Raw genomic sequence first — 55673 nt, 5'->3', positions numbered from 1 at the left:
GCCGAGCACGAACACACAGACCGGAAACAGCGCCGGCGCCAGCAATTGCGGATCGTGGCGGCCGCGCAGCGCCAGAACCCACAATACCGCGTTCAGCGCTGCGATCACCAGCAGGTGAAAGCCGTAGATTACCGCGACCACGCTATCGAGCCGATAGACGCCATAGAGGCCGTTGGTCACCGGCAGGATGATGATCGACAGCAGAAAAAACAGATTGAGGAACACCACGCCGCGTCCGGCTTCCGGGGCTACCGCCAGCCGCCGGTGATGGCTGAACCAGAACAGGCCGGCGACCACAAAACTGATCGTCAGCGCAATGACGGGCTGCGCATAGACGCGAAGCACGTCGTGCCAGTCGGGCGCTTGCGTGAAACTAGAGGCCTTCGGCAGGTCATAGGCAAGCAGGGTCATGGCAACGCCGAATATGGTGTTGCTCAGCATCTCCAGCCGGCGCATTTCGAACAGATGGATTTGCGGCAATGTGATCCCCCCAGTCTCCCCTGATCGGTCTACGCTTTCGCTTCGCTCGCCAGGGGCCCGACCAGTCCGTCTTCGCTTTCGCTTCGCTCAAGCTACGCCGGACACGCTTCGGCCTGGCGGCCTTCGCGTGGCTGCGCCACGCGTAGCCCGTCAGGGCGAAGCGTGGTGCGGGCGGCCGGACTCGAACCGGCACAGAGGTCACCCTCCGAGGGATTTTCTTACCAGCTACGGCTTTCGCCGCCTCGCCAGACATCCGCGCTGGCTCGTTTGTGGTCTGGACTATACCTTCACCATTGGCGCGTTCGTGCCTTTAGGTGCTGCCCGTCTAGTCTCTACACCTTCGCACTAACCGTTAGGTTCGGGCGCTTGGCTCGGGATTGCCATATGAAAGGTTTCCCCGAATTTGAGCAGTTCTACAGCTTGGGTTTCCCCAAGAGCACTCAAGCGTTTAAGTCCCTTGCGTCTACCATTTCGCCACGCCCGCTTTCGCCAGAAGATCAGATACTTAGCGCGTTTTCCGGAGAAGTGGAATTGGGATGATCTCCGGCCCCAACTCTCCCCACTTTTAAGTGAGCGTGGCGCAGAAGCAAAGCCTCAATGCGGACACTTGGGGTGTTTACCTGCGGCGAGCTTTAGGCAATCTCAAGGTAATCCACGTAACGAAGGTCCGATGCCCAACTCGCTGTCCCATCGCCGGTTATTCTCGCGCTGCCTTGCCGCTCTGGCGCTGGTTGCGCTCTGCGCCGGCGTGTCCGGCTGCGCCGGCATGAGCGACACCATTTCGCCGGCCTTTGCCGATCCTGCCAAATACGATCTCTACGATTGCAAGCAGCTCGACACCGAGCGCAAGAGCCTCGCGACGCGCACCGCCGAGTTGCAGGGGCTGATGACCAAGGCCGAAACTGGCGTCGCCGGTCCCGTGGTGGCGGAGCTCGCCTACCGCAACGACTACATCGCATTGCGCGGACAGTCGAAGCTGGCCGATGAAGCCTGGCAGAAGAACAGGTGCCAGGAACCGAAACCGGAAGCCAGGCCGGCGCCGGTCCCGCCATCGATCGCGCCGGCTCCCGTTGCCAAGGGTCGTACGAAGGCAAGCCGAGCGGCAAATTAGAACGTTGTCGGGTGCGGCCTCGAACTTCGCTCTACACCCGCCAGTCGTAAATCCAGTCCTGCCTCGCCAGCATGCGCTCCGGGCCCATGGCCTTGATCGCGAGGTCGCGCGCCAGCGCCAGCGGTCCGGTGAGATGATAGATGCGTCCCTGTTGTCGGGCCGCACGCTGCACCAGCAGCACGCGGCCGCGCCGCTGCCGGCCATAGCGCTTCAGTGCCGCCGGGATGCCCGCGATAGGATCGCCCGGATTTTCGCTCACGCATTTGGCGAGCACGGCGGCGTCCTCGATCGCCATTCCCGCGCCTTGCGCGGCAAACGGCAGCATCGCGTGCGCGGCGTCGCCGAGCAGCGCGATCGCGCCATCGGTCCATTCGCCGATATCGGGCAGCGTGAACAGCGCCCAGCGCCGCCACTCGTCGACGGCCCCGATCAGCATCCGCGCGGTCGCGGGCCAGCGCTGCGAGGCGAACGCGTTCTTCAGTTCGTTGGCATCGCCCGGTGCGCTCCAGCCCGGCCGGTTCCAGGTTCCCGGCACGATAGCGACCACGTTGATCTGCCGCGCGGCCGAGATCGGGTAGGCGACCAGATGCGCATCCGGCCCCATCCAGAGCTGCACGCGGGCAGCGGTATATTCGCGCGGCAGCGTGGTCGCATCAAGGGTTCCGCGCCAGGCGATCAGGCCGGAAAATTGCGGTTGCGCCTCCGGGAACAAATGGTTCCGCACCGCGGACCAGATGCCATCGGCACCGACCAGCGCCGCCGCCAACTCCTGTTGGCGTGCATTGCCGCGGCGTTGCACCACGGTCAGCCCCTTGGCGTGCGAGGTCACGTCTTCGAACTGGCAACCAAGCCTCAGGTCGATGTCCGGATGGTCGTTGACCGCGGCCTGCAGGGCGCCTTGCAGGTCGGCGCGGTGCATCACCCAATAAGGCGCGCCGGCGCGAAGGCCGGCGGCCTCGCCGAGCGGCAGGCGGGCGATCTCACCGCCCGCACGCGCGCTCACGATACTAATGGCCTCAGGTGTCACGGCACGTGGCGCAAGGCGCGGCCGCAGGCCAAGGTCGACCAGGATCCGGCTGGCGTTGGGCGAAAGCTGCAGGCCGGCGCCGGCTTCCTCCAGCCGTTCGGCCTTTTCCAGGATGATGACGCGAAAGCCCTTGGCTGCGAGCGAAAGCGCTGCCGTCAGTCCCCCGATCCCGGCACCAGCAACGATGATGGTGCGCGCGGCGACCACCGAAAGGTCAGGCGACCTTGTCCCTCAGGACGCATTCGGGCGGGCGGGCTTCGCCTGCGGCGAGGTCGGGGGCAAAGCGGTACAGCGTCGAGCAATAGGGGCAGATGATCTCGTTGTCGTTGCCAAGGTCGAGAAACACGTGGGGATGATCGAACGGCGGCTTGGCGCCCACGCACATGAATTCCTGCGAGCCGATCTCGATTACCGCGACTCCGGCGTCGTTATGGAAATGCGGGACGACATGGTCGGACATCAGCTTCACCTTGGATTTCAACGATGAGCGCACGCAATCAACGCGACGCGGCAGCTTCGAAATGCCGCGCACCATAGTGGGGGGTGCCGATGATTCCTAGAGCCGATTCGGGATGTCCCCGCCGCACATTTTGCTCATGCAAATTCGACACAATTCTGTCGTCGGAGAAAAGCCCTTCTTTCGTCGGGGCAGTTGTGTCTTAAAAACGGCATACCATCTTGAGAAAGACAAAAACATTGGACTTTTTTGGATGAGGCGATTGCGGTTCGGTTCGGCTCTGGCGGGGGCGCTAGGATGCCTGGCGCTCAGCGCGGCGGTGTGCGCGGCGCTGTGGCCGCATGCCCGCGAGGCCGGCGCCATTCTGGCCGCGCAGGACGATCCCGCGACACTGTCCGACATCCAGATCAACTCCGCGTTGCGGGCCAACCAGGCGCTGGTCGCCAGCCATATCGAGGCAGCGCTCGCGGAGGGCGATTCCGATCTCGCCAACAGCTTCGTCGAACTCGCCCGCGACAAAGGCATTGCCGTCAGCGACGAACTATCGAAGCGCGTCAGCGATGCCGTTACCGACGCAGGTTCGGCGTCGCATCTTGCCAAGCGCTTTGCCACGGGTTTCGTGGTCGGCAATGCCGACGATGTCGCAAGCCTGTCGGGTACGGTTGCCGGCGATCTCTTCGTCTACGGCGATATCAGGGACGTTGTTCGCGAAGGCAAGCACCTCGCGACGGGCGAGGACGTGGACCGGCTGGTGCTGGGCCTTGCGACGGTCGGGCTCGCGGTGACCGCCGCGACCTACGCCTCGGTCGGCGGCGTTGCTCCGCTGCGTGCCGGTCTTTCCATGGTCAAGGGTGCCCGCAAGGTCGGACGTCTCGGCGAGGGGCTGACGCAATGGGCAGGCCGCTCGGCGCGCGAGGTCGTCGATGCGCCGGTCCTGCAGCAGGCGGTCGCGAAGGGTTCGGTGCTGCGACCCGGCCAGACCATCAGTGCAATCAAGGCAGCATTCCGCGCCGAGAAAGCCGGCGCGCTGGTGCGGCTGGCGAAAGACGTCGGACGCGTCGGCGAAAAGGCCGGCACACGTGGCGCGCTCGACGCACTGCGCATCGCGCAAGGGCCGAAGGACATCGCCCGCGCCGCGCGGCTTGCCGAATCCAAGGGCGGGCAGACCCGCGCGATCTTGAAGGTGCTCGGCCGCGGCGCGCTGCTGCTGGCAACCGGCGCTTTCAATCTGACGATGTGGGTGTTCGGTGCACTGTTGGCGCTGTTCGGATTTTTGTCGTCGATCAAGGCGACCACCGAGCGGGCAACCGAAGCGTGGCTTCGCCGCAAGAAAGCGCGGCGCTTGAGAAAGGAGGCGGCGGCGGCATGCTTGCCGGCCGCCCCGGTGCTGGTGGGCGCTGCCGTACACGGCTAGACTTGCAGTCCTTGCAAGGCCCTCCATTTCCGATCCCCCCGAAAAATGGAACTGATGATGCCGAGTTTTCACAACGGCGCTGTCGAAATTGCTTATCTCGACGAAGGCGAGGGCGATCCGATCGTCCTCGTGCATGGCTTTGCCTCCAGCAAGAACGTGAACTGGATTTATCCGACCTGGGTTTCCGATTTGAGGAAAGACGGCCGCCGCGTGATCGCGCTCGACAATCGCGGCCATGGCGATTCCGAAAAGCTGTACGATTCCGCTGCTTACGAAATTGCGATCATGGCAAGCGACGTCATTGCGCTGCTGGATCACCTGGGCATCGAACGCGCCGACATCATGGGATATTCGTTGGGATCGCGAATGACGGCGATCCTGGCGCGCGAGCAGCCGCAGCGGGTGCGCTCGGCGATTCTCGGCGGCATCGGGATCGGACTGATCGAGGGCGGCGGTCCCGGCGAGAACGTGGCCATCGCGCTGGAAGCGCCGTCGCTGGAGGACGTCACCGATCCGGTCGGCCGCACCTTTCGCGCCTTCGCCGATCAGACGCGATCCGACCACCGCGCGCTTGCCGCCTGCCTGCGCGGTTCGCGGCGGCTGATGACATCGGATGAAGCCGCCGAGATCGGCGTGCCGGTTCTGATTGCGGTCGGCACCAGGGATGAAATCGCCGGCTCAGCCGCGGCGCTCGGACGGATCATTCCGGGCGCCGAGGTGCTCAACATTCCGAACCGCGATCACATGCGCGCCGTCGGCGACAAGGTCTACAAGGTCGGTGTCATCGATTTCCTGTCGCGACGGCAATGAGCGGTAGCGCGCGTCTTCACCGGCGAATTGCCTGATGGCCGCGATCAGCACCACCGTGGTCGCAAGCCATGCCAGCCGCGCGCCGTAGCGATCGTGGGGACCGGATATCACAGCGCAGACGAAAGCATTGCCGAGCAGCGCGAATGAGACCGTGCCGGCGAGCAAGGTGAGATCGTCGAACGGTCGGCGCAGCACGCCGCGGCCGAACAGGATCATGGCCAGCAGCATCGACGCCAGCGCAACGGGAATGTGAATCCGGTTGATCGCGGTGAAGTCGAAGTGCCAGCGCTGCTGTTGCGCCGCGCGCATCGGCTTCACCTGTGCGGGAAGAAAGCGCTCAATGATGCCGTAGGTATGGCCGAGCCAGCCGTCGGTGCCTTCGCCGGTCCCGACGTAGACGAGTTGTTGCGCAGTAGCGATAGCCGCCGCCTTGGCTTGCCAGGCCGGATATTCGGCCAGCGAATGCAGCACGATAAAGCTCATCTCGTCGCTCAGTCCCTGAAAGCGGCCAAGCGTGTTGAACATGCTGTTGCCCCACAGAAACTGGTCGGCGGTGGCCGGCAGCTTGTCTCGATAGGGGCAGAGCTTGAAATTCTGCTTCGGGCAATGATCGCGCAAATACTGCGCGACGATGCCATCCTGCAGCATCCGTCCGAAGGCCACGCCATAACCGCCCGGCGTCCACGCCAGCTTCCCGGATAATGCGAAATTGGTCGACAGCAACAGCGCGGCTCCCGCGACGACGGTCAGGCTGCCCTGCGTCAGTCCGGAAACGGAAATCCGCCCGCGCAGAAAGGGACGCGCGATCCAGCCGACGCAGCACAGTCCGAGCAGCACCGCGAGCGTCGCGCTGTGGGTCGCCGCGGCGAAAGCGGTGAGGCCGAACAGCAGGCATTTTTCCGGGATCGAAGTTCGCTCGCCAAGCACGACCAGGATGAACAGCGAAAGCACCGACAACCCGGCGAAAATGTCGGTCAGGAGCGTGCTCGCAAGAAAAGGCAACGAGGTGGTCAGGGCCAGCACGAAGCTCATGGCCAGGAGCCGCAACGGCTCGGAGATACCGAGCACGCGCAGCGTTAACTGCAGGATCCACAGCGTCGCCAGCGCGTTGATCCCGAGGTTGATCCAGAAGCTCGAATCCTCACCGAAGTGAAGATAGAGGCCGAACGTGGTGGAGCGGCTGGGGACCAGGTAGCCCTCATACCAGCGGGCCAGATAGCCGCCGGTGTCCCACTGGAGCAGGGGATAGCCATTCCACAGGGCAGGGGCCAGCAACATCAATGGGATGGCGATGGCGGCGATCCAGGCCGAGCGCGAATTCGCAGCGGTACGCGCCCGCAATATCTGCGTGCTGATGTGGCTTCCCCCCATTTGGGCAGCATCCGCCGAATGGCAGGTCCGCCGAAATTCATCAATAGTCGCAGGCCCGCCGGCTTGATTTCCTGATTTCGCTGACCATCTTGAACTGACCCCCACGGCATTCGGAGGCGGTTTACGCTGGCCTGCGCCTGCCCGGGACAGAAGTCCGCCCGCCGTGCTATAATAGCAACGTAATCAGTGAATTTGCGAGAGCAATCATGGCAGTGCATCAGGTCAATCCGCAAGCGTCGAAGCTCGCCGCACTCGATCCGATCTGGGACCGCATCCGGGGCGAGGCGGAGGATATCGTCCGCCGCGAGCCGGAGCTTGCTGCCTTCCTCTATTCGACCGTGCTGCATCACGAGCGGCTGGAGGAATCGGTGGTGCATCGTCTCGCCGAGCGGCTCGATCATTCGGCGCTATCGGGCGATTTGATCCGGCAGACCTATGACGAGGCGCTGCGTGACGAGCCCGATCTCGGCAATGCGTTCCGCGCCGATCTGGTCGCGGTCTACGACCGCGATCCCGCAACCTCGCGCTTCATTGATCCGTTGCTCTACTTCAAGGGCTTTCACGCGCTGCAGACCCACCGCCTGGCGCATTGGCTCCATCAAAAGGGCCGCAAGGATTTTGCCTATTATCTGCAGAGCCGCTCGTCGGCGGTGTTTCAGACCGATATCAACCCCGCCGCCAAAATCGGCCGCGGCATTTTCCTCGATCACGCGACCGGATTCGTCTGCGGCGAGACCGCAGTGATCGATGACGACGTTTCGATTCTGCATGGTGTCACGCTGGGGGGCACCGGCAAGGAGAACGAGGATCGTCATCCGAAGATCAGGCGCGGCGTGCTGATCGGGGCAGGCGCCAAAATTCTCGGCAATATCGAGATCGGCCATTGCGCGCGCATTGCCGCAGGCTCGGTGGTGGTCAAGCCCGTGCCGCACAATGTCACGGTGGCCGGCGTTCCCGCGAAGATCGTCGGCGAGGCGGGCTGCGCGGAGCCGTCGCGCACCATGGATCAGATGCTCGGCGCGATCGGGCTTTGATTTTCCACACATTCTGCGGCCGATCTTTGTGAAGTTGCGCGCATAGCGTTTTCAAGCGAAGCGTGAAGAAAACGCGTCAAAACAAGGAATAGAGCCTCGGTTCTGATCCAATCAGAACCGAAAAGGCTCTGGCGGTTGGCGCCGTCTCGTCCTAAAACCTCCCCGGAAATTTAAAGAATCCGATTGGAGACCGCCGTGGACGTTCAGGAAGTCAGGAAGCTCGACGCCTATCTCAAGCGCGTATTCGGCAATCCCAAGATCCGCGTTGTGCCGCGGCCGAAAAAGGACGACTCCGCCGAAGTCTATATCGGTGAGGAATTCATCGGCGTGCTGTTCGTCGATGACGAGGACGACGATCGCTCTTTCCAGTTTCAGATGGCGATCCTAGAAGAAGATCTCGCCGACGTCGGCTGAGGCGCCGCAGCGTCGTAGGGTGGGCCAAGCGAAAGCGTGCCCACCGACTCATCTCATGCATTGTGAACTGTTGTGGTGGGCACGGCGCAAAATGCACCTTTGCCCACCCTACAAGGCTACAAGATCCCGGCTAGTCCTTCGGCCCGCGCATTTGCGCCGTCAGGCGGTCCATCGCATTCGCAACGTCGCGCCATTGCGACAGCCAGCTCCGTGGAAAGCGGAACGTCAGGTCGGCGCCGTCGACGCGACGCTCGCTCAGGCACATGCCGGGAGTCAGGCCGTCGCGGGTGCAGCGCGTGTTGAGGCTCGGTGCGCCGGCGGAGAACAGGTCCTCGTTGGCGTAGGGCGAGCCGTCGCGGAAGGCGCGCATCGTCAATCCGTCGTCGATCGGTGTTGCCTTTTGTTCGAGGTAGCGCGGATAGATCGTACGCGCGCGCGTGTCCGGCGGCAGCGCGTCGTGATGGGCCGATATCGACAGGAATATCCGGTCGATCGGCTGCACCTTCTCATCGATCGTATCGGCGCTGACGTGCTTCGGTGCATCCGGCGGCTCAAGCGACGGGAAGACGAAACTGAGATCGACCCGCTCCTGCGGCCCGGAGTGGCGCTGGATCTTGCGGCGGATCGCTGCTGTCGGCACATTGAAGAGCGTGGCGCCGACGCTGACCGGCAACCGGCCCGGAGCGCCGGCGGGCCGCGCCACCCAGGTTGGCCACAGCAAATAAGCGACGAGGGCAATGGCGCCAACGGTGATGGTTACCGCGATCATGATGAGCATCATGTGCGAGCGCGGATCCCTGCGGGTGTCGCGGGCGAGGTGCTGGGCCGTCGAAAGCAGGGTCATGAACGAGGCATCGGTCGGGTCGAAGCTCGGGCACGGTCCCGAGAGCTAAGGCGAATCATCCCGCGAATATGCCATGGGCAGCGTGATTTCCGCATGATTTCGCGGGAGTTCCGGCCCTGCAGCCATGCGCAAACGAGGTCTCGGCGGTTCGTTGTTAACCCTTCCTTAAGGATACTGTGGCGACCACCGGCCAATTTTGCGAAAGCAGGGCACGGTTCGTCGAGTACGGAAGTTGTCATGTCGCCCGATGCGTTGAATTCCCTGTTCTCCCTGTGCATCGGCTTTGCGCTCGCAGGCGCGCTCGCCAGCGGCTATCAGGCAATGGCGGCGCGGCCGGCGGGATTCGGGCTGCTTGGGGAAGGCGTGGCGCCGAAGACATTTGCGGCCGTGCCGTTTCTGGTTTTCGCCGCACCGTTCATCATCATGCGCAACACGCTACGCGGTGCGAAGATCGAGCGCCGCCGCTTCGAATTCGTGATGATGGCGACCGTGCTTTCAGGCTTCTGGAGCATGATGTCCGGCACGTTCTTCCTGATGACGCTGCGAGCCGCGGGCGTGCTGGCCTGAGGCTGGTGGCCTGTTCGCTTGATCCGTTGCCTGGGGCTGTGCCAAGGTCTCCGCCAACGGAGATCTTTTGTTATGGCGATCTACGAACTCGACGGACAGGGGCCTGAACTCCCCGCAAGTGGAAACTATTTCATCGCAGACACTGCCGTCGTGATCGGCAAGGTGCGGCTTTTAAATTCGGCCAGCGTGTGGTTCGGCGCGGTGCTGCGCGGCGACAATGAGTGGATCGAGATCGGCGAGGGCTCCAACGTGCAGGACAATTCCACCTGCCATACCGACCGCGGCTTTCCGCTCACGATCGGCAAGAACTGCACCGTCGGTCACAATGTCATCCTGCATGGCTGCACGCTCGAAGACGACGCGCTGGTGGGCATGGGCTCGATCGTCATGAACGGCGCGAAGATACGCCGCGGCAGCATCGTCGGTGCTGGGTCGGTCATCACCGAAGGCAAGGAATATCCCGAATATTCCCTGATCATCGGCTCGCCCGCGCGCGTGGTCCGCACCTTGTCGCCCGAGCAGGTGACGGCGATGGGAAGTGCTGCGAAATTCTACGCGCTCAACGGGCCGCGTTTCAAAAACGGACTGAAGAAGATCGGCTGAAGGCGGCAAGCTTTTCTTCCGGTTCCATATGCTTCCCTGGCGGGGAGCATTCACGTTCGCATCTCGCTAGCAGTCAGTCCGGGGAACACGGGTTCCACGGCGGCATCCCGTATTACTACCGGTTGCAACCTTAAGCCTATGATAGTGCTGGCGGCTTAGACTCTGTCGGTCTGGAGCGATGGCCAACGGATGCACCAATCCTGAAGCCCGACCACGCAACTGCCGGAGGCCGGATCGATGAAAAGAATGCTGGCTGGGCTCGTCGGCTGGACGAGCGATCTCAGCGTTGTCCAGAAAATCTACGGCATCGCTGCCGGCTTGATAGTCGTCACCATCGTGCTGATGGTGATGTCGATCCAGTCGGTATGGCTGCAAACCGGATATCGGCACCTCCAGGCATCGTCAGCCCAGGCCGCTGCCAACGTCAGCCAGGCGAACGGCTTGATCTACGCCATCGTCATGGAATCGCGCGGCATCTATGTGTCCACCGAGCGAACGAAGGTGAAGCGGTATGCCGACGAACTCTTAAAGCGCAACCGCGAACTGGCCGGCGTGATGGAGCGGTGGCAGAGAACGGTCCGCGCTGACGACGTTGAGCAGTTCACCGCCTTCAAGCGACGCATCGACCAGTTCATCGACTTCCGCAAGGAACTCGCACGACGCGCGGTCGACGTCAGTCCGGCGGCAGCTCGCGAATGGGGCGACAACGACGCCAACCGCAGCCTGCGAACCCAGCTTAACAACGATCTCGAGGCGCTGGCGCGGATCTACAATGAACGCACCGTCGAGGCTGCGGAGCTCGGCGACCAGGGCCGCTATGCGGCCTGGTACCTGTTCGCACTCGGACTCGGCACCCTGATATTTGCCGCACTCAACGTACTCGTGATGCGACGCTCTGTCGTCCAGCCGTTGCAGGAAATTACCGAGGCGACCGACAGGATCGCCGCCGGCAACGTCAATAGCTATATTCCGCATTACGCCCGTGCCGACGAGATCGGGCGTCTGGCCTACGCCGTTCAGAATTTTCGTGACGTCGTGAGCCGCAACTTCGAGCTCGAGGAACTCAAAGCCGGTACCGCCAAGCAGCGCGATGCTGCCATGGATGAGCGCGACAAGTTCAACGACAAGTATCAGGCCACCAAATGGCAATTGACTGCGGCCATCAACAGCATGCCGCAGGGCCTGATCATGCTCGACGGCAAGGCGCAGGTCCTGGCGCTGAACGACCAATATCGAAAACTCTACAACCTGCCAGTGAAGATCAAGGCGGGATCGTCGCTGGAGGAAATACTGCAGCATCGGGTCGACAGCGGGCTGTTCGACGGCGACATCAAGCAATACCTCGCTGGGATCATCGATCGCATCGGAAAACGGCAGCCGACCTCTTATGAAATCAGCCTCACAGATGGCCGCGTGATCAAGATCCACGAGCGGCCGATGGACGGCGGTGGCTGGGTGTCGGTGCAGGAAGACGTTACCGCACAAAGAAAAGGTCAAGCCATTCTGGAGCGGACGGAAGAGTTTCTCGCTGCGATCGTCGAAAACATACCCGAGGGGATTCTCGTCAAGGACGCGCGCAATCTGCGGTACCTGTTCGTCAATAAGGCGGCCGAGGAAATGATCGGCATGTCGCGCGCGGAAATCATGGGGAAAACACCCCGCGAGCTGTTTCCGGAGTCGGCTGCCGATTTGATCGAGCGGCGCGATCGGCAGTTGCTGGAGCGCAAGCAGCAGCTCGAAGCGATCGTCGATACCGTCGATAACCCGGTCAAGGGCCGGCGCACCATTGCGGTGCGGCGGCTTCAGATCGGCGGGCCCGAACGCAAGTCCCATTTGTTCGTGAGCATGGTCGAGGACCGGACCGGCCAGACCGATGTTGCGGCCCCGACCGAAGCTGCGGCGTAACGATCAAAGCTTCCGGCGGCTCAGCCGCCTTCATTTTCGTTCGCCTCGCGAGGGGGGCCGGCGACCTTTTCATGGCCGGCGGCCCAGAGCGCATGCTCCTCGCTGCCATCCCGATATGGATTGGCTTCCGCCGGAATGTGCTGGCGCGCGGCGCGCTGGCCTTGCTCGAAAGGATCGGAGTCGGAATTCATGATGCCGCCTTTCGGGTTTTCGATCTGGTTCTTTTCGCCGTCGCTTCGTTGGAAGCGGCTGCGCTTTTCCGCAGCGCGTCCTTGAGGTCGATGGGGATGCCGTGCTTCTTCAAGAGGTCCGCAAAGGCTTCGTCAGCCAGTTCCTGAAAGGTCGCCATCCGGTCACGTGCAAGCTGCTTGAGCTTGTCGAATGTGTCGTCGTCGAAGGCGATCAATTTGCGCAAAGCCTGGCCACTCCGGCCGTCGAGCGGATGTGAATGAATGATCTGGCAGTAGAATCGTTCCGGCAGGAACTATGCCAGGGCGCTGTCGTTGCTTCCAAAAAGGAGATTTCCGATGAAGCTGGCGTCTGCAGCCGCTGCTGTCGCGGCAATCACACTCCTGATATCGCCGGTCACTTCATTTGCACAGGGCGTCGGCGGAACATCACCCGGCAGCCCCGGCACCACAGGCTCTCCGGGCGCAGGCTCGGCCGGTGTGGGTACGTCAGGTGTCACCGGCGTGTCGCCAAGTCCTACAACTCCAAGTCCCACGACTCCGGGTGGGGTGAACAATGCTGGCCAAGGTCCGAGCGGCGCGGCAAATCCGTCCGGACTCGCGCAGCCGCCTCCGCCTGGCACCAATACTGCCGGCACCGCCCAGTCGTCAGGCCGGGGCGTGACGACCGGCTCGGCCAGATCGGGCAGTACGAGCGAAGACGCTGCGATCAACGAAGAAAACAAGACGATCGAACGCAAGATAAAGGGCATTTGCCGCGGCTGCTAAAATCCATGCCCGAGCGACCTCCGGTCGCAGGGCAGCGAGCAAAATAGTACCAGCCAGCGCCGAGAACTCGTTCTAGATTTGACCCGGGATCCGCGAGGATCCGACGCCGAAAGCGTCGAGCACTTCGAAGGGCAAATCGCGGGGGCTATACGCTCGGGCGTTTTCCAGGACCGAAGCCGTATTTTGATCCATCCGCTGGTATGCCGCTGGCATCGTATCAGGGATGTTGAACATGCTCACAGTCCCGACATTGACGTTGTTATTCATTTGTATCGTGGTTGGTTTGGCTGCGGCCTTCATCTGGATGTTCTGGGAAATCGAACAGAGGATGTCCAAGCTGCATCAGATGTCCAAACCGTATCGCAAGAGCGGTCGGGTCGGTTAGCCGACTTCGACAGCCTCGTGCGCAGTCGCGTACTGCGCGCGATTTTTGCTGCCTGCCATCACACCGGCTGCACAGCCGGGGCTTGCAGCCGCGGTCGCTCAAGGGGGCGCAAAAGAACAAGGCCGTCGACGCAGTATACCGTCAACGACCTTGCCAGCCCCGGATATTGAAATCGGCTCACGCCATCCGGTGAACTGCAGGATGCCCGGGATTCACCCGGAGATATGTGATCCAGTTCACAAAAGCGCGGAAAAAAGTTGCGGCGCCGCATGCCGCAACGGTCGAAAATATCCCGTCGCCCGGCCGCATGATGCAATTCCCAATCCGGGATCAGGGATGAACATCGCTGGATTGCCCGAGCGGCGCCGCTGGTTGCAGCCGCGTTGGCCATACGCCCCCCATGCCCGACTTCGTCACCGAGCGCCCAGACCAACTAGCCGCGGCCCTTGGCGCGGCTGCGATTCACGCTCCGGGCCGAGCGGGGCTTTGCCTTGGCTGATCGCTTGCGCGGCGCGGGAGCGGCGGTGGGTTCGGAGGCCTGCGCGCTGGCAAAGGATTGTCGCAAGCCGTCGATTGCTTCCGTCAGCGTTCCGACCTGTTCGGAAAGCTTCCTAGTGTCGGCCTGCTGCGCAGCTAGCAGGCGGCGTACGGTGAGCAGTTGATCCTGCACCACCTGCAACTGGTCGATCGATTCCTGCTGGGTCGCTTCCAAGCCCTTGGCCTTCTCGACCAGTTGCTCGGACGCTTGCGCGGCGCGCGCCTGCAATTGGCGGGTCGCGGCCGCGCGATCGGTCTCGGGGGTGCTGCCCGTATAGGCGCGCCACAGGGCGATAGAGCTTACGCCAAGCACGACAATGACGAGAGCCGCAGCGGCGATCGCAATCGGCTGACCGCCGATACGCGCGACAGGGCTGGCACTCCGGGGGGCGAGTTCGAGCATGCGACTCCAAATCCGGACGTGATTTCAAAGTTCCCATTAGCACAGGCCGGACATCGCTAAAACCCAGGATTTGCCGGTGAGCCTGGGATTGCGGGCAAAACCGCTCTCGACCGAGGGTTTAGGCCGCAGGAATGGCCCCAAAAGGGCGTCCGGGGCTAACGGATATGCGTGCGGATGAACTGGCCGGCGAATGCGAGGGCGCGACGGCCGTCCGTGAGATTCGCATTCCAGACCGGCCATGCATGGATCATGTGCGGCCAGATTTGCAGCGTCACATCGACATCGGCCACCCCAGCCGCCAAAGCGAGCTGGGTCGCGTCTGCGAGCAACGTTTCGGCCGAGCCGACCTGAATCAGGGCCGGCGGAAAACCCCTGAGATCAGCGAACAGGGGTGAGATTAGCGGATCGCGGCGGTCGATGGATGGCGCCGCATAGGCGTCGGCGAGCTCATCAAGATACGCCTTATGGATCAGCGGATCGACGGCGTCCTTGGTCGCGAGCGTGCTGCCTGACATGGTCAGATCGGTCCACGGCGAGATCAGCCACGCACAGGCGGGCAGCGGCTCTCCTGCCGCGCGCAGCCGGTTGATCAGCCCAAGCGTCAGGTTACCGCCGGCGCTGTCGCCGCCGACCGCGATGCTCATTGCCGGAATGCCTTGCTTGCGCAGGAAACGCCATACCGTCAGCGCGTCTTCATGGGCGGCGGGGTAGGGATGTTCAGGGGAAAGCCGGTAGTCGATCGCCAGCGTCCGCATGCCCGTGGCGCGCCCGGCTTCCGTCACCAGTCGGCGGTGACTGGCAATCGAGCCGGAGCAGTATCCGCCGCCGTGGAAATACAGCAGCACCAGCGACTTCTCGCTGCCGGGCACGATCGACCACTCGCCGGCGACGCCGTTGCAGTCGACGGCCTCGCATTGAACGTCCGTGGCCACCGGCCAGGTCGATCCGACCTCGTCGAGCCGTTGCCGCCGCTCCGACCATCCGACCGGTCGCGGCTTCGAGCCTAGCAATGCGCGGATGGCGTCGATCTCGCTGTGAGCCAAGATGCGTTCTCCCGGGGGGCGCCGGCCATCATCGCACGCCGGTCCGGCACCGCAAAAGGCGATAGCCGAACGTGCCGCGCGTAAAACCCCGAAATGGCGGCGGCATCCCTATTTCATGCATAACACACGCAAGCGCTGTGATACGTTCCAAAACAACCTTCATCCAGCCGTTGTATCTGTATGCGATACCAGATGCACTAGAGGCGAATGACACAGTAGCCAATCCATGTAGCTGGATCGCAAGTCAGGCGAATTCCTTCAGCGCCAATTTGCTTCAATGGGGGCGGGAATGTCGGAGATCCATCTCAAAGTGTTTTCGAATGCCGATGACGTGCACCTTGTCTGGACGCACGCCGATGACATTCCGGGATGCCTGGGATTCGCCATCGAATGCCGGCGGGGCGACGCGGAGCCCAAATATCTGTCGAACCGCGTCGGCTTCGAAGACGACGTCGAAGTCGACGGCGACGGTAATCAGTTTACCTCACGCTCTTCTCAGATCTGGCCGTTTCAGCGCTATGATTGGACCGATCACGCAGCCGATCTGGGCGATGTGATCGCATATCGCGTGGTTGCCAGGGTGGTGGGCGCCGATGGCAAGCTGCATGACGGGCCGTCGAGTGAATGGTCGAGAACGCTGACCCTCAGCGCGGACTGCGGCGACGGCGTGAGCGTGCACTTCAACCGTGGTTACGTGCTGTCGCAATTCATGGCGCGCTACATGAAGCGCAAGGGCATCACCCTTGCGGAGCTGAAAGAGACGGCCGTCATTGTCAGCCAGGAGGTTGACCGCGAAGCCCGAGCCTTCCTTGGCGGAACGCTGCGCGAGACCATGCTGCAGATGATGGCCGAAGTGGCGGATGATGACGGGCTTGAACTCCATGCCGCATTATACGAGCTGAGCGACGAGGAACTGGTGGATGGTCTCGTTGCGATAGGCGAGCGCGCGCATGTCGTGCTGGCCAACGGCAGCGTTGAGGTGGAGGGAGAGGACGAGAATGAAGAGGCGCGAACCCGGCTGACCGACGCTGGCGTCGTGGTTCACGATCGTTTTCTCGCACCGAAAGCCCTCGCGCACAACAAGTTCGTGGTTCTGGGCCGCCGGACAGCGGGCGGGTTCAAGCCGGAAAAGGTCTGGACCGGCAGCACCAATTGGACGCCGACCGGTCTCTGTACTCAGCTCAACAACGGAATCATGCTGATTCACGAAGAGCTGGCGGAGCGATTCGAGGCTCAGTTCCAGCTCCTGGCAGAAGCGGGCGATGTCGTGTCCGACGAACTCCTAGCCTCAAACAACCGGCCGAAACGAGGAATTCCGCTCGGCGACGCCACAGTCGATAGCTGGTTCACCAAATTGAGCGGAGAGATCGATATCGAGGAACTCGTCGATCTCGTGACGAACGCAAAACAAGGTGTGCTCTTCGTGATGTTTCAGCCGGGCAATGAGCCTGTGCGTACCCTGCTTCGGATGCAGGAGGAAAAGGACTTGTACGTGCGTGGCGTGGCGACGCAATTTACCAGCACAGGCGCGGAAGAATTCAAACTCCTGAAACAGAACGCCGAGGATTTCTTTCTCGATTCCGCGCAGGCAACAGGAGTCAGGAAGACGGTTGGAGAATGGGCGGTGGAGGGCACGGCGGCAGAGTTCCGGGCAAATATCGGCCATGCCATTACACATTCAAAGATGATTGTGATCGACCCGTTCGGCGACGATCCCATCGTCGTCACGGGCTCGCACAATTTCTCAAAGTCTGCGAGCGGCAAGAACGATGAGAATTTTCTGGTCATTCGCGGCCATCGCGAGATCGCGATGCACTATACGATCAACGCGATGCAGACCTACAGTCACTATCGCTGGCGGGCCTATCTCGAAGAGGCCGCGAGAGAGCACAGGGACCCGTTTCAATTTCTCTCGCGCAACCCGAATTGGCAACGGCGCCGAAAGACCGGCGAAACCAAACGCATGCTCTCGTTCTGGATGCCGGAGGGCTAGGCCGGTGCAACGGGCGCTGGGCGGGACGGCCCGGCAGCTAGGCCGCCTAAAAAATTTTGTCGGCGGCCTTGAAACCAAATCGCGGTTTTCCAATTTTTTTGCTGCCGCCGATGGGCAGCGGTCCGGGCGCCTTTGGGGTCCGGTCCTGCGACGGGCACCGGTCGTGTCCGGTGCCGCTCGTAACCAACTTGCTCTTTGGAGGATTTGGCTATGCGCACATACGACTTCACACCCCTTTGGCGTTCGACCATTGGCTTCGACCGCCTTTTCGACCTCGTCGAAACCGCGCAACGCGCAGGCGAGGATAATTACCCTCCCTACAATATCGAACGTCTGGGCGAAGATCGCTACCAGATCTCGCTCGCCGTCGCCGGCTTTTCGACCGATGAGATTTCGGTCACCGCCGAGCAGAACACGGTGACGATCGAGGGCCGCAAGGCCGACAAGACCCAACGCGAATATCTCTACCAGGGCATCTCCGCACGTCCGTTCAAGCGCCAGTTCAGCCTTGCCGATCATGTGCAGGTGAAGAGCGCATCGTTTGAGGACGGTTTGCTTCGGATCGAGCTGTTCCGGGAGGTCCCGGAAGCGATGAAGCCACGTCGCATCGCCATCAATGGCGCGGCGCCGAGCAACATCCAGCAGATCGAGGCGAAGGCGGCCTAAGGCCGTCGCGCCCGGCGAAGGGAAAGGCTTCCGCCGAGCATTGCGGGCGCGAAGCGCCTTCTATCTTTAGGGAGGATGAACCGATGATCGATCAGACGGACAATGTCTTTGACCTGAATGCCGTTCTGCATCCGGCGACCGTGTTCGACCATCCGCGCGATGTGGTCGCCGACGCGACACTGTCGCTGAGCGAAAAGCGCGCTATCCTGGCGTCCTGGGCCTCAGATGCGGCGGCCGTGACTTCGAATCCCGCGCTGCGCGAGCTGGCGGGCGCGAGGCGCCTCGTGACCATCGATGAGGTTCTCGAAGCGCTTTCGATGCTCGACCGCAAACCGCCGGGATCGCCAGGCGGCAAGCCGATGCGGCGAAAATCGACCTCGCGCGTAGCGCTAGCGGCGTAGTCGTCAGATCAAAACACGATAACGCGCGGCGGCCCAGGGGCCGTCGCGGTTCATTTGCGCCTCATCGAAATCGCCGTCAGGCCGATTTGCGGTGGACCATCTCCATCAGGGCTCGATCAGCCACAGCCTTCAGGCCGCCGAGAGTGGTATTTCCCTTCCTGGCAGCTTGAATGAGTTTCGTGGCAATCTTTTTTCGGGTTTCGTGGTCGCCGCCGTGCTTCAATCCCCTGCAAGCTTCTTCCAGAACCACATCCAGAGTTGCCGCGGTACGGTCGTCCACATGGATCATCTTGGGCCTCCAGCCGACGAAAAATTGAGGACCAATTTGAGCGACAAGCCGGCGGTCCTGTCTGTCTGCTGGTGAGCATATAGGTGATTTAAATGCTCTCAACTTGCCTAAAGGTCATCCCTTATCGAAATACCACACAGCGCCGCTGCCGCGCTTGAGCCTCGGTTGAAACCAGTCAGCCTGCAGCAAATGCAAACCCTGCATGAGCTGGCGACCCGATCAGCACCGTGTACTTTCCGGACGGGCGAGTGAAAGGCCGCAAAAAAGTTGCGGCCAGGCTTTGGGGGAAGCCTGGCCGCGCGCGAACCGGTCTGGGACGGGGAGGGGTGGGGATGTGACCGGGTCGCGGGTCGGTAAATTCCTTCTCTCGTTATCGATCGCGTGACGAGGCAGTGGCGACCGCCGGGCGGCTGTCACCGAGCGAGACCCAGATGTTCGGGTCGCTCTGTGACTGACGCTTGACGAAGCGGTAGCCGGTCTCGGTCCAGGCCAGGACGTTTTCGTTCTGGTTATCGAGAACGAACTCGCCCTTGTCGGTCTTCACCGTCAGCACTGCGTGGCCTTCGCCCTTCTTGTCGCGCACCACCGTGATCAGCAGCGCCTCGCGCGGCCATCCGGCGTCGATCAACATCTTGCGCTTCAGAAGCACATAGTCCTCGCAGTCACCGTAACCGTCCGTCGGCAACGACCATTTCTCGATCACGCCCCAATGATCCATGTCGGTGATCGGCTTGATGGCCTCGTTGACCCACTTGTTGACCCGCAGCAGATCCCGCCAAGCCGTCTGCGACATCACGATGTCGCGCGGCTGTGAAGCTCCGCCGCGGCACTCGCCCGTGTTTTCGGCGCAGAATTCGACCCAGCCGATCGGCGAACGCGCAGTGTCGCCCAGGCTGGCATAGAGCGCGTCGCCGGCTTTCGCCGAGACGCTCATCGAAGCGTTCATCCCTATCAGGACGGCGATAACCGCCAGTCCCTTCCCCTGTCCCCTGAACAACATAGTGGCCCCTGTTTCTTGTTGGGACCACGTTTCGCACAAAGGATTTGCGCCGCCGCTAAGTCAGGCAAGTACATTTGACGTGAATACTAGTAAAGCTAGCGGCGAATTCGATCTATACTTGAATCGAATTCGAATAAAATTTGAAACAACTGCAATTGATTCAAACTTTACGGATTAACTCCTGTGGCGCTGCAATAGCAGGGGATGCGCCGGCAAAAGCGCTCCGCATTAACCGACCTTGGCGGGTGCCGGACGGTGAAAAGGCGGCATCCGGCAACCCGAATACCGCCTTGGAGGCTGAAAAATCAGGGAATTTTGGCGGCTGGCGCTTTACCGCGCGGTAACCGCGTCTTCGAGCGTCTCGGCGACTTGCTCGTGGATGAACTCGAGCGCAAAGCCTTCTTCGAGGTTTCGTACCACGCGGGACTGCACCTTGCCGAGCATGACCAGCGACTTCAGCGGCGGGCGGTTCTCCGCGGCGATCGCAGCACCCGACAGCGACAGGTCGATGATGCGGCAGGTCATCTTGCTGCCGTCCTCGAGGGTCAGTAGCGCGATCGGGTTGCGCGGCACGATACGGTCGTGGCGGCGGTCTTCGGGCAGATTGAGGATATCGCGGTTGGCGAGCCAGGTGAGCTGGGCGGCGAGCTTGTCGCGCTTGCGCGCGGTGGCGCCGACCGTCATGGCAAAACCATTGTCGATAATACGGGTGATTTTGCCCTCGACGCGGCCGATATGGTCGAGATAGGCGATCACGCGGTCGCCGACATTGCCGATGCCGGGCGCCAGCAGCGCCAGTCCCCCCGGCGACATGTTAATAATCTGGCAAGGAAATTCGCGGCGATCCGGCAGCATGTAGCGGCCGAGCAGGTGAACCTTGACGCGCTGGAAGCGCCGCCGCTCCTCCGCGGACGGCACAGTGGTAGTTTTCTTTTGCGCAAACGACATCTTCGCCACCAGACAGCCGGTCCTTCGGCGTCAGGAAGACCCTAAGGCCGACAGGGTTAACGATGTGTTAGCGCCGGTTACATGAGCGGTAGGCCTTCACGCGGCCTGTGGTCGCGGCGCAACAATCCGGTTGTATCCCCATAACAATACGGGACAGGCAAGCAGGGCCACCGTCGCGAAGTCGAATGCCGCCGCCGCGCTGCCGGTCCATTTGGCGATGGCGCCGGCAACCGCCGGGCCAAGCATCATCGCGGCGTAATAAAAGGTGTAAAAGATGCCCATCCCGATCGCACGCGTCTGGGGCTGCAACACGCGAGCCGGCAGGCTCATGATCGGGCCCGAGGCCAGGGCGCTGATCGAGCCGATCGCAATCACAACCGGAATCACCGGCGCGCTGCGAGGCAGCACCAGCATCAACAACGCGAACAGGGTGCATCCGACGACGAGCACCGATTGCGGCCGCTTGGTCCAATCGGCCAGAAATCCGCCGGCCGTTCCGCTCAGCGCCGCGAGCCACAGCACGATGCTGATTGCCGAGCCCGCCGCCGTGATCGACCAGCCGCGTTCGACCAGAAGCGTGGGGCCGAAACTGAAAATCATCGCGAAGCCGATGTTGAAGAGACCCCAGATAAGACCAGCGATGATCACGGCGAACAAGGTGTTGCGGTCGAGCCGTGAGGCGGCTGAAGGCGCGGCTGCTGAAGTTGACGGCGATCGATAGGCGACAACAAGAAGCAGGATAGCGAGGCCGATCAGCGCGGCAACCGAAAGATAGACCGCGCTGACGCCATAGCCGGTACCGATTGCGGGCAGGGTCAAAAGCGAGATGGCAACGCCGGCCGGCCACGAATTGATGAAGATCGCCATCGCGGTTGCGATTTCCTTGCCGGCGAACCAGTCGGTGACCATTTTCGCCATCAGGACATTGAGCAGGACGCCGCCACCGCCGGCGATCAGCCGTCCTGCAATTTGCCAGCTCCAGGAATCCGAGGCCACCATGGCGAATTGCCCGATCAACATCAGCAACAGTGCGCCTGACACGGTGGCCTTGTCGCCAAGCCTTTTTCCGATCGCGCCGCCTGGTAGCGACAGCGCGACTCCCGGCGTGAAATAGAGGCCGATCAGGAGTCCGATATCGGCAAGGCTGGCATCGAATTTGGTGCCGAGCAGTGGCGCAACTGCAGCGACGCTCTGAAACTGGAACGCCATGGAGAGCCGCACCGTGAACAGAACGGCTAGAATGCCCCAGCGATTGCTCAACGCTCGCTCCTCGACCGGGTAGACCAACACTGCGCCGATACTGGCGCAATGATTGCGGTGTCGCCTATTTCTGTACCAGTTGATTTAGGTCCTGCTTAATCGTGCTCAGCAGCGATTCCAGCCGTTCTTGCCGGAATGCCGGTTGCTCAGGCGCGGCTTCAGCTAGGCCACCGCCAGAAAAATTACGCAGAAAATACCGATCTCAAACATCGCTCACGTCCAATGGGCCAAGTATCGCTGGGAACAGAGATTTTGGTCAAGTCTGCACAAGGCGATTGTTGCGCGCGGTGGCATTAGGGTTACTCTCGCGCTCGGCCGGGCCCGGCCGAAATTGCTAGCGGACGGAGGAAGGGGATGCCCGGAGTGAAGCGAGAGCACGACGGCAACGTCGCCGTGCTGATACTGGACGAGCCCGACACCCTGAACGCAATGACGCCCGCTCTGCTGGGGGACCTTGCGGTTGCCATTGGTGAAGCTAATGCTGATCCGCAGGTGAGGGCGTTGGTGCTGACGGGCGCCGGGCGTGGCTTCTGCTCGGGCCAGAATCTCAAGGCGGCGCAAATCCTGGGCGACGACATCGCGGCCGGCGTGATGAAATATTACTGGCCGGCGTTCAAGGCACTACGCGAATGCCGCGTGCCGGTCGTGGTCGCGGTCAACGGCGTGGCGGCCGGCGGCGGATTCAGCCTTGCGATGGCGGGCGACATGATTGTTGCCGCGCGTTCGGCTCGCTTCATTCAGGTGTTCAGCCGCATCGCGCTGGTCCCCGATCTCGGCTCGACCTGGCTGTTGCCGCGCCTCGTCGGCCGGCAACGCGCGCTCGAATTGATGATGACCAACGAGCCGCTGTCTGCCGACCTGGCAAGGGAATGGGGATTGGTCCGCGAAGTGTTCGACGATGCGGCGCTTCGTGACGGGGCGCTTGAGCTGGCGCGCCGGCTCGCTGATGGCCCGACGCGGGCGCTGGTCGCGACGCGCCGTCTGATCGACGAGAGCGAACACGCCACCTATGCCGACCAGTTCCGCCGCGAGATCGAAACGCAGGCGGAAATTCGCCTGAGTGCGGACGCGGTGGAAGGGCGCAATGCCTTCCTCGAGAAACGTGCGGCGGTGTTTACCGGACGCTGAGGCCGAAACTCAACCGACCTGGCCGACGAACTGCTGCAGTTCCGGGGTTCGCGGGGCGGCGAAGACCTCTTTCGGCGCGCCTTCCTCATGCACCTTGCCGTGGTGCATGAAGACGAGCTTGGTGCCGACGTCGCGGGCGAAGCGCATCTCGTGCGTCACCAGAATGAGCGTCATACCCTCGCGCGCCAATTGCTCGACCACGCGCAGCACCTCGTTGACCAGTTCGGGGTCGAGAGCGGACGTGATCTCATCGCACAGCAACACCTTCGGCCGCATCGCCAGCGATCGCGCGATCGCGACGCGCTGCTGCTGGCCGCCGGAAAGCTCGCTCGGATAGGCGTCCATCTTTTCCGACAGACCCACCTTCGCCAGCACTTCGGCGGCGGTGGCGCGGGCCTCGGCCTTCGATACCTTATTGACGACGGTGGGCGCCAGCATCACGTTCTCGGCGGCCGTCAGGTGCGGAAACAGGTTGAACTGCTGGAACACCATGCCGACATGGCGGCGCAGTTCGCGCAGGTTGGTGTTGGCGCCGGCGACCTCGATGCCATCAGCGACGATGCTGCCGGATTGATAGGTCTCCAGGCCGTTGATGCAGCGGAGCAGGGTGCTCTTGCCGGAGCCGGAGCGGCCGATGATCGCCACCGCGTCGCCCTTGGCGATGTCGAGCGAGACGCCTTTCAGCACCTCATTCGGGCCAAAACTCTTCCTGACGTCACGGATGCTAACGAGCGACATTGAGGCGGCCTTCGATTTTCTTCGCCCACCAGGACAGCGGGAAACACAGACAGAAATAGATCAGCGCGACCAGCGAGTAGACCAGGAACGGGCGGAAGGTCGCGTTGTTGAGCATGGTGCCGGCCTTGGTCAGTTCGACGAAGCCGATGATCGAAGCGAGTGCGGTGCCCTTGATCACCTGGACCGAAAACCCCACCGTCGGCGCCACCGCGATGCGCGAGGCCTGTGGCAGGATGACGTAGCGCATCTGTTCGATGTAGCTGAGGGCGAGGCTGGAGGAGGCCTCCCATTGGCCCTTCGGGATCGCTTCGACGCAGCCGCGCCAGATCTCGGTCAGGAACGCGCTGGTCCAGAACGTCAGCGCCAGCGTCGCGGCCATCCACGGCGAAACCTCGACGCCAAACAGCGCGATGCCGAAGAAGAACAGGAACAACTGCATCAATAGCGGCGTGCCCTGGAAGAACTCGATATAGATCTTGGTGAACCATTCCAGCGGCGCGATCCGCGAGGTGCGCATGAACAGCAGCACCAGTCCGACGATGCCGCCGCAGAAGAAGGCGATCAGCGACAGCACGATGGTCCACTGCGTGGCGATCAAGAGGTTGGAGAGGATGTCCCAGAAGCTGAACTGCAGCATGGTTCACCTCGCCTTGAAGATGACGCGACCGAGCGCCCGCAAGAGCGAACGCGTCAGCATCGCCAGCAGGAGGTAGGCCAGCGCGACCAACAGGTAGACTTCGAAGTTGCGGAAGTTTCGTGAGGCGATGTAGTTCGCGGCATAGGTGAGGTCTTCCGCCGAAATCTGCGACACCACCGCCGAGCCCAGCATCACGATGATGATCTGTGACGACAGCGCCGGATAGATTTTTCGGAACGCCTGATTCAGCACGATGTGGCGCAGCACCTCCCATTTGCTCATCGCAAGGCTCAGGCCGGCCTCGATATGGCCCTTCGGAACCGCCTCGATGCCGGCGCGGATGATCTCGGTCGAGTAGGCGCCGAGATTGATCACCATGGCGAGGAAGGCGGCGGTGGTCTCGCTGAGTTTCAGCCCGAGCGCCGGCAGGCCGAAGAAGATGAAGAACAACTGCACGATGAACGGCGTGTTGCGGATCAATTCGACGTAAACAGCGACGATACGGCCCAGCCAGCCGGGTCCGAAGGTGCGCGCCGCGGCGCCCGCAGTGCCGACCGCGATGCCGACGACCGTCGACACGATCGTCAGCACGATCGTGAAGACCAGCCCATACAGCAGGACGTTCCAGTAGGGCAGCAGTTCGGCGAATTGCAGCTTGTAAGACACTGCGCGCCTCGGCGTTACGTCAGAAGCCGGGCGGTAGCGGTGCTTTCAGCCACTTCTCCGACAGTTTGCCGATCTCGCCAGATGCCTTCGCCTTGGTGATGATCTCGTTGACCTTGGCGAGCAGCGCCGGCTCGTTCTTGTTGAGCCCGACGTAGCAGGGGCTGTCCTTGATCACGAATTTCAAGGTCGGCGCGCGGGCCGGAACCTTCTCGGCGATCGCGGCCGCGACCGTGTTGCCGGTGGCGATCAGGTCGACCTGGCCGGACACGAAGGCCGCGATGGTCGCGTTGTTGTCCTCGAAACGCTTGATGGTCGCATCCGGCGGCGCCGAGGCGGTCAGCGCCTGCTCCTCGATCGCGCCGCGGGTGGCGCCGATGGTCTTGCCCTTGAGATCGGCCGCGCTTGTCACCGTGATCGCCTTGGTGCCGAACACGCCGGAGAAGAACGGTGCATAGGCGATCGAGAAGTCGATGACCTTTTCGCGCTCCTCGTTCTTGCCGAGGCTGGAAATCACCAGATCGGCCTTGTTGGTCTGCAAATAGGGAATGCGGTTGGCGCTGGTCACCGGAATGATTTCGGTCTTCACCCCGAGTTCCTTGCCGATCAGATTGGCCATGTCGATGTCGTAGCCCTGCGGCTTGAGATCGAGCCCGGCGGAGCCGAACGGCGCAAAATCCTGCGGCACGGCGATCTTGATCACCTTGGACTTCATGATCGAATCGAGGGCGTCGGCATGGGCCTGCGTCGCCACCGCGGCAGTGGCAATTGCGGCGGCAAGCACCAATCTCTTGAACAGCATACTTTTGGATCTCCGAGGTTACGGCAAATACGCGCCTCCGAGATTTTCTCTCGGTGCGTCTCATTCAGCGGATGTGGCCCGGCTCCACGTCGTGGTTCGACCCTGCCTGACGCCTCGCATTTAGGCAATGCTTGGCCGTGCTCTTTTTGAAGGCTTTCTCTGGGCCGTTTTTGAGCATGATTACGTGACCATGCGGTGGGCTGCAGCCTTCGACATGCCCGACGGTTCGTGACTACCGCAGGCCCTCATACACCATGAAGCCGCGCGCGATCGCGAGCTTGCGCAAGGCGCGCGGGACGAATTTTTGCGGCCGATGCAGATAGCGCCACGACGTCACCTTGAAATCCCTGATCGTGCCGAGATCGCTTTCGAATGGCGCCAGCAATCCGGTCAGGCTGATCGGCGCATGCGCGCGGTTGTTGAAAGGCAGCAGCAGCAACTCCAGATGCGCCGTTGTACCATCTTGCGAAGTCGCGGTGATGCCGGCAATCGCCGCCAGCATTTCTTCGGCGACGTAGCTGATGATGTCCTCGATTTCGCGGCGGCTGTCCGGAGTGAACAGCGCCGAGAAACTCGTGTCCTTCAGGTCGTGGCCGAGCAGGGCGCAGACCCGCGTTCCGGCGACACGAAACGGATAGCCGGCCTCGTTGTCGTAGGACAGCACGAAGATGTCGCCGAGCAGCTCGCGCACCGCGCCGGGTTCGATCTCGCTACGGTCCGGTGCTCGCGCGTCGCCGCGTTTCGCGTCCCAATAGGCGAAGAACTCGCGGCTCGATGGGTGTTTCATGCTGACCTTTCCCCGGCTTGCCTTGGCGGGACACATCTGTCCCGCTTTTGCGCAACACGCCTTCCCTTGTTCGTTGTGCAGGACAGGCTGTGCAGCGTCCATGCCGGGGACGCGATTCGGCCGCGTGGGGCGCGGCTTTGCGTTGTTAACGTTAAATTAACTATGAGGTTGGCGGTGGCGCCGCGGCGCGCTTAATGTGGAACGCATCAGGCAGCTCCGGCTTATCTGTCCGGCGCGGTTGGTACACAGGTGGCATCAAACAGTTTGGTCATCGCGCGGGGAGGGGGCGGGGATGTGATCCCGGCTCCGGGCGCGAAAAGGCCAGCAAGACAAGGGAGAGCTTTCTCAGAGCTCTCCCTTTTTCTTTTGCAGTCTGCTTTTGCAGTCTCGTGTTCCGGACGCGGCGCAGCGCCTCTTGGCGGTGCGACGCAGAGCCGGGACCCGCCGCAGCAGCCTGGGTCCCGGCTCTGCGTCGCGTCACTGCGTGCCGCGCCGCGTCCGGGACACGGGAATAGCTGCGATTGTGCACTTGCACAGGGCGGGCAAAGCCGCCTATCTGGGCCCATACGACTCGAAGCCGCCAGCTAAGGTCCTGGACCCCTTGGAATCCCAGTCTTACTCATCCCCGGTCGAGCCGCCGGACGCCCCGCACGAGCCGATCTTGACGTTACCGGGCGCGCTCACGGCCTATATCGCATTGATCGCTGCGATTCATTTGCGGGTGCTGCTGCCGGTTGATCTGGAGAACTGGACCATCGACGTCTTCGGCTTCATTCCGAAGCGCTACGACTCTAACTTACTCAACATCACCTTTCCCGGCGGGGAGGGCGCCAAGGTATGGACCTTCGTCACCTATTCGCTGCTGCATGCCAATCTCAGCCATATCGGTTTCAACCTGTTGTGGCTGTTGCCGTTCGGCAGCGCGCTGGCGCGCCGGTTCGGTGCCGTCAGGTTCTTCGTCTTCATGGCGGTGACAGCCGCGGCGGGCGCCATGGCGCATCTCGTCACCCATGAACACACGATCGCGCCAATGATCGGCGCTTCGGCCTCGGTATCCGGCGCCATGGCCGCCGCCATCCGGTTTGCCTTCGTGCGGGGAAGTTTTCTTTCGTTCCACCGGGGCGATGCGGATGCCGCCGCGAAGGTTCCGGCGCTGTCGCTTTCCCGGGCGTTGCGCAACGCGCGCGTGCTCGGATTTCTGGCGGTGTGGTTCGGCGTCAACATCATCTTCGGCCTCGGATCAATCTCGATCGGCGCGGAAGGCGCCAGTGTTGCCTGGCAGGCGCATATCGGCGGATTTCTCGCCGGCCTGATGCTGTTTTCGCTGTTCGATCCGGTACCGCGTGCGACGCCGCATGCCGCGGATGCTTCATCGCCGGACGAATCTGGCCGCGTCTGATCGCCGCTTGCGGCGAGGGGCGATTTCATTCATCATCCGCACTGGTTGTAACGCAAGCCAATGCCGCTGCCATGGATGACAGCCGCGCTTGTAGACCGCGCCTTGAGACGAAACCGGCGCGGAACTGTTGATTGAAGACTCACGAACAAGTCCGGCCCCTTGGGCACGAACGGATTCAGGGAGGCGACAATGACGGTACGTTCAATTCTCGACACCAAGGGCCATCAGATCACGAGCATCGAGCCGGACGCCAAGCTTTCGGCCGCGATCAAGATCCTTGGCGAACGCAAGATCGGCGCCGTGCTGGTGATGAACCAGGGACGCGTGGAGGGGATCCTTTCGGAGCGCGATATTGTCCGTGTGTTGGGCGAGCGCGGCGCCAGGGTGCTCGAGGAGCCGGTCAGCGAGGTCATGACGACCAAGGTCGTGAGTTGCCGACAGTCCGACACCGTCGCAGGGATCATGGAAATGATGACGCTCGGCAAGTTCAGGCATCTGCCCGTTATCGAGGAGGGCAAGGTGGTTGGCCTGATATCGATCGGCGACATCGTCAAGCGCCGTGTCCAGGAATATGAGGCCGAGCAGGAAGCGCTGCGCGACTACATCAAGACGGCGTGAGCTTGTTTTGGTGCGTTTTCTTGGCGTGAACTTCTTGGCGTGAACCGGTGACCCCCCTCGGATCACGTCCGAGGGCATGCTTGGTTTGAGAGCGCTACGCTATTCCTTGTCGGGCTTTTCGAGCGCCTTCTCGGCGTCGATCTGTGGCGGCGCCAGGATATGGATCGCCTCCTGGATCGAGTCGATCGCCCGCTCGGCCGCTTTCGCGCCGTGAGCGATCAGATCGTCAGCGCGATGAAAATCGAACCAGCCGATCTTGCCGACGCGGGGCGAGATCAGGAGGTCCGGCGGATCGCCGGCAAGGCGAGCGCGGGTGATGCGGTCCTGCATGATGTTGAAGGCATCGACCATGACCGACGAGATGCCTGGCCGCCCGCCGCCGCCGAAGAATTCACGCTTCATCGTGCGCTCGGCGGAGAAGAATTTTCCGATGCCGCGTTTGCGCGGCTCGGGTTCGGGCAGCGCTTCCGGCATAACTGTGACCGAGACGCCCGGCGTGGGGCCGTGGGAATAGACCGTTGTGGCGTGCGCGAAGACGTCGCTGGAAAGATTGGCAGCGATCACGATTTCCGCGCCGAGCGCGCGCGCCGCCGACACCGGCACCGGATTGACCAGGGCGCCGTCGACCAGCCAGCGGTCGCCAACCAGGATCGGCGAGAATATTCCCGGCAGCGCGTAAGAGGCGCGCATCGCGTCCACCATGGGGCCATGGGTCAGCCAGATTTCGTGGCCGGTGCGCACTTCGGTAGCGACGGTGGCGAATTTCACCGGCAGATCCTCGATCAGGCTTTGGCCGAGCGCCGCCTCCAGTTGGGCCGCAAGCTTCGCGCCGCCGATCAGGCCCGAACCGTTCAGGCGGATATCGAGATAGGAGAGGACCGTTCGCGGCTGCAGGCTGCGTGCCCATTCTTCCAGCGTGTCGAGATGTCCGGCAGCAAAAGCGCCGCCGACCACGGCACCGATCGACGTTCCCACCACGACGTTGGGCATGATTCCGTGAGCCACCAGCGTCCGGACGATGCCGATATGGGCAAAGCCGCGTGCGGCGCCGCCACCCAGCGCAAGTCCGATCACTGGCCGGCGGATACTGCCGAGCCCTACCTTGTCTTGGGCATCGGCGCTTTTCTGGCCGCGGCCCATCCAGCTATCCAACACGCATGCTCTCCGGCTTCAACGATAACCGCCGCGGCGCCGCCGCGCCAGAATTGTCCATTCCAATCCGGATGCATGGTTTATGCCCGGCGAATGCCGGCCTAGGCAGGGAATGTGACTGGACCACGACCGCTGGATTAACATTGGGTCTCGGTGCGGGTTCCGCCAGCTAGCGCCGCTCGCCAAACTTCGGCCACGAAGGCTTGAATTTGCCGCGTTTTAAGTGAAAAGCATGGCGATGATTTCGGGCGGCAACGGTATCGTAGGATGCGGGCGGGGCAGACGGCCTTTTCCGGCGCTGGCGGTCGCCTTCACGCTGGTTGCTTTGCTTCTTCCAGCCCCGGTCTCGGCCCAGTGGTTCTCGGACCGCCCGCCACCGGTGCCGCCCGCCGTGGTTCCGGACACTCAGACCGGGCCTGCCATGAATCTGGCGCCGCCATCGGGGACGGGGGCGATTCCACCGCTTCCCGCGCCGCTGAACCAGCCGACCATCGTTCAGCCACAAGTCACCGCCGTGCCGCCGGTGGTACCGCCGCCGGGTGCGGCCACTGCAGGTCAGGGGGTGCTATCGCTGACGGCGCGCTACGGCAAGGATCTGCCTGTCATCAACGGCGGACTGGTGTGGCGGGTATTTGCCGACAAGCCCGACGATACCGGCACGTTCAAGCTGATCCGCGAGGAGCGCGGCGCGACCCCGAACATCGTGCTCCCGCCCGGCAATTACGTCGTTCATGTGGCTCTCGGCCTGGTCAGCGCGGTGCGGGCGGTGAGCCTGAAAGCCGAGACGGACCGCGTGGCTTTCGTGCTTCCGGCCGGCGGACTGCGCATCGAAGGCCGCGTCGGCACCAGCAAGATTCCTCCTAACCAGATCTCGTTCGCGATCTACAAGGGCAGCCAATTCGAAGGCTCCGAACGCACCCCGCTGCTTCCGAACGTCGCCGCGGGCGACGTCGCGCTGCTACCGGAGGGTACCTACTACATCATCTCCAACTATGGCGATGCCAATTCGGTGGTGCGTTCCGACATCCGCGTCCAGGCCAGCAAGCTGACGGACGTGACCGTCTCCCACCGCGCGGCGGTGATTACGCTGAAGCTGGTCAGCGACAGGGGCGGCGAGGCGCTCGCCAACACCGCATGGTCGGTGATCACGCCGGGCGGCGACGTCATCAAGGAATCGATCGGCGCGTTTCCGCGTGTGGTGCTGTCCGAAGGCGAGTACCGGGCGATTGCCAAGAACGAAGGCAAGGTGTTCGAGCGCTCCTTCAACGTCGTCAACGGCGTCGACGGCGAGGTCGAGGTCGTGGCGCGCTGACCGTTTGCGCGTTTGACTGTCATAGTCTCTAATGCCGACTAACCATCGCGCAATTTAAAACTGTCATAATCGCCATATCGGCGTACCGCTGCTGCAATTTTTACACGGCCTTAAACCCGGCTGCATTGGATGCCGCGGGATTGAGTGCGCGTAGCAGGGCAGGTCATGGTTGCGGCCAACAAATCGTCGAAAAAAACGTCAGAGAAATTCAACACCGCGATGTTCGCCGACGTCCCGGTCCTGAAGCGCAAATGGCACGCCGCATTGCGTCCGGGCGACAGGCTGCCATGCTATGAAGATGTCATGCTCGGCAGCCTCGGCCGGCTGGCGGATCACATCGTGCTGCTGCGGAGCGACAACGACACGCTCGCTGTCTTGCATACCGGCCGTTACGTCCAGCAATGGCTGGCTGATGCTCGCTGGGACATTTCCTTAAGTGCATTGCCGCCCGATTGCGCGACCGCGCTCGGCGAGGCGGCATCCAACGCGCTGCAGAACGGTCGTCCGTACCTCGCCACGGCGCATTGCGTGCGCGATGGGCTGGTTCGGACCTATGACGTGCTGGCGCTGCCGACGTCGTCACGCTGGGGTACCACTCTGGTCGGCGCCTACGTCAACGAGCGCGACGCGCAAATCAACCTGCTGGACACGATCTTCTCCGCGACCGACGAGGGCGTGCTATCGCTGGCGGCTATTCGCGATGCGGACGGGCAGCCGTCCGATTTCCAGATCGTCCATCTCAATGAGGGCGCCGCGCGGCTGCTGCGGAAGTCGTCGACGGAATTGTTGTGGCGCAGGCTCGGTGCGGGCGGAAACCTGTTATGCGCGCCGGAGGTGACCGAGCGTCTGCGCGGCATCATCGCCAGCGGCAATGGTGGTCAGATCGAAATCAACAGTGAGGACCGCTGCCTGCGACTGGGCGTGACGGCATTCGGCGACATGCTGTCGCTAACGGTTTCCGACGTCACGGCGCTGAAGCGGAGCGAGGTTTCATTCCGCCTGCTGTTCGACAACAATCCGATGCCGATGTGGGTGTTTGATGCCGAAACGACCCAGTTCCTGAACGTCAACGACGCGGCCGTACGGCATTATGGTTATCCCCGCGAAACCTTCCTGCAGATGCAACTTCGTCAAATCTGGCCGGAGGACGAATGGGCAAGCCACAGCCAGGCGCTGCAGCAAGTCGGCGATGTCTACAATTCGAGCCGCGACTGGCGGCATCTCAAGGCCGACGGCAGCGAAATCCATGTGCTGACGTTTGGGCGGCGCGTCGCCTTCGACGGGCGTGACGGCTATCTGGTCGCTGTGGTCGATATCACCGAGCGCCGCGAGGTGGAGGCACGAATTGCCCACATGGCCCATCATGACGGCCTGACCAACCTGCCTAACCGCGACTTCTATCAAGAGCGCCTTTGCCAGGCCCTGGAGCGGGCGTCCGGCAACAAGCGCGTGGCGGTGCTGTGCGTCGATCTCGACCTGTTCAAGAACGTCAACGATTCATTCGGTCATCCGATGGGTGACCGCCTGCTGAAGCAGGTGGCCGAGCGGCTGAAATCCGAAGTGCGTGGCGACAATCTCGCCGCGCGGCTTGGCGGTGACGAATTCGCCATTGTGCTGGTCTCCGAGGTATCGCCGAACGACGTGAGCGATTTCGCCGACCGGCTGATCGGCGTGTTGAGCGCGCGCTATGACCTTGACGGCATCGAGGTGGTTGTCGGCGCCAGCGTCGGCATTGCGCTATCGCCCGGCGATGGCACGAGCTGCGAGGAATTGATACGCAACGCCGACATGGCGCTCTACCGGGCGAAGTCCGATGGCGGCGGCGTCCACCGCTTCTTCGAGCGCGAGATGGACCGGCAGGCGCAGAGGCGCCGCGATATGGAGCGCGACCTACGCCGTGCCTTCGCCAGTGGCGAATTCGAACTGCACTATCAGCCGCTGGTGGATATCTCGGCCAATCGGATCAGCGGGTTCGAATCGCTGTTGCGCTGGCGTCATCCGGGAAAGGGCATGATTTCTCCGGGCGATTTCATTCCGGTCGCCGAGGATATCGGATTGATCGTGGCGCTCGGCGAGTGGGTGCTTCGCGAAGCCTGTTCCGAAGCGGTGAACTGGCCGGAGGACGTCAAGGTCGCCGTCAATCTGTCGCCGGTCCAGTTTCGCAGCCGCAATCTGGTTCAGGCGGTGATTTCGGCGCTGGCGCATTCCGGCCTGTCGCCGCGCCGGCTCGAACTCGAGATCACCGAATCGGTCTTCCTGGCCGAAACCGAAGCCAATCTGGCGATCCTGCATCAGCTCCGCGAGCTCGGCGTCAGCATATCGATGGACGACTTCGGCACCGGCTATTCGAGCCTGAGCTATCTCAGGAGCTTTCCGTTCGACAAGATCAAGATTGACCGCTCGTTCGTGAAGGACCTCGTCGAGCGGACCGACTGTGTTGCGATCGTGCGCGCCATCTCCGGCCTCGGCCGCAGCCTGAACATCACCACGACGGCCGAAGGCGTCGAGACCGTGGACCAGCTCGACTGGCTGCGCGCCGAAGGCTGTAACGAGGTGCAGGGCTTCTTGTTCGGCGCAGCGAAGCCGGCATCCGAACTGAAGGCGTTGCTGTCCGGTTTTAGCGCCCGCGCTTCGAAGGCGGCGTGAGGTGATACCAACTCGTCATGCCCGGGCTTTGACCCGGGCATCCATCTTCTTCGCAAGAATCTTCTCACGAGCGATGGATTGCCGGGTCATCCCCGATCAGGTCGGGGACAGGCGCCCGGCAATGACAAGGGAGTCTTAAAACCGCGTCACGATATCGGACAACGCCGGGCGAGGGCGATCCTCTGCCGGCTTCGACGGCGTGCCGATATGAATGAAGCCGACGAGTTTTTCATCCACCTTCAGCCCGAGCCCGTCGAGCACGTCGCGGTCGAAGGCGAACCAGCCGGTCAGCCAGCAGGCGCCATAACCGAGCGCGGTGGCGGCGGTGACGATGTTCATCGCGCTGGCACCCGCGGACAGTTCCTGCTCCCACGCCGGCACCTTGGGATGCGGCTTTGTAAAGCTAACCACGGCGATCACCAGCGGCGCGTCCATCAGCCGGCGTTTCTCGACCTCGATGTCGGCGGTAGAAGCAGACGGATTCTTCTTCGCGAAGACCTTGGCAATGACGTCTCCGGCCCGCGCGCAGGCGTCGCCCTCGAACACGATGAAGCGCCACGGCGTCAGCTTGCCGTGGTCCGGCACCCGCGCGCCGATGGTCAGGATGGTCTCAAGTTCGCTTGGCGTCGGGCCGGGCCCCCTCATCTCGCGGGGCTTGACCGAGCGGCGGATTTTCAGGAGTTCGATGGCGTCGCGCACAAGGCTCTCTTTCGTAGATCTAGGAATTTCTACCACGCAGATAGGTGAGCGACGAAGCGTATGGAAGCCAATTTAGACCGATTGTGATAGTATGAACCGCACACTCATTGCCTTGAGCCTTCAATCGTGCACAGACCGATCAAATCTGACCGCGAGTATCGCCGAGCCCTCAAAGAGATTGAGGGACTGATTAATGCACGGGCTAATTCACCCGAGGGCAAACAACTCGATGTGTTGGTTGCTCGCGTGGAAGTATGGGAGCGGAAACATGATCCGCTCCACACGTTTTCTTCCTAAGACGCCCGCGCCCGCTTCACGTCCGGCGGTGTCGCTTCCTCGACGAGGGCGGCCAGCGCCTCGGCGGTCGGCATCACCTTCTGTCCGTCGCTGCCGAGCCGGCGGATCGAGACCGAATGGGTCTCGGCTTCCTTCTTGCCGACGACGAGCAGGGCAGGGATTTTCGCCAGCGAGTGCTCGCGGACCTTGTAGTTGATCTTCTCGTTGCGCAAGTCGATCTCGACACGCAGGCCGGCCCGCCGCGCGGCAGCCGCGACCACCTTGGCGTATTCGTCGCCTTCGGAGGTGATGGTCGTCACCACGACCTGGGTCGGCGCCAGCCAGAGCGGGAAATTGCCGGCAAAGTGCTCGATCAGGATGCCGATGAAACGCTCCATCGAGCCGCAGATCGCGCGATGGACCATCACCGGCGCCTTCTTCGAGCCGTCGGCATCGATATAGAACGCGCCGAACCGTTCCGGCAGGTTGAAGTCGACCTGCGTGGTGCCGCATTGCCAGTCGCGGCCGATGGCGTCGCGCAGCACATATTCGAACTTCGGCCCGTAGAACGCGCCTTCGCCGGGGTTGATCGCGGTCTTGATGCGGTTGCTGCCGCTGGCCTGGATTTCCGCCAGCACGGTGGCCATCACGCGCTCGGCATGATCCCACATCTCGTCGGTGCCGACGCGCTTCTCCGGCCGGGTCGAGAGTTTTACGGTGAGCTCGCCGTCGAAGCCGAAATCGGCGTAGGTCGACAGGATCAGCTCGTTGATCTTCAGACACTCGTCAGCAAGTTGCGCCTCAGTACAGAATACGTGTGCGTCGTCTTGTGTAAAACCGCGCACGCGCATCAGGCCGTGCATCGCGCCCGAAGGCTCGTAGCGATGCACCACACCGAACTCGGCGAGACGCAACGGCAGGTCGCGGTAGCTCTTCAGGCCGTGCTTGAAGATCTGCACATGGCCGGGGCAGTTCATCGGCTTCAGCGCAAACCAGCGCTTATCCTCCGCCTCGTCGCCGGCCGATTGCGCCGCAAACATGTTCTCGCGGTACCAGTCCCAATGGCCCGAGGTTTCCCACAGCGCCTTGTCGAGGATCTGCGGCGCGTTGACCTCGTCATAGTCGCCGGTCAACCGGCGGCGCATATAGGCAATCAGCGCCTGGAAGATGGTCCAGCCCTTCGGGTGCCAGAACACCACGCCGGGGCCTTCCTCCTGGAAGTGGAAGAGATCGAGCTCGCGGCCGAGCTTGCGGTGGTCGCGCTTCTCGGCTTCCTCGATCTGCTTGAGGTAGGCGTCGAGCTCTTCCTGCTTGGCGAACGCCGTGCCGTAGATGCGCGTCAGCATCGGGTTGTTGGCGTCGCCGCGCCAATAGGCGCCTGCCACCTTCATCAGCTTGAACGCGTTGCCGATCTTGCCGGTCGAGTTCATGTGCGGCCCGCGGCACAGATCGAACCAGTCGCCCTGGAAATAGATCTTGATCGGCTCGTCGCCGGGAATGGTGTCGACCAGCTCGACCTTGAAGGCCTCGCCTTTGTCGCGGAACACCTGCTTGGTCTTTTCGCGATCCCAGACTTCCTTCGTGAAGGGCTTGTCGCGCGCGATGATCTCGCGCATCCGCTTTTCGATCGCCGCGAAATCTTCCGGCGTGAACGGCTCGTTGCGGAAGAAGTCGTAATAGAAGCCGTTCTCGATCACCGGGCCGATCGTGACCTGCGTGCCCGGCCACAGCGACTGCACCGCTTCGGCCAGCACATGCGCGCAGTCGTGCCGGATCAGTTCGAGCGCGCGCGGGTCTTCACGGCTGATGAGTTCGATCTTCGCATCGCGCGAAATCGGATCGTTGAGATCGGCGAGCACGCCGTCCAGCGCCATCGCGACCGTGCGCTTGGCGAGCGAGGGCGATATGCCCTTGGCGACGTCGAGCCCGGTGATGTCCTTGGCGAAGTCGCGCTTCGCGCCGTCGGGGAAGGTAAGGGTGATTTTTTGCACGGGTTCGGCCGGTTTCAAATTCGCAAGGCCAAATTGGAACCCCGATGCGGGTGCATTGCTGTCAGGCATTGGCATCTCCTAAAGCTCACTCCTGCGAACGAGCGCAGGTAAGCGGGAAAGCAGCGGTATAGCAGGGGATTCGGCCCCTGCAATCGGGCAATTTCGCGAAATAGGCGGTGATGGCAGGGCCGCAGGGCAAACATTTGGCCCCATCGTCCGCGAAAGAATGCTTCTCCGTCACGGCGACGTGCGCAGAGCCGCTCGGCATCAGCGCCGTCAAATCAATGAAACTCATAACAAGCGATGACAAATAATCCGGTATCGCGTCCTTTTCTTGGCAGGGCTCACAGGCTACATGCATCTGCATGAAACATGTGCCCGGGCCCGTCCACGCCGAGCGCCGCTTTGCACCGACTGCGCTGATGCTCGGCAACGTCGTCACCGGCTGCTCGGTGCTGGCCCCGGCGGGCATGCTGGTCGAACTGTCTGCCGGTCTTGACGTCTCGATCCGCACCGCTGGTCTTCTGATCACCTTCGGCGCGATCATGCTGTGCGTCGGTTCGCCGATCACGGCGTGGCTGACTTCCAGGATTGAGCGCCGCACCCTGCTGACGGCCACCCTTGCCGTGCTGGCGCTTACCAACATTGCCTCCGCCTTTGCGCCTGACTATGCGAGCCTGCTCGCCATTCGCCTGGTCATGCTGGCTATCGGCGCGCTCTACACGCCGCAAGCGGCGGGAACGGCGGCACTGATCGTGCCTGAAGCAAGACGCGGCAGTACCATCGCCTATATCTTTCTCGGCTGGTCGCTGGCGGCGGCCGTCGGCCTGCCGGCGATCACCTTCATCGCCAGTCGCTATGGCTGGCAGGCGGTCTATGGCGCCATCGGTGCAATGAGCTGCCTGAGTTTCCTCCTGCTGGCGTGGCGCCTGCCGGGTGGGCTGATAGGCGCGCCGGTCGACCTGAAGACATGGGCGGCGATCGGCCGCAACCGGGTGATCCTGCTGTTGTTGTTGATTACGACCGCGCAGATGTCCGGCCAGTTCGTGGTGTTCACCTATATGGGCCCGTTGCTGGCGCGGCTGACGGGGGCAGGCCCGGACCCAATCGCCATGGTATTCGCCGTCTACGGCGTCTGCGGCGTCATCGGCACTGCGATTGGGACCCGAATCGTCGATTCCTGGGGCGCGTGGAAGACCTCGATGCTGTTCACGTCGATATTGCTGGCAGGCGTGACCGGATGGGCGCTCAGTGCCGGCATCTATTCGCTGATGGCTGTCTCCGTCGCGATCTGGGGTATTGGATTTGCTTCCACCAATTCTATGCAGCAGGTGAGGTTGGTCGGCGCCGCGCCTGCGTTGGCGTCTGCATCGGTGTCGCTCAATACATCCGTGCTCTACGTCGGGCAGGCCATTGGTTCAGCCATCGGCGGTTTTCTGTACGCGCGCGATCTCCTTTTCGCCAATGGCTATGTCGGGGCGGCCTTTGTCGCGTTGGCGTTGGTGACGGTGATCCTGACCATGCCGAAAAAGGGCCAGGGAAGCGCACCGCGCTGATGCTGGCCGAAGACTTTTGACATCCTTACGCGAGTTCCATAGATGTTATGTTATAACATTGCGCTAAGGGCCGTAAGTAATGGAAAAGATTGGCAATTGGTATGAAGTCGGGAGGCGGATCGGACGCCGAATCCGGTTCTTGGCAGTTCTGGCCGCAGCATCCTTTGCCGAGGGCGGTGGACGGCCCGCAATCGCTCAAACCACCCCTCAGGCTGTCCTGCCTGCGATTACCGTAGAAGGACGGCCAGCCACCAAGCAAAAGCAGCGAACGAGCAAGCGCTTGCAGATGCGGGCTGCGTCCGTCGCGCGCCAGGCGCAGACCGGCGCGGATCGAGCGCCGCAAGGCCCAATCGACGGATGGCCAGGTGGCTTGCCGCGCGACCACATCCGTTCGACGACCGATCTCAACGTGCCCAATACGACCGGATCGCGACTGCCGGGCACGGCTCGCGACATCCCCGGCAGCGTGGAGAGCGTCAATCAGGCGACGATGCAGGAGCGAGGCAAGACTAGTTGGGTGGACGCCCTTCAAGGCTTGACCGGCTTTACGTCCGCCGTCCGGCCAGGAGCTGCCGGCGTTGCATCGACGCGGGGGTTCACCGAGAACGGCATCGCAGTGCTCTATGATGGAGTCCGTGTCACCAACACCACGATCAGCACGCGCAACTACGACAGCTTCATTTTCGATAGGGTAGACGTGCTGCGCGGACCGGCGTCGGTCCTTTACGGTGAAGGTGCCATCGGCGGCGCCATCAATCTCGTTCGCAAGCAACCGAGCGGGGTCACCGAGCCGTGGGAAACAATCTCCTCGCTCACTACTCGCGAAGGCGTCCGCCAGGCCGTGGGAAAGGGAGGTCCGCTGGGGAACGGCTTCTCTTATCGACTCGACGGCGTCGTCAACGGATACAACGGCCCGGTCGACGACAACCAGGTCAGATACGGCAATGTCGCAGGCGCCTTGCGCTGGGACGTGACGCCGCAATTGTCATCGACCGTCGATTTTGACTACATGAAATCGAAAATCGAGAACGCGTATTGGGGCACGCCCCTGGTGCGAGGGCAAATCCGTCCCGATCTCCGCGAGGTCAACTACAACAACCTGCCGAACAACAAATACGATGACAGTGTGCTGTGGCTGCGCTGGAATACGACGTATGACACCGAGGAGTTAAAGATCCGCAATCGCTTCTGGTCCTATCAATCCGATCGCGATTGGATCAACACGTACCGCTTTGCCTATATTCCCGCAGGCGGCACCTGCTCTTTCCGCGGGCAGAACCTCCTCAACAACACCGGTACAGACCAAGTCTGCCGGCAAACATGGGAGAATCTCGGCTACGACCATCGCTTTATCGGCGATCGTTTCGACGTGAACTGGAACGGCAGCTTGGGAGCGATGCCGCTGTCGACTGTCATGGGCGTTGAGGTTGCAAGCACGCGATGGGACAGTCCGCGCAACGAGGTGACATCGCTTCAACTCGTCGATCCCTATAATCCGGCACCGACGGACTTCTTCACGCGAGGCACTGCACGGACACAAAACGTGCGCGCGGATCTGACGCAGAAGGCGGTTTTCGGCGAGGCGCGCCTGGAGGTGCTCAAAGGGGTCAAAATTGTTGGCGGGTTTCGGGTCGATCAAATGGAGGTGGACTACAATCGACGGCCGGCGAACCAGCTCTACAGCAAGACGTTCGAACCCAGCACGTATCGCATGGGTGCACTGTGGGACATTCGCGCCGATACGACGCTCTACGCGCAATATGCAACTGCGGTTGAGCCGCGCTTCGCTCTGTTCACATTGGGCGTCACCGATACTCCCTTCAGCCTCACCAATGCGCGCCAGGTGGAGGGCGGTATCAAACACGCCTTCGCGAATGGACGAGGTGAGCTGTTGGCGGCCGTCTATCAGATCGAAAAGACCGATATCCCCTCAACCGATCCTCTGACGGGATTCACGGTTCAGGTGGGCAAGCAGTTATCCAGCGGCTTTGAGATTTCCGGCAGTTATCGCCCGATGGAGACTTTGCGCCTTGAGGCGAACTTTGCCTACGTGAGTGCCCGGTATGACGAATATCGAACCAGTACGACCGCGAACTACACGGGTAATACGCCGCCGAATGTGCCGCAGGTCGTGGCGAACTTTGGTGCCACGTGGCAGCCGTTCACAAACTGGGCGGTCGGCGCGTGGATCAATCACAGGGCCTCCATCAAGGCTGACGATGCCAACGTCGTGACGTTGCCGTCTGCCACCATCGCGGATGTTTTTGCCACCTACCGTTTTGCGCGAAACGCCGACCTGACATTCCGCGTTCGCAATATCACCGACGCGGTCTATTCAGCATGGGCCACGGATGCGAACTACGTCATTCTCGGCGCGCCGCGGACCTTCGAGCTTTCTCTCCGTACGCGGTGGTAGGGATCCTGGAATGCTCGTTCGCAGCAGGCGTCGTCGTGCTCCGCCGGCTGCAACGCGCACGGTTTCCGAGGCCGGCAAAGCGTCCGTGTTCGGACACGGGACACGCGCAATCAAAATGACCATTCGATCCGGGATGATGGCAGGCACGCCGCGATACCGCGCCGAGGCTGTTAGCGATTGGCGTAGGGCGCACCGGCGAGGCGGGTCAAAGCCGGCGTTGCGGCCATTTTGACCAGCACGTCCTTGACCGGATGCTCGGTCCAGGCCTGCGTCACGTAATCGCGATGGGTGACGCCATCAGGCGTCTGCACGAACACGACGCTGCCGGGACGCAGCGGCTCGTCCATGCTCTCGGCGACGGTGATGCCTCGGTCGCGGAGCATCTGCATCAGCTCGAGGTCGTGCCGCTTGGTGTAGCGGGTATACGAAGAGACAAAGAAGCCGGTCCGGTTTTTCTCGATCCATGACGCGAACTTGTCGAGCTCGCCATAGACGGCGTCGAGCAGGAACACACCGCGGACCCGGTTCGGGAGGCCGCCGACTTCGAGACTCCACGCCGTCGGCAGGAAGCCGCCGCTATAACCGACGATCACGATCGGCATGTTGGCGAACGCCTGCGCCGACTTCGGATCGCCGTAGAGGCGGGCGAGGTGGCTTGCTGACTCCTCGATGAAGCGCTTGAAGCCGCCCGGCTGCCAGAACTTGCCGGCCGAGGAGTCGGCGGCGTTGACAGCCATTTGCGGGGCGAGCAGCACGGCGTTGACGCCTGAATCCGAGATTTGCTGCGGCACCAATTGGCGGTCGCGGACGTCGCGTTCCAGCGTCGCGCCGTTGCCGTGGAAGAACACCACGATCACGCCCGGCTTCCTGACATCGAACGTCTCGGGGACATGTACCAGGACGCGGCTGTCGTTGTAGGTCTCGTCCTGCCAATAAACCCGTCCACTAAAGGTCTTGTGGCCCTGGCGGTCACCCTTGGTGATGTTGAGGAAGGGCTCCTCGGAGCGTGGGTTGGTGCCGAAATAGGGGAAGGCTGAGGATTTCATGCTGACGAGCGTGGTCAGCTCTTCGCGCTCGGTGCGGGGCAGGGTCAGCGTCGGCGTCAGTGAGGCGACCCGCACCGGCTCGGTACGTACCGCGTGCGGCTCCGGTGCCGGCGCGAGCGCGGCCTGGTGCTGGATCTGCGGCAGGCTTTCACGGGAGGTCGGGAAACGATCGGCGAATTGCGGATTGGGGAAACGGTCTTCGAAGCCGTCGGCCGAGGCCTGGGACTTGGCTGCCCTAGATTTTGCGCCTTGTGCGTTCGCGGCCAGCGTGCCGGCGTCGGGCGCCTTGCCGCATTGAACGAGCACGAAGGACAGCGGCACGATCAGCGCCGTCAGCGCGAGCCACTGCCATCGACGAGGTAGGGCGCGCTGCGACACGGCCGATACCGCCGAGCGTATGGCGCGATCGATTGTCGGGAAATTCGGATCAGCTCCGACCATCCATCCCAATGCCCCAAGATCCACCGTCAACCGGCGTAAGCTCGCACGCGTTTAGGCGACGTTAAGCGTCCGGAAAAACTCCCCGCATCCGGAAGCCCAAGAAGACCATGCAATCGTGTCGCGATTGTGGGTCCGCCACGATGTCTTCGCAATCCAGTAGTGGCGCGGTGCGCTTGGAGGTATCATGCAACCTATTTTGTGTCTCAGTTTAAACCCTTGTTAACATTGCTTGAATTGAAGCGCGTCAGCCTGCACGATGAGCTCCTGGCTGGGCGCGCTGAAGGTACGATCCGAGATGGCGGCATCAGAAACGGGAAGCCCGGTCTGGCCTGGCTCGCGCTCCGGCAGCGGCTCGACCGTTTCGGTCCTGGTGGCGGTTGCCATCGTGGTTGCCGATATGGTCGGTGTCGGCGTCTTCACCAGCCTCGGCTTTCAGGTCAAGGACATCCCCTCGGGCTTTTCCATCCTGCTGCTGTGGACGGTCGGCGGCATCGTCGCGCTGTGCGGGGTGTTTTCCTACGGCGAGCTCGGCGCGATGTTTCCGCGCTCGAGCGGTGAGTACAATTTCCTCGGCCGGGCCTATCACCCGGCCTTCGGTTTCGTGGCGGGCTGGGTGTCGGCGACGGTCGGCTTTGCAGCGCCAGTGGCGCTCGCCGCCATGGCGTTTGGCGAGTACGGCAAGTCGGTGCTGCCCAACGCGCCGCCGCTGGCACTTGCGATCGGCGTGGTCTGGCTGGTGTCGCTGGTGCAACTCGCCGGCATTAGGCACTCCTCGACCTTTCAACTGGTCGCGACCATCCTGAAGGTGGTGCTCATCATGGCCTTCCTGGTCTGCGGCTTCGCGATCGGCACTGCGCAGCCGGTTTCGTTCGCGCCATCGGCGTCCGACTTCACCCATATCGTCAGCGCACCATTCGCGATCAGCCTTGTGTTCGTGATGTATTCGTTCTCAGGATGGAACGCGGCAACTTACATTATCGGCGAGGTGAGATTGCCGGAGCGCAACGTGCCGCGGGCGATGCTGGTCGGAACACTGATCGTGCTCGTGTTGTATGTCGCGCTCAACGCCGTGTTCCTGCACACCGCGCCGATCGACAAGCTTGCGGGCCAGCTCGATGTCGCCCGCATCTCCGGCAGCTACATCTTCGGCGAACTCGGCGGCCGCATCGTCGGCGCGATGATCTGCTTCGGGCTGATCTCCTCGATCAGCGCGATGATGTGGATCGGGCCGCGCGTCATGATGACGATGGGCGAGGACATTCCGGTGCTGCGGCCGTTCGCCAGCCGCTCGGCCGGCGGTGCGCCGGCCTACGCCATTCTGTTTCAGCTCACGGTCGCGAGCCTGTTGTTGCTTACGCGCAGCTTCGAGGCAGTGCTCGACTTCATCCAGTTCGCGCTACTGTTCTGCTCGTTCTTTACCGTGCTCGGGGTGATCAAGCTGCGCATCACGCAGCCGGACCTGCCGCGGCCCTACCGTGCCTGGGGATACCCGGTAACCCCTGTGGTTTTCCTGCTCGTGACCGGGTTCATGATGTACTACCTTCTGACCGAACGGCCGTTGCAGTCGCTGCTGGGTCTTTTGATCATGTTCTCAGGTCTCTTGATTTACGCCGTCTTCCGCAAGCGGCCAGATCAAGTCGCCGTGGCCGCAGCGGGTCGCGAATGAGCATGCTGCACTACCTGAGAACGGCGACGCTTGCTGCTGTCATGCTGCTGGCGGCCGCGGCTGCCGTCCGTGCCCAATCCGCAACGGTGGACGACACCGCGAAATTTCTCGCAGGCCTGATGCCCTCGGCGGACTCGCCGCTGGCGCCGCTCACCAAAGATCCCGCCTGGCAACGGCACGCCAAATTCTTCGACACCGCGTTCGGCCAACTCGAGCAGCGCCAAATATCGCGGATCCGCGCCTGGGCAGATACCAATCTGGCGGCGCCGAAGCCGACCATGTTCTACATGTTCTCAGGCCCGGATTTTCTCTATGCAAACGCTTTCTATCCCAAAGCCTCGACCTACGTGCTGAGTGCGCTCGAGCCGGTCGGCTCGGTGCCCGATCTGACGCGATTGCCGCGCGGCGGCATCGCGTCCGCGCTCTACAACGTCGAACGTTCGCTCAGTTCAATCCTGAGCTTCAGCTTCTTCATCACCAAGCAGATGAAGACCGATCTGCAGGCGGGCCAGATCAGCGGCACCTTGCCGATCCTCTATGTGTTTCTGGCGCGCTCGGGCATGGCCGTGAAGGACGTCAGTCCGATCTCGCTGGACGACAAGGGCGCGGCGCATTTCGCAGGCGAAAATCCCGGACCGAACGCCGTGCGTGGCGTGCGCATCATCTTCACCGGCAGCGACGGTCAGGAAAAGACCCTGTATTACTTCTCGACCGATCTCTCCAACTCCGGCGTGAAGGCGAGCGGATTCCTGAAATTCTGCGCAACGCTCGCGCCCGGCAACAGCCTGATCAAGAGCGCGTCGTACCTCCCGCATTCCGGCAACTTCACCACGGTGCGCGACTTCCTGCTCAACAACAGCGCCACCATCATCCAGGACGATTCCGGAATTCCGCTCGCTTACTACAGCACGAGGAAATGGCGTTTGTTCCCGTTCGGCCGCTATCTCGGACCGATCGACGAATTCCCGGGACGCTACCAGGCGTCATATGCGGCACTCTTTCAGCGCGCACAGCCTCTCGATTTCGGGATCGGCTATCGCTGGCGCACGCCAGAATCGAATTTGCTGTTGTCGGTAAGATTGCCCGACGATGGGTCGCCCGCCACGGACGCCGTGTCATCCGTCGAGACGCCGCCGCCACCGCCGCGTCCGCGAAGGCCGCGACCGCCGGCGGATATCGGATCTTGGCCAAGGGGCGATGGATTCTTCTTCTGGCGCTAAACTAGAAAGCTGATGCGCGCATCATGGGCCGTTGACGCCGCGCCACCGTCCGTAGCGCCACGGCAGATACCATCGCGCACCGGCGGGCGCCGTAAGCGGCACGTTGTCGATGCCGGACGTGCCCCAGGGATGGCAGCGCAACAGCCGCGCCAACGTCATCCAGCCGCCGCCCCACAAGCCGAAACGTTCGATCGCTTCGTCGCCATACACCGAGCATGTCGGCAGATGCCGGCAGTTGTAGCCGACCAGCAGCGACAGCGAATGCCGATAGATCCATATCAGCGCGCGTCCCGCATTGCGCGGCAGACGACGGGCGATGCTGGCACAATCCGTGCATTGTTTTTGCTGTGATGACGAAGGATCTGCAGATGCCATGCAGCACAATGTACGTAGTCTTACGGGAGTTCCCAAGCAAGGAACTCAATTCCTGCAGATATTTAGCCACACTTAGGAATTATCGCACTGCAATGCAGCGTACCAAGCCAAGGTATTATGGACGACACACGTCAGCACAGTTACCGTTTTCATACGGATCGATGACAGAATCATCTCGCGCTAAAACGGGGCCATCGCCACCAGTCGTAGACGGGGCTGCTTGGGGGAAGGAACCAAATTGAGGTTTGAGACGTCGCTGAAACTTCGCGGCTGGGCCCTTCTCGGTGCCACCGCCTTTTGCCTCGCATTGCCGGGCGCGATCACGATGCTGGGTAATTCGGCGTATGCCGGTGGTACCCTCGAAGAACGCAAACAGCCAATGCATTTCAAGTGGAATGCATGCCAGCCGGATTGCAAGGGCTGGGTCTCGGCCGTCGGCATCGTTACAGCGGATAGCCCGCGGGCGTTCGACGAATTCGCCAAGGGCCGCCAACTCGCCGGCGCGACCATCGTGCTGGATTCCAGCGGCGGCTCGGTCAACGACTCCATCGCGCTTGGCAGGCGGTTCCGCAGCCTCGGCGCGCTGACGACCGTCGGCACCACGGTGCGCACGAAGACTCCGCGTGGCGAACGCGTCAGCGTGGCGCCCGAAGCCTATTGCGAGTCGATGTGTGTATTCCTGCTGCTGTCGGGCAAGACGCGTTACGTGCCGCCCGCCGCACATGTCCGCGTGCACCAGATCTGGATGGGCGACCGCGCCGATGACGCCAAGGGCTCGAGCTACAGCGCGCAGGACCTGATGATCGTGCAACGCGATATCGGTCGCCTCACGAAATATACCTTCGACATGGGTGGCACCGGCGATTTGCTGTCGCTCGCGCTCAGTGTTCCGCCGTGGGAAGATTTGCACCAATTGTCGCGCGATGAATTGCGCCTAAGCAATCTCATCACGACCGAGGTGGTCGCCGATGTGTTCCCGCAGGACAACGCCTCGGTGCCAATGGCCGAGGCCAAGCCTTCCAAGCCGCAGGATCGCTTCGTCAGTTCCGTAATGGAGGGTGACGCGACGCAGCCGGGCAAGTCGACCAAGACTGCCGAAGCCGCGGTTCCGACCGGCGGGTCTGCGGCCGCGCCGGCCCAGCCGGCTCAGCCGCAACAGAATCAGCCGCAACAGAAATAGGCTGCATCCCGACAGACGTTGTCATCATCCGCAAAAGCGGATGATCCGGTACGCCGCGGCGCTTGTGATCAAACGAGAATTCCCGGCGTACTGGATGCCCGCCTTCGCGGGCATGACAGGATTGGGTAGGCGGGGGGCTTCGCTCACGCCTGCGCCGGCTGCTTTGCCTTGGCTTCGATCTGGCCGATGGCGTCGACCACGGCGTCGAAGGTCAGCATGGTCGAGGCGTGGCGGGCCTTGTAGTCGCGGACCGGCTCGAGCAGGGCGATGTCGGCCCATTTGCCCTGCGGGGGACCGCCGTTTTCCTTCAGCATCTTACGCACGGTTTCTCGCAATTCACGTAACTCGCTAGCCGTCGAGCCCACCACATGGCTTGCCATGATCGAGGAAGAGGCCTGTCCGAGCGCGCATGCCTTCACGTCATGGGCGAAGTCGCTGACCACGGGCCCGTCCATCTTAAGGTCGACCTTGACGGTCGAGCCGCACAGCTTGGAGTGGGCGGTGGCGCTGGCGTGGGGGTCGGGAAGGCGACCGAGGCGGGGGATGTTGCCCGCCAATTCAATGATCCGCTTGTTGTAGATGTCGTTCAGCATGAGAATCAGTGTCCCGGGCGACGATCCGAGCGCCCTTGGCGGCTGGGTTTCATCGTCCTATATATGGACAGGAACGGCGGAAAAACAGCCCGGCCGTTTGCCGTAGGCGGACGGACATGGACCAGACATGGAAACCAGTTCGGCCGTCCACGTGTTGTGGATGGGACTCAGGCGCCCGGCGGCAAAACCGCCCCGTCTGCCCGGTGACACTCCGGTCTCTGCAGGCCGGTCGAACGGAGAAGACATGGACGCATTGATCAAATCCCTCCGCCCTGGCAAGCCTTCCGATTTGAAGTCTTCCGATTTGAAGCCTTCCGAAGTGAAATCACCCGACGTGGCCCCGGAAGCCCGCCCCGCCGAACTCGATCCGGCCGAGTTCCTGGCCGCTGCCGTCCGCGCCGACCTGCCGCGCCCGTCGCGCGCCGAGGCCGAACACGCCGTACACACGCTGCTCAGCTATATCGGCGAAAATCCCGATCGCGAGGGTTTGCTGGATACGCCCCGCCGCGTGGTCGAAGCCTTCGACGAGCTCTATCAGGGCTATCATCAGTGCCCGGCCGAGGTGCTGGACCGCACCTTTGGCGAGACTGCCGGCTATGACGACTTTGTCCTGGTCCGCGATATCGAATTCACCTCGCAATGCGAGCATCACATGATGCCGTTCTACGGCAAGGCGCATATCGCCTATACGCCGGTAGAGCGGGTGGTCGGATTGTCGAAGCTGGCGCGGCTCACCGATATCTTCGCCCGCCGCCTGCAGACCCAGGAGCACCTGACGGCCCAGATCGCGGCTGCGATCGACGAGGTGTTGAAACCCCGCGGCGTTGCCGTGCTGATCGAGGCGGAGCATACCTGTATGTCGGTGCGCGGCGTCGCCAAGCATGGCGCGATGACGTTCACCAGCCGCTTCACCGGCATGTTCCGCGACAATCCGGCGGAGCAGCAGCGTTTCCTGTCCTTGGTGCGAGGGCCGAACCGGTAGCCTCGCCGAATTTCTCCGCGAGGCCCTGTCGTGTCCACATCCGTAACGACCAATGAACGCGAAGAGGGGCTGACCTTCCAGCCCAGGTTTGACGCGTCCGGCATCGTGACCTGCGTGGCGACCGATGCCGTGACCGGCGACGTGCTGATGGTCGCGCACATGAACGAGGAAGCGCTGCGCAAGACGATCGCGACAGGCGACGCCTGGTACTTCAGCCGGTCGCGCAATGCGTTGTGGCGAAAAGGTGAGACGTCAGGTCAGACCCAGCGCGTGGTCGAGATGCGCGTTGATTGCGATCAGGATGCCATCTGGATCCGCGTCGAGCAGCAGGGCGCTGCGTGTCACACTGGGCGGCATTCCTGCTTCTACCGCAGGATCGAGGCGGCCGCTGGCGGCACGCGCGTGTCGTTTGTCGATGCCGAGAGGCAATTCGATCCGGCGAAGGTGTATCGCAAGTGACTCTGTCATTCCGGGGCAGCCCGCAGGGCTGAACCCGGAATCTCGAGATTCCGGGTTCGCATCTTCGATGCGCCCCGGAATGACGGTGCGGCCCCTTAACCCCCTCTTAACCATAATTGCGGCAGTCTTGCCCTTGTAATAGGCACTGATTGCCAGTGCCTTGAAAGCCCGCGCGAGGTTTCGCGAGGAGCGGGGCACCACAGATATGGCGGTCGACACATCAAGCGCCACGGCTGCGGCAGGTGTCGATCCCGCGCGCGCGAGGATCGCGGGCTCGATCAAGCAGGCCGCATCGACGACCGGCGCCAGCTTCGAATATCTGCTTGCCACCGCGAAGATGGAATCCAATTTCAACCCGAAGGCCGCCGCAACTACCTCGTCGGCGCGCGGGCTGTTTCAATTCATCGACCAGACCTGGCTCGGCACGGTGAAGGAGGCGGGGGCCCATCTCGGCTACGGCAAGTATGCCGACGCCATCACCAAAAATCCGTCCGGCAGCTATTCGGTCGAGGATCCCGCGGCACGCGCCGCGATCATGCGGCTGCGCGACGATCCCGACGCTGCCTCATCGATGGCGGCGGTGCTGACGCAATCCAACAGTTTCAGGCTGACCGGCAAGATCGGGCGCCGCCCGACCGATGCCGAGCTCTACATGGCGCATTTCATGGGCGTCGGCGGCGCCGGCAAGCTGATCCAGAACGCCGAGGACAATCCGAACGCGTCGGCCGTGCGGATGTTTCCGAACGCTGCGGCGGCCAATCAATCGATCTTCTACGACCGTTCGGGGCAGCCGCGCAGCGTCTCACAGGTCTATTCGGTGCTGAGCACGCGCTATGCGGCGGCCGCCAGTTCGCCGGTGACGCGCACCGCGATGGCGGCGGCCGGCGGCGATCTGCCCCGGCGCGTCACGGTCGCAAGCGCCGCGGCGGCAGCGATGGCGATCGACAACGCCGCCTATCTCTCGAGCTTCCCGGATTCGCGCGCGGTGACGCCGGTGGCGGCAACGGCGCAGACCGCGTCGGCGTCAACGGAGCCGATCTTCCGCTCGCTGTTTCAGGCCGGCGAACGCACGCAGCCGATTTCGCCGGCGGTGCAGGAATTATGGGGCAGCAATTCGTCGTCGGTGTCTGTTGCCTCCGCGAGCACCGTATTGTCGGGACATGCGCCCGAAGTCCGCGCACCTGGAAGACTCGACCTCTTCAGCGACCGCAACGGCACGTTCAGTAGCTGATATTGCAGCGGCATGCTCGACCGCTGACCCTCATGGTGAGGAGGCGCGTTAGCGCCGTCTCGAACCACGCGGCCCCAGCCGGGCCTCCATCCTTCGAGACGCGCGTTCCGCGCTCCTCAGGATGAGGACGACGAAGTAGGCCATCCTCCCACCCTTAACAAAACGTCAATAAAACCAGCCGTTTATGGTGAACCCTTTGTTAAGCGTCATGGTTTATTTTTTCTAATAGTGGCACCGCGTCACGGTGTCGTTTCAGGTTGCGTAGCCAGGACCATGATCGTTCGGCAGTTCATCAGTTGGATTCGTACCGCTCCGGCAGGCGAGCGGGCAGAGGCGACGCGGGCATTGGCGCGGGCCTGGTTGATTTCAGATCTTTCCGAGGACGATCGCATCGCCGCCGAAGGCGCGCTGTTGATGCTGCTCGATGATCCCTCGCCACTGGTGCGCCAGGCGATGTCGGAAGTCTTCGCGCGCAGCTCCGATGCGCCCGCCGCGATCGTGCAGGCGCTCTCGCTCGACCAGCCCTCGATCGCGCTTCCCGTGCTCGAACATTCGCCGCTTCTGATCGACGCCGACCTGGTCGACATCGTCGCCACCGGCAACAGCGACACGCAATGCGCCATCGCCCGCCGCATCAACCTGCCGCCCTCGGTTTCCGCCGCGATTGCCGAAGTAGGTTCAGCCGCCGCGGCGCTCGAACTGATCGAGAATGCCTACGCGGAGCTCGCGCCGTTTTCCTGGGACCGTATCGTCGAACGTCACGGCCATCTCGCTGCGATCAGGGAAGCCATGCTGGTGCTGGAAGGCTTGCCGGCCGCCACCCGCGCGGCGCTGGTCGCGAAACTCTCCGAGACGCTGGCGCAATTCGTCGTCGCGCGGAATTGGCTGAGCGCCGACCGGGCAGGGCGGCTGGCGAGCGAAGCGCGCGAGCGCTCGGCCGTGAACATCGCGGCGCGTTCGCGCGGCGATGACATGCTGGGTCTGGTGCGGCACCTGCGCGCCACCGGGCAACTGACCGCCGGCCTGATCCTGCGCGCGCTATTGTCGGGCAATCTCGAACTGTTCGATGCGGCGCTTGCCGAACTGGCCGACTTGCCGCTGGCCCGCGTCACCGCGCTGCTGCACGACCGCGGCGGCGCCAGCCTGCAGGCGCTCCTGATCCGCGCGGGCCTTCCCGAATCCACGTTCGGAGCATTCCGTATCGCGCTTGAGGTCAGCCGTGAGACCGGCTTTGTCGACACGATCGGCGGCGCCGCGAGACTGCGCCGCCGCATGGTCGAGCGTGTGCTGACCCATTGCGAGACCGACCGCAAGGCCGCCGAGCCGCTCTTGATCCTGCTGCGGCGGTTCGCAACCGAATCCGCGCGCGAGGAAGCCCGCCTGTTCTGCGAGGAGCTGGTCGCCGACGAAGCGTTCGTACCAGCCGTGCGCGATCTCATCGCGGCGTAAATCCAGCTTTGTAGGGTGGGCAAAGCGAAGCGTGCCCACCATTCCAACCGCGCAAAAGATGGTGGGCACGGCGCAAGTGCGCCTTTGCCCACCCTACAATTTCTCGCAATGACTGGCGGCGCTACTCCGCCGGCACGATGCTCGGCGCCAGGATCGCTTCGAGATGTTCGGGGCGGTCGCGGTTGACCTTGAGCAGGAATTCATCCGCGACACCGCGGAGCTGCTTGCTGAGCGCGCTCGCCATCATGGCAGTGTCGAGCTTGGTGCGTTCGCGCACGATCGCCTGAATGGCGTTGATGTGATGGGTGATCAGCTCTGATGGGACCTGATCGAGGTCGGGGGCATGTTCGATGATACGGCACAGGCTTTCGGCGGCGGCGCCGGCGGAAGGGAAGCCGAACGTGGCGGCATCGCCCTTGATGTCATGGGCGGCGCGAAACAGCTCTTCGCGATTGTCGATGGTGAAGCCGTCGCGGAGAATGGCCTCGTGCGCGGCCGAGAGCCGGTCCGCCTCGATCGTCATCCAGTTCTTGAATTCACTGGATAGTCCTGCAAGCGCCTTTTCCGCGCGCCCGACAGGATCATCGAGATCGGATTCGGGAACGCGCAGCAACACCTTGCGCAACGGATTGGGCTGCGTGATCACGTGATGATCGGCAAACGATTTGACCTGTATCGTCCCCGGCTTTTCTTTCGCCATGATGGTCTCTCCAGGCTCGCGCTAAACGTTCGACCGCGCCTTGTCGAGCAGCGACGGCTGCTGCATCACTTCCATCTCGCCACCGACCCGGCGTTCGGGGCCGATATAGGCGTTGTTGGTGTTGCGCCGCCGGTCGGGACCGAAATAGGTCTTGGTCTTGATGAAGGGGCGCGGGTTGGCGACGACGTTAAGGATGCGCTGATAGAGTCCCTTGGCCGAGATCGGCTTGGCCAGGAACTCGGTGACGCCGGCGTCGCGCGCGACCGTGACGCGCCGCTTCTCCGAATGTCCGGTCAGCATGATGATCGGCGCGTAAGGGTTACCCTTCGATTCCGGCTGCCGGATCATCTGCGCCAGTTCGAGACCGTCGAAGATCGGCATCGCCCAGTCGGTGATGACGATGTCGGGTACGTAATGGCTGTACATTTCGAGCGCGGTGGCGCCGTCCTCGGCTTCATAGGCTTCGCGCGCGCCAAACGAATGCAGCAGCGTCCGCAGGATGCGGCGCATATGCGGATTGTCGTCGCAAATCAGAAATCGCAGCTTGTTGAAGTCAATGCGATACATGGTCCGGCCCGGCCCAGCAAAACGGTATACTGGCGTTAACCATATCGCGGCGCCGGTTAAGGAATGGTTGCAAAACCGGCCCCTGAACTCGTCGTCCCTGCGAAAGCAGCCTGTGTTTATGGGGCCTGGCTCAAGGCCGGGACGACAGTGTTAATACCCGAACTGCTCGCGCAGGATGCGTTCCTCGAGACTGTGGCCGGGATCGAACAGCATCCGCATCGAAATCGTCTTGTCGGACAACACCTCGACGCGGCGGACGTCGCGCACGTCGTCATGGTCGGCGGCGGCTGCAACCGGACGCTTCTCACCCTCGAGCACCTCGATCACCACAAAAGCGGAGTTCGGGAGGAGGGCGCCGCGCCAGCGGCGCGGGCGGAACGCGCTGATCGGGGTCAGCGCCAGAAGCGCGGCGTTGATCGGCAAAATCGGTCCCTGCGCCGACAGATTATAGGCAGTGGAGCCGGCCGGCGTCGCCACCAGGATGCCGTCGGCGATCAATTCCGCCATCCGCTCGTGCTCGTCTATCAGGATGCGCAGGTGCGCGGCCTGGTTGGTCTGGCGAAACAGCGCGACTTCGTTGATGGCGTGATGCAGATGCACTACGCCGTGCACGTCGGTTGCGCGCATCAAGAGCGGATTGATCAGGGATTCCCGCGCCGCCGCCAGCCGCGTATGCAAATCGTGCGTGGTGAACTCGTTCATCAGGAAGCCGACGGTGCCGCGATGCATGCCGTAGATCGGCTTGCCCGAGCGCATGTGGGCGTGCAGCGTCTGCAGCATCAATCCGTCGCCGCCGAGCGCCACCACGACGTCGGCGTCGTCGGCGTCATGATTGCCGTAGAGCTTGACGAGCTGCGCCAGCGCGGTCTGCGCCTCAGCGCCTGCGCTCGCGACGAAGGCGATCCGGTCATATCGCTTGGGGGTGGCCATCGGACGACGAACTCATACCTGGCGCCGGATTGCGCCGCGCTCGTCTATACACCCTGGACAGGCTTGTCGAGATGGCCGTCAGGCACTTTCGCGTCGGTAACCTAAACCGGCGGTCATCGGGCCGTCATTTTTCCTGCAACGTCCGGATCGGGTCCCAGTCCTCGCCCGGCGGGTTTTGGGCCAATTCCTGGGCCCGCGCGGCAAACAGCGATGCCGGCCGGTCGATATCGGCCGAACGGCCGAAGCACTCTGCGGCGCGCGCGAACTCGCGGGCCCGCCAGTGCGCCAGCCCGTCGGCGTAGTTGGCGATCACCGTCTGCTGCTGGGGCGCCAGCCCCGCCGATAGCGCCAGCAATTGGTAGATTTTGAGCGCCTGGGTTCGTCCCTTTACCCTGATGGCGTCCAGTTCGCGCCAGACGAAGCCTTGGCCGGCAAGCGCAACCGTCGTCTCGGAAGCGATCACGGTGGTGCCGTAGAATTTGTTGGCGCCCTCCAGCCGCGAGGCCAGGTTCACCGCGTCGCTCATCACAGAATAGTTGAAGCGCCGCCGCGATCCGAAATTGCCGACCAGCGCCTCGCCGGAATTGATGCCGATCCGCTGCGCCAGCTTGCAGTCGCGAAACACGGCGGAGGAGGCGTTGAGTTCCGCCAGTTGCGTGCAGCAGTCCAGCGCAGCGCGCGCTGCGTTCGCGGCATGGTCGGGGTCGTCGGCCGGGGCGCCGAACACGGCCACGATGGAGTCGCCGATATATTTGTCGACATATCCGCCATGGCTCTCGATGACGTCGGTCATCGCCGAAAGATATTCGTTCATTAGCTCCATCAGGCCGTCGGGCGACATCTTTTCCGCGATCAGCGAAAATCCTTCGATGTCGGAGAAGAACACCGTCACGTTGCGGGTTTCGCCGCCGAGCTCCGGCAATTTGCTCGACGACAGCATGCGGTTGATGACGTGCGGGGCAAGATAGAGCGCAAAGCTCTTCTGCAGCAGGCGGCGGTCCTTGTCGGCGATGACGAAGCGGTAGCCAATGGTTGCGGCCAGCGCGGTCAGGCTGGCCAGGAACGGCTCGACGATTGGGAGCGCCAGCGCGTAGTTGAAGGCGACCGTCGCGCCGGCCACGCCGGCTACGATCATGCCCGTCCAGGCAGCGAACGCGACGACGGGCCGGAACAGCCAGGCGGCGGCCGCTGCGAGCGCAGCAATCAGTGCCGCGATAAGCAAGCGGGGAAGCGGCCCAGGTTCGACAACGCCATTGCGCGCGATCAGGTTATTGACCGCGGTGGCATGGATATAGACGCCTGCAATCGTGCTGGTCCTTGATCTCGCGGTGACCGGCATGCTCTCGGCCGTGCAGCGTGGCGAACGTGCCCCTTCGATGCCGGTCGCAAAGCGCTTGGATGTCATTCGCCGATCTTCGATATCGAGAACGGTACCGAAGATCACGACCTTTCCGTCGAACCAGCGCCGGAAATACTCCTTGTCGTTCTTGACAGCACAGGCACGCAGGTCGGCAAACGAGAAGGTGGGGATGTCGTCTGCGCCACCTTCGAAATTCAGCGTCATCGTGTTCGGCACTCGGCCAGGAACCCGGTAGCCGGCGAGCGTCAGCCTGCCGCGCTCGTCGAATTCGGGCGCGGCGCCGAGCGCCCGCGAGGCCAGCTCGACCGCCATGGTAGGCACTTTCGCGCCGTTGATGGTAAAGCTTAGCGGCAGTCGGCGCACAATGTCGTCGCTGTCGGCATGGTCGTTGAGCGGACGGATGTTCTGGCGTACCGCGATGCGTTGTCCTGGCGACGGCAGGATCGGGCGGTCACCCAGAACTTCGCCCAGCACGACCTTGCCTTTGGCGGCCGCCCCGGCCAGCGCACGCAGGAAGTCGCGGTCGAAACCGCGAACTTTTTCGCCCAGCATGCCATCCCCAAGCGGTATCTCGGACTGTTCGAGCGAGTTCGGGATCACCACGTCGAAGCCGGCGACCTTCGCGCCGCCTTCGAGCGTCGCTGAAAGCACGCGGCCGATCTCGCCGGTCCAGGTCAGCATCGGCGCGCCCTTGAACGGGGCGGTGCGCAGGCTCTCCTCGTCCATCGCAACGACG

The 55673-nt window shown here is 62.6% G+C and carries 56 protein-coding genes and 2 pseudogenes (2 of these 58 only partly in view); 27 read left to right on the top strand and 31 right to left on the bottom strand.

Annotation, left to right across the window (positions count from 1 at the left end; all coding sequences use genetic code 11):
* Together YUO_RS41350 and YUO_RS46370 are read right to left on the bottom strand one after the other, a co-directional pair.
* A protein-coding gene (locus tag YUO_RS41350; protein WP_035727238.1) for a TMEM175 family protein crosses the window boundary here: on the bottom strand, positions 1-486 show its 5' portion. The gene continues 102 nt to the left of window position 1, outside the view; 486 of the gene's 588 nt are visible here — the first part of the coding sequence; the start codon lies at positions 484-486; its stop codon lies off the left edge, out of view.
* Between the two features lie 157 nt (positions 487-643).
* Positions 644-737 (bottom strand): annotated as a pseudogene (locus tag YUO_RS46370).
* A 413-nt stretch (positions 738-1150) separates the two neighbouring features.
* Between YUO_RS46370 and YUO_RS0121785 the strand changes: the two are divergent.
* Complete coding sequence (locus YUO_RS0121785; RefSeq protein WP_035727236.1) at positions 1151-1591, top strand: hypothetical protein; 441 nt, start codon at positions 1151-1153, stop codon at positions 1589-1591.
* 31 nt (positions 1592-1622) lie between these two features.
* On the opposite strand, the gene YUO_RS0121780 is transcribed toward YUO_RS0121785, so the two are convergent.
* Entirely contained in the window at positions 1623-2825 is a 1203-nt protein-coding gene (locus YUO_RS0121780; RefSeq protein ID WP_028349173.1) for an FAD-dependent monooxygenase, read from the bottom strand.
* A 7-nt stretch (positions 2826-2832) separates the two neighbouring features.
* Positions 2833-3078, bottom strand: coding sequence for a zinc-finger domain-containing protein (locus YUO_RS0121775; protein ID WP_028349172.1), 246 nt, complete (start codon positions 3076-3078; stop codon positions 2833-2835).
* A 250-nt stretch (positions 3079-3328) separates the two neighbouring features.
* Here YUO_RS0121775 and YUO_RS0121770 point away from each other — a divergent pair, with 250 nt between their 5' ends.
* Both YUO_RS0121770 and YUO_RS44885 read left to right on the top strand, forming a co-directional pair.
* Complete coding sequence (locus tag YUO_RS0121770) at positions 3329-4489, top strand: hypothetical protein (RefSeq protein ID WP_028349171.1); 1161 nt, start codon at positions 3329-3331, stop codon at positions 4487-4489.
* 57 nt (positions 4490-4546) lie between these two features.
* Positions 4547-5299, top strand: coding sequence for an alpha/beta fold hydrolase (locus YUO_RS44885; protein WP_083754666.1), 753 nt, complete (start codon positions 4547-4549; stop codon positions 5297-5299).
* A 15-nt stretch (positions 5300-5314) separates the two neighbouring features.
* Here YUO_RS44885 and YUO_RS41345 read toward each other — a convergent pair.
* Positions 5315-6670: pseudogene (locus tag YUO_RS41345) on the bottom strand (hypothetical protein); the annotation flags it as partial.
* Between the two features lie 206 nt (positions 6671-6876).
* On the opposite strand from YUO_RS41345, the gene cysE reads away from it, so the two are divergent.
* Both cysE and YUO_RS0121745 read left to right on the top strand, forming a co-directional pair.
* Complete coding sequence (cysE, locus tag YUO_RS0121750) at positions 6877-7704, top strand: serine O-acetyltransferase (protein ID WP_028349169.1); 828 nt, start codon at positions 6877-6879, stop codon at positions 7702-7704.
* 195 nt (positions 7705-7899) lie between these two features.
* Positions 7900-8118 carry a DUF3126 family protein gene (locus YUO_RS0121745; protein ID WP_025590201.1) on the top strand — a complete coding sequence of 73 codons (219 nt, stop codon included), beginning with the start codon at positions 7900-7902 and terminating at the stop codon, positions 8116-8118.
* A gap of 130 nt (positions 8119-8248) precedes the next feature.
* On the opposite strand, the gene YUO_RS0121740 is transcribed toward YUO_RS0121745, so the two are convergent.
* Positions 8249-8887, bottom strand: coding sequence for a hypothetical protein (locus YUO_RS0121740; protein ID WP_430649556.1), 639 nt, complete (start codon positions 8885-8887; stop codon positions 8249-8251).
* A gap of 312 nt (positions 8888-9199) precedes the next feature.
* Here YUO_RS0121740 and YUO_RS0121735 point away from each other — a divergent pair, with 312 nt between their 5' ends.
* The 3 genes from YUO_RS0121735 to YUO_RS44315 all read left to right on the top strand — a co-directional run bounded on the left by YUO_RS0121735 (position 9200) and on the right by YUO_RS44315 (position 12037).
* Positions 9200-9529 carry a DUF6949 family protein gene (locus YUO_RS0121735; protein ID WP_028349167.1) on the top strand — a complete coding sequence of 110 codons (330 nt, stop codon included), beginning with the start codon at positions 9200-9202 and terminating at the stop codon, positions 9527-9529.
* A 72-nt stretch (positions 9530-9601) separates the two neighbouring features.
* Positions 9602-10132: a gamma carbonic anhydrase family protein gene (locus tag YUO_RS0121730; RefSeq protein WP_028349166.1), complete on the top strand. Its 531-nt coding sequence runs from the start codon at positions 9602-9604 to the stop codon at positions 10130-10132.
* Between the two features lie 237 nt (positions 10133-10369).
* Positions 10370-12037 carry a PAS-domain containing protein gene (locus YUO_RS44315; protein WP_198028067.1) on the top strand — a complete coding sequence of 556 codons (1668 nt, stop codon included), beginning with the start codon at positions 10370-10372 and terminating at the stop codon, positions 12035-12037.
* A gap of 20 nt (positions 12038-12057) precedes the next feature.
* Here YUO_RS44315 and YUO_RS47230 read toward each other — a convergent pair whose 3' ends face one another.
* The 6 genes from YUO_RS47230 to YUO_RS0121690 form a co-directional block, all read right to left on the bottom strand.
* Positions 12058-12228 (bottom strand): hypothetical protein, encoded by a 171-nt coding sequence (locus YUO_RS47230; RefSeq protein WP_198028066.1) that lies wholly within the window; start codon positions 12226-12228, stop codon positions 12058-12060.
* Positions 12225-12452, bottom strand: a complete 228-nt coding sequence (locus YUO_RS0121715; protein ID WP_028349165.1) for a hypothetical protein — start codon at positions 12450-12452, stop codon at positions 12225-12227. Before YUO_RS0121715 ends, YUO_RS47230 begins: the two co-directional genes overlap by 4 nt.
* Positions 12453-12521: 69 nt before the next feature.
* Positions 12522-12977, bottom strand: coding sequence for a hypothetical protein (locus YUO_RS46365; RefSeq protein ID WP_156908713.1), 456 nt, complete (start codon positions 12975-12977; stop codon positions 12522-12524).
* 88 nt (positions 12978-13065) lie between these two features.
* Complete coding sequence (locus YUO_RS0121705; protein ID WP_028349163.1) at positions 13066-13293, bottom strand: hypothetical protein; 228 nt, start codon at positions 13291-13293, stop codon at positions 13066-13068.
* Between the two features lie 518 nt (positions 13294-13811).
* Complete coding sequence (locus YUO_RS0121695; protein ID WP_028349162.1) at positions 13812-14318, bottom strand: hypothetical protein; 507 nt, start codon at positions 14316-14318, stop codon at positions 13812-13814.
* 155 nt (positions 14319-14473) lie between these two features.
* A complete protein-coding gene (locus YUO_RS0121690; protein ID WP_028349161.1) occupies positions 14474-15361 on the bottom strand; it encodes an alpha/beta hydrolase in 888 nt (295 codons plus the stop codon).
* Between the two features lie 583 nt (positions 15362-15944).
* Here YUO_RS0121690 and YUO_RS41335 point away from each other — a divergent pair.
* The 3 genes from YUO_RS41335 (at position 15945) to YUO_RS0121675 (ending at position 18421) form a co-directional block, all read left to right on the top strand.
* Positions 15945-17354, top strand: coding sequence for a phospholipase D-like domain-containing protein (locus tag YUO_RS41335; protein WP_198028065.1), 1410 nt, complete (start codon positions 15945-15947; stop codon positions 17352-17354).
* Positions 17355-17564: 210 nt separating this feature from the next.
* A complete protein-coding gene (locus YUO_RS0121680) occupies positions 17565-18020 on the top strand; it encodes an Hsp20 family protein (protein ID WP_028349160.1) in 456 nt (151 codons plus the stop codon).
* A gap of 83 nt (positions 18021-18103) precedes the next feature.
* Positions 18104-18421 carry a hypothetical protein gene (locus YUO_RS0121675; protein ID WP_028349159.1) on the top strand — a complete coding sequence of 106 codons (318 nt, stop codon included), beginning with the start codon at positions 18104-18106 and terminating at the stop codon, positions 18419-18421.
* Positions 18422-18497: 76 nt separating this feature from the next.
* Here YUO_RS0121675 and YUO_RS0121670 read toward each other — a convergent pair whose 3' ends face one another.
* Entirely contained in the window at positions 18498-18710 is a 213-nt protein-coding gene (locus YUO_RS0121670) for a hypothetical protein (RefSeq protein WP_051379564.1), read from the bottom strand.
* A gap of 370 nt (positions 18711-19080) precedes the next feature.
* Complete coding sequence (locus YUO_RS0121665; protein WP_430649555.1) at positions 19081-19644, bottom strand: transglutaminase-like cysteine peptidase; 564 nt, start codon at positions 19642-19644, stop codon at positions 19081-19083.
* A 206-nt stretch (positions 19645-19850) separates the two neighbouring features.
* Here YUO_RS0121665 and YUO_RS46360 point away from each other — a divergent pair, with 206 nt between their 5' ends.
* Entirely contained in the window at positions 19851-20054 is a 204-nt protein-coding gene (locus tag YUO_RS46360; RefSeq protein ID WP_156908712.1) for a hypothetical protein, read from the top strand.
* Here the strand turns inward: YUO_RS46360 and YUO_RS0121660 are convergent.
* Both YUO_RS0121660 and YUO_RS0121655 read right to left on the bottom strand, forming a co-directional pair.
* On the bottom strand, positions 20041-20658 hold the full coding sequence (locus tag YUO_RS0121660) for a PilZ domain-containing protein (RefSeq protein ID WP_028349156.1): 618 nt from the start codon (positions 20656-20658) through the stop codon (positions 20041-20043). The two genes, YUO_RS46360 and YUO_RS0121660, sit on opposite strands and share 14 nt — an antisense overlap.
* Positions 20659-20754: 96 nt before the next feature.
* Positions 20755-21918: an MFS transporter gene (locus tag YUO_RS0121655; protein WP_028349155.1), complete on the bottom strand. Its 1164-nt coding sequence runs from the start codon at positions 21916-21918 to the stop codon at positions 20755-20757.
* Positions 21919-22272: 354 nt separating this feature from the next.
* Here YUO_RS0121655 and YUO_RS0121650 point away from each other — a divergent pair, with 354 nt between their 5' ends.
* Positions 22273-23046: an enoyl-CoA hydratase-related protein gene (locus tag YUO_RS0121650; RefSeq protein WP_028349154.1), complete on the top strand. Its 774-nt coding sequence runs from the start codon at positions 22273-22275 to the stop codon at positions 23044-23046.
* Positions 23047-23055: 9 nt separating this feature from the next.
* Here YUO_RS0121650 and YUO_RS0121645 read toward each other — a convergent pair whose 3' ends face one another.
* From YUO_RS0121645 to YUO_RS0121620, 5 genes are all read right to left on the bottom strand, one after another.
* The gene (locus tag YUO_RS0121645; protein ID WP_028349153.1) at positions 23056-23784 is read right to left on the bottom strand and encodes an amino acid ABC transporter ATP-binding protein; all 729 of its coding nucleotides are present in this window, start codon (positions 23782-23784) and stop codon (positions 23056-23058) included.
* Positions 23771-24421: an amino acid ABC transporter permease gene (locus YUO_RS0121640; RefSeq protein WP_028349152.1), complete on the bottom strand. Its 651-nt coding sequence runs from the start codon at positions 24419-24421 to the stop codon at positions 23771-23773. The genes YUO_RS0121645 and YUO_RS0121640 overlap by 14 nt, the downstream gene beginning before the upstream one ends.
* 3 nt (positions 24422-24424) lie before the next feature.
* Entirely contained in the window at positions 24425-25087 is a 663-nt protein-coding gene (locus tag YUO_RS0121635; RefSeq protein ID WP_028349151.1) for an amino acid ABC transporter permease, read from the bottom strand.
* A gap of 19 nt (positions 25088-25106) precedes the next feature.
* Positions 25107-25886, bottom strand: coding sequence for a transporter substrate-binding domain-containing protein (locus tag YUO_RS0121630; protein ID WP_035727230.1), 780 nt, complete (start codon positions 25884-25886; stop codon positions 25107-25109).
* A 232-nt stretch (positions 25887-26118) separates the two neighbouring features.
* Positions 26119-26673 carry a PAS domain-containing protein gene (locus YUO_RS0121620; RefSeq protein WP_028349149.1) on the bottom strand — a complete coding sequence of 185 codons (555 nt, stop codon included), beginning with the start codon at positions 26671-26673 and terminating at the stop codon, positions 26119-26121.
* A 601-nt stretch (positions 26674-27274) separates the two neighbouring features.
* Here YUO_RS0121620 and YUO_RS0121615 point away from each other — a divergent pair.
* Together YUO_RS0121615 and YUO_RS0121610 are read left to right on the top strand one after the other, a co-directional pair.
* Entirely contained in the window at positions 27275-28072 is a 798-nt protein-coding gene (locus YUO_RS0121615) for a rhomboid family intramembrane serine protease (RefSeq protein WP_028349148.1), read from the top strand.
* Positions 28073-28261: 189 nt separating this feature from the next.
* Complete coding sequence (locus YUO_RS0121610) at positions 28262-28690, top strand: CBS domain-containing protein (protein WP_028349147.1); 429 nt, start codon at positions 28262-28264, stop codon at positions 28688-28690.
* A gap of 99 nt (positions 28691-28789) precedes the next feature.
* On the opposite strand, the gene YUO_RS0121605 is transcribed toward YUO_RS0121610, so the two are convergent.
* Positions 28790-29845, bottom strand: a complete 1056-nt coding sequence (locus tag YUO_RS0121605) for a patatin-like phospholipase family protein (protein ID WP_028349146.1) — start codon at positions 29843-29845, stop codon at positions 28790-28792.
* A gap of 235 nt (positions 29846-30080) precedes the next feature.
* Here YUO_RS0121605 and YUO_RS0121600 point away from each other — a divergent pair, with 235 nt between their 5' ends.
* Positions 30081-31154, top strand: coding sequence for a hypothetical protein (locus YUO_RS0121600; protein ID WP_028349145.1), 1074 nt, complete (start codon positions 30081-30083; stop codon positions 31152-31154).
* A 165-nt stretch (positions 31155-31319) separates the two neighbouring features.
* Entirely contained in the window at positions 31320-33800 is a 2481-nt protein-coding gene (locus tag YUO_RS0121595; protein ID WP_028349144.1) for an EAL domain-containing protein, read from the top strand.
* A 135-nt stretch (positions 33801-33935) separates the two neighbouring features.
* Here YUO_RS0121595 and YUO_RS0121590 read toward each other — a convergent pair whose 3' ends face one another.
* Complete coding sequence (locus YUO_RS0121590) at positions 33936-34499, bottom strand: nitroreductase family protein (RefSeq protein ID WP_028349143.1); 564 nt, start codon at positions 34497-34499, stop codon at positions 33936-33938.
* 126 nt (positions 34500-34625) lie between these two features.
* Between YUO_RS0121590 and YUO_RS49280 the strand changes: the two genes are divergently transcribed.
* Positions 34626-34796 carry a hypothetical protein gene (locus tag YUO_RS49280; protein ID WP_488226347.1) on the top strand — a complete coding sequence of 57 codons (171 nt, stop codon included), beginning with the start codon at positions 34626-34628 and terminating at the stop codon, positions 34794-34796.
* Here the strand turns inward: YUO_RS49280 and thrS are convergent.
* Positions 34793-36835: a threonine--tRNA ligase gene (gene thrS, locus YUO_RS0121585; RefSeq protein ID WP_028349142.1), complete on the bottom strand. Its 2043-nt coding sequence runs from the start codon at positions 36833-36835 to the stop codon at positions 34793-34795. The genes YUO_RS49280 and thrS overlap by 4 nt on opposite strands.
* Positions 36836-37131: 296 nt before the next feature.
* Here thrS and YUO_RS0121575 point away from each other — a divergent pair, with 296 nt between their 5' ends.
* Both YUO_RS0121575 and YUO_RS0121570 read left to right on the top strand, forming a co-directional pair.
* The gene (locus YUO_RS0121575; protein WP_051379563.1) at positions 37132-38322 is read left to right on the top strand and encodes an MFS transporter; all 1191 of its coding nucleotides are present in this window, start codon (positions 37132-37134) and stop codon (positions 38320-38322) included.
* Positions 38323-38401: 79 nt separating this feature from the next.
* Positions 38402-40738 (top strand): TonB-dependent receptor, encoded by a 2337-nt coding sequence (locus YUO_RS0121570; protein ID WP_028349139.1) that lies wholly within the window; start codon positions 38402-38404, stop codon positions 40736-40738.
* Between the two features lie 170 nt (positions 40739-40908).
* Here the strand turns inward: YUO_RS0121570 and YUO_RS0121565 are convergent, their stop codons facing one another.
* Positions 40909-42225 carry an alpha/beta hydrolase gene (locus YUO_RS0121565; protein ID WP_235782784.1) on the bottom strand — a complete coding sequence of 439 codons (1317 nt, stop codon included), beginning with the start codon at positions 42223-42225 and terminating at the stop codon, positions 40909-40911.
* A gap of 295 nt (positions 42226-42520) precedes the next feature.
* On the opposite strand from YUO_RS0121565, the gene YUO_RS0121560 reads away from it, so the two are divergent.
* Positions 42521-43891 (top strand): APC family permease, encoded by a 1371-nt coding sequence (locus YUO_RS0121560; RefSeq protein WP_028349137.1) that lies wholly within the window; start codon positions 42521-42523, stop codon positions 43889-43891.
* Between the two features lie 2 nt (positions 43892-43893).
* Positions 43894-45111: a hypothetical protein gene (locus YUO_RS0121555; RefSeq protein ID WP_028349136.1), complete on the top strand. Its 1218-nt coding sequence runs from the start codon at positions 43894-43896 to the stop codon at positions 45109-45111.
* 21 nt (positions 45112-45132) lie between these two features.
* Here YUO_RS0121555 and yidD read toward each other — a convergent pair whose 3' ends face one another.
* A complete protein-coding gene (yidD, locus tag YUO_RS0121550; RefSeq protein ID WP_051379562.1) occupies positions 45133-45486 on the bottom strand; it encodes a membrane protein insertion efficiency factor YidD in 354 nt (117 codons plus the stop codon).
* A gap of 238 nt (positions 45487-45724) precedes the next feature.
* On the opposite strand from yidD, the gene YUO_RS0121545 reads away from it, so the two are divergent.
* Entirely contained in the window at positions 45725-46666 is a 942-nt protein-coding gene (locus tag YUO_RS0121545; RefSeq protein ID WP_028349134.1) for a COG3904 family protein, read from the top strand.
* Between the two features lie 143 nt (positions 46667-46809).
* Here YUO_RS0121545 and YUO_RS0121540 read toward each other — a convergent pair whose 3' ends face one another.
* Complete coding sequence (locus tag YUO_RS0121540; protein WP_028349133.1) at positions 46810-47259, bottom strand: iron-sulfur cluster assembly scaffold protein; 450 nt, start codon at positions 47257-47259, stop codon at positions 46810-46812.
* 244 nt (positions 47260-47503) lie between these two features.
* Between YUO_RS0121540 and folE the strand changes: the two genes are divergently transcribed.
* The 4 genes from folE (at position 47504) to YUO_RS0121520 (ending at position 51380) form a co-directional block, all read left to right on the top strand.
* Entirely contained in the window at positions 47504-48241 is a 738-nt protein-coding gene (folE, locus tag YUO_RS0121535) for a GTP cyclohydrolase I FolE (protein WP_028349132.1), read from the top strand.
* Positions 48242-48271: 30 nt separating this feature from the next.
* Positions 48272-48700, top strand: coding sequence for a phosphoribosyl-AMP cyclohydrolase (gene hisI / locus YUO_RS0121530; protein ID WP_028349131.1), 429 nt, complete (start codon positions 48272-48274; stop codon positions 48698-48700).
* A gap of 205 nt (positions 48701-48905) precedes the next feature.
* A complete protein-coding gene (locus tag YUO_RS0121525) occupies positions 48906-49931 on the top strand; it encodes a transglycosylase SLT domain-containing protein (protein WP_028349130.1) in 1026 nt (341 codons plus the stop codon).
* A 273-nt stretch (positions 49932-50204) separates the two neighbouring features.
* Positions 50205-51380, top strand: coding sequence for a DUF2336 domain-containing protein (locus YUO_RS0121520; protein ID WP_028349129.1), 1176 nt, complete (start codon positions 50205-50207; stop codon positions 51378-51380).
* A gap of 121 nt (positions 51381-51501) precedes the next feature.
* On the opposite strand, the gene YUO_RS0121515 is transcribed toward YUO_RS0121520, so the two are convergent.
* The 4 genes from YUO_RS0121515 to YUO_RS0121500 form a co-directional block, all read right to left on the bottom strand.
* Complete coding sequence (locus tag YUO_RS0121515) at positions 51502-52080, bottom strand: Hpt domain-containing protein (RefSeq protein WP_028349128.1); 579 nt, start codon at positions 52078-52080, stop codon at positions 51502-51504.
* 21 nt (positions 52081-52101) lie between these two features.
* Positions 52102-52647, bottom strand: coding sequence for a response regulator (locus tag YUO_RS0121510; protein WP_028349127.1), 546 nt, complete (start codon positions 52645-52647; stop codon positions 52102-52104).
* A gap of 150 nt (positions 52648-52797) precedes the next feature.
* On the bottom strand, positions 52798-53577 hold the full coding sequence (locus YUO_RS0121505) for an NAD kinase (protein ID WP_028349126.1): 780 nt from the start codon (positions 53575-53577) through the stop codon (positions 52798-52800).
* Between the two features lie 124 nt (positions 53578-53701).
* Positions 53702-55673, bottom strand: the 3' portion of a protein-coding gene (locus tag YUO_RS0121500; protein ID WP_028349125.1) for an adenylate/guanylate cyclase domain-containing protein. 173 nt of this gene lie beyond the right edge of the window; only the last 1972 of its 2145 coding nucleotides appear in the window; the start codon falls outside the window, past its right edge — the gene reads right to left on this strand; the stop codon is at positions 53702-53704.

This window comes from Bradyrhizobium murdochi (assembly GCF_000472965.1).
Lineage (GTDB): Bacteria > Pseudomonadota > Alphaproteobacteria > Rhizobiales > Xanthobacteraceae > Bradyrhizobium > Bradyrhizobium murdochi.
The sequence above is the reverse complement of the archived record's forward strand: the minus strand, read 5'-3'. Positions and strand labels throughout refer to the sequence as shown.

What these genes read in the sequence shown, in the direction of transcription:
- YUO_RS0121785 (WP_035727236.1), top strand. Translation starts at nt 1,151, where the DNA reads ATGCCCAACTCGCTGTCCCATCGCCGGTTATTCTCGCGCTGCCTTGCC.
- YUO_RS0121775 (WP_028349172.1), bottom strand. Translation starts at nt 3,078, where the DNA reads ATGTCCGACCATGTCGTCCCGCATTTCCATAACGACGCCGGAGTCGCG.
- YUO_RS0121770 (WP_028349171.1), top strand. Translation starts at nt 3,329, where the DNA reads ATGAGGCGATTGCGGTTCGGTTCGGCTCTGGCGGGGGCGCTAGGATGC.
- YUO_RS44885 (WP_083754666.1), top strand. Translation starts at nt 4,547, where the DNA reads ATGCCGAGTTTTCACAACGGCGCTGTCGAAATTGCTTATCTCGACGAA.
- cysE (WP_028349169.1), top strand. Translation starts at nt 6,877, where the DNA reads ATGGCAGTGCATCAGGTCAATCCGCAAGCGTCGAAGCTCGCCGCACTC.
- YUO_RS0121740 (WP_430649556.1), bottom strand. Translation starts at nt 8,887, where the DNA reads ATGATCGCGGTAACCATCACCGTTGGCGCCATTGCCCTCGTCGCTTAT.
- YUO_RS0121735 (WP_028349167.1), top strand. Translation starts at nt 9,200, where the DNA reads ATGTCGCCCGATGCGTTGAATTCCCTGTTCTCCCTGTGCATCGGCTTT.
- YUO_RS0121730 (WP_028349166.1), top strand. Translation starts at nt 9,602, where the DNA reads ATGGCGATCTACGAACTCGACGGACAGGGGCCTGAACTCCCCGCAAGT.
- YUO_RS44315 (WP_198028067.1), top strand. Translation starts at nt 10,370, where the DNA reads ATGAAAAGAATGCTGGCTGGGCTCGTCGGCTGGACGAGCGATCTCAGC.
- YUO_RS47230 (WP_198028066.1), bottom strand. Translation starts at nt 12,228, where the DNA reads ATGAATTCCGACTCCGATCCTTTCGAGCAAGGCCAGCGCGCCGCGCGC.
- YUO_RS46365 (WP_156908713.1), bottom strand. Translation starts at nt 12,977, where the DNA reads ATGCCCTTTATCTTGCGTTCGATCGTCTTGTTTTCTTCGTTGATCGCA.
- YUO_RS0121705 (WP_028349163.1), bottom strand. Translation starts at nt 13,293, where the DNA reads ATGAAGGCCGCAGCCAAACCAACCACGATACAAATGAATAACAACGTC.
- YUO_RS0121695 (WP_028349162.1), bottom strand. Translation starts at nt 14,318, where the DNA reads ATGCTCGAACTCGCCCCCCGGAGTGCCAGCCCTGTCGCGCGTATCGGC.
- YUO_RS0121680 (WP_028349160.1), top strand. Translation starts at nt 17,565, where the DNA reads ATGCGCACATACGACTTCACACCCCTTTGGCGTTCGACCATTGGCTTC.
- YUO_RS0121675 (WP_028349159.1), top strand. Translation starts at nt 18,104, where the DNA reads ATGATCGATCAGACGGACAATGTCTTTGACCTGAATGCCGTTCTGCAT.
- YUO_RS0121670 (WP_051379564.1), bottom strand. Translation starts at nt 18,710, where the DNA reads ATGATCCATGTGGACGACCGTACCGCGGCAACTCTGGATGTGGTTCTG.
- YUO_RS0121665 (WP_430649555.1), bottom strand. Translation starts at nt 19,644, where the DNA reads ATGAGCGTCTCGGCGAAAGCCGGCGACGCGCTCTATGCCAGCCTGGGC.
- YUO_RS0121660 (WP_028349156.1), bottom strand. Translation starts at nt 20,658, where the DNA reads ATGTCGTTTGCGCAAAAGAAAACTACCACTGTGCCGTCCGCGGAGGAG.
- YUO_RS0121650 (WP_028349154.1), top strand. Translation starts at nt 22,273, where the DNA reads ATGCCCGGAGTGAAGCGAGAGCACGACGGCAACGTCGCCGTGCTGATA.
- YUO_RS0121645 (WP_028349153.1), bottom strand. Translation starts at nt 23,784, where the DNA reads ATGTCGCTCGTTAGCATCCGTGACGTCAGGAAGAGTTTTGGCCCGAAT.
- YUO_RS0121640 (WP_028349152.1), bottom strand. Translation starts at nt 24,421, where the DNA reads ATGCTGCAGTTCAGCTTCTGGGACATCCTCTCCAACCTCTTGATCGCC.
- YUO_RS0121630 (WP_035727230.1), bottom strand. Translation starts at nt 25,886, where the DNA reads ATGCTGTTCAAGAGATTGGTGCTTGCCGCCGCAATTGCCACTGCCGCG.
- YUO_RS0121620 (WP_028349149.1), bottom strand. Translation starts at nt 26,673, where the DNA reads ATGAAACACCCATCGAGCCGCGAGTTCTTCGCCTATTGGGACGCGAAA.
- YUO_RS0121610 (WP_028349147.1), top strand. Translation starts at nt 28,262, where the DNA reads ATGACGGTACGTTCAATTCTCGACACCAAGGGCCATCAGATCACGAGC.
- YUO_RS0121600 (WP_028349145.1), top strand. Translation starts at nt 30,081, where the DNA reads ATGATTTCGGGCGGCAACGGTATCGTAGGATGCGGGCGGGGCAGACGG.
- YUO_RS0121595 (WP_028349144.1), top strand. Translation starts at nt 31,320, where the DNA reads ATGGTTGCGGCCAACAAATCGTCGAAAAAAACGTCAGAGAAATTCAAC.
- thrS (WP_028349142.1), bottom strand. Translation starts at nt 36,835, where the DNA reads ATGCCTGACAGCAATGCACCCGCATCGGGGTTCCAATTTGGCCTTGCG.
- YUO_RS0121575 (WP_051379563.1), top strand. Translation starts at nt 37,132, where the DNA reads ATGAAACATGTGCCCGGGCCCGTCCACGCCGAGCGCCGCTTTGCACCG.
- YUO_RS0121570 (WP_028349139.1), top strand. Translation starts at nt 38,402, where the DNA reads ATGGAAAAGATTGGCAATTGGTATGAAGTCGGGAGGCGGATCGGACGC.
- YUO_RS0121565 (WP_235782784.1), bottom strand. Translation starts at nt 42,225, where the DNA reads ATGGTCGGAGCTGATCCGAATTTCCCGACAATCGATCGCGCCATACGC.
- YUO_RS0121560 (WP_028349137.1), top strand. Translation starts at nt 42,521, where the DNA reads ATGGCGGCATCAGAAACGGGAAGCCCGGTCTGGCCTGGCTCGCGCTCC.
- YUO_RS0121555 (WP_028349136.1), top strand. Translation starts at nt 43,894, where the DNA reads ATGCTGCACTACCTGAGAACGGCGACGCTTGCTGCTGTCATGCTGCTG.
- yidD (WP_051379562.1), bottom strand. Translation starts at nt 45,486, where the DNA reads ATGGCATCTGCAGATCCTTCGTCATCACAGCAAAAACAATGCACGGAT.
- YUO_RS0121540 (WP_028349133.1), bottom strand. Translation starts at nt 47,259, where the DNA reads ATGCTGAACGACATCTACAACAAGCGGATCATTGAATTGGCGGGCAAC.
- folE (WP_028349132.1), top strand. Translation starts at nt 47,504, where the DNA reads ATGGACGCATTGATCAAATCCCTCCGCCCTGGCAAGCCTTCCGATTTG.
- YUO_RS0121525 (WP_028349130.1), top strand. Translation starts at nt 48,906, where the DNA reads ATGGCGGTCGACACATCAAGCGCCACGGCTGCGGCAGGTGTCGATCCC.
- YUO_RS0121520 (WP_028349129.1), top strand. Translation starts at nt 50,205, where the DNA reads ATGATCGTTCGGCAGTTCATCAGTTGGATTCGTACCGCTCCGGCAGGC.
- YUO_RS0121515 (WP_028349128.1), bottom strand. Translation starts at nt 52,080, where the DNA reads ATGGCGAAAGAAAAGCCGGGGACGATACAGGTCAAATCGTTTGCCGAT.
- YUO_RS0121510 (WP_028349127.1), bottom strand. Translation starts at nt 52,647, where the DNA reads ATGTATCGCATTGACTTCAACAAGCTGCGATTTCTGATTTGCGACGAC.
- YUO_RS0121505 (WP_028349126.1), bottom strand. Translation starts at nt 53,577, where the DNA reads ATGGCCACCCCCAAGCGATATGACCGGATCGCCTTCGTCGCGAGCGCA.